Below are 57,671 nucleotides of genomic sequence, written 5' to 3'. Positions count from 1 at the left end.
GAAATTTGAGAGGAGCTGTCCTTAGTACGAGAGGACCGGGATGGACTGACCTATGGTGTACCAGTTGTTTCGCCAGAAGCATAGCTGGGTAGCTAAGTCGGGAAGGGATAAACGCTGAAAGCATCTAAGTGTGAAGCCCACCTCAAGATGAGATTTCCCATAGCATAAGCTAGTAAGACCCCTTGAAGACTACAAGGTTGATAGGTCAGAGGTGTAAGTATGGTGACATATTTAGCTGACTGATACTAATAGGTCGAGGGCTTGACCAATATAATCAAGTTGTAATATACATTAATAGAGGAAGCTCGACTCACTGGCGTTCGCTGAGTAAGTTCGAGTATCCAAATATAAAATTTGGACTCTCACTTATGTGCAATTTTGAAAGAACAAGGTTCTTTTAAGTAGTAATTATTTAATATAATTGCTGAAAAAATAGTATAAGCGATGAACTTGGGTTATTTTTTTCTAAGGAAACACTAACTCACATACGTTCGTTGGTGTGCTGTTTTTCAACCAAATCGAAGATTTGGGAAAAACATGCATCTCGTGATGATGGCATAGAGGTAACACTCCTTCCCATTCCGAACAGGAAAGTTAAGGTCTATAGCGCCGATGGTACTGCATGGGAGACTGTGTGGCAGAGTAGGACGTTGCGAGGTAAGTATTAAAGATAGCTGTAATAGCTATCTTTTTTTGTCTTATTAAATATACTAATTAAATTGGTAATAAGGAAGTTTTTATATATTGATTTCAAATAAATTTATGATTCATGTACAATTTGAAATCTCTTAAATAATAACCATAATTGTTCAACCATTTTATTAACTTAATATGGCATTGAGTTAGTTATCTACTATTCATTAAACATACAGCAGTTGAAGCAGCTATATTGAACTTAATACTTGTTTGTTCATTTCTCAGGTTATAAAGTAAAGAAATATGAGTTTCAATTAGTAAATAAATTTAATAATAAACGATAAGCTTATTTCATATGTTATAAAAGAATGCATGAACCTAGCTTTTATTGCTTTAATTTAGTTTTTATGTTGTATATAATCTAGAACAAGCGGGAAGAAAGTCGTTAATAAGAAATAATCTTATTAAGTTGAGTTTTTCTATGTTACTTATTTACATATATAGAATATATATTATCAATTTAATTTTCTTGTAACATATGAAGTAATATGTTAAAATAGTGTCAAATAATTAGGTGTAAAAGTTTTATTATTGAAATTTATCAAAAATATTCTGATAATAATATTAAAACAATAATATTATTGTACGATAATTAAATAATAAAGACTAAATGAAGATTCAAAAAATAAGATATATTTAAAAGGATATGAGAGGAGAATATTTAATGGAGGCAGGTTGTAATTCATCTGAAGGAGAATCTATCTTAAATAATTGGATGAAGGAAAAGTGTGATAATATGGAGTTGGTAGTAGTGAATGATATTCCGATTTTAGTGGAGGATTGTTTATCTATACTAACAGGTACTGTTGCTAAAGTTAAAAGCTCAACTGATAAGTTAATTGTCACAACTATAGATAATACTAATTATGTTTTAGAATCATTCACAGAGATGAATGTTACAAATTAAACGTATTTCGAAAATCAATATTAACATGCTGGAACTCGATTGTATACATAAGAAGATAGTTCTTTGCAAGAATATAAGAGTGATATTTGGATTCCTATGATATCAAAGGGGAAAAATTAGTAATAAAGTATTTAAAATTAAATATAATTGGCTTATTATTGCCGATATTTAACATAAAAGCAGGTGGTTTTAATCAAATCACCTGTTTTTATTTTGCAATAAAATGAGGTGACTCTCTTTTTCACATATTAGGGAGTGGTGACGAGGGTGAAAGTATCAATAAAGTATGATAGAAAAAATTTTAATAGTCATAGAAAATTTAATGTATTCTGATGAAAAAAATTAACAAGCTACTTTGAAGTTTATGAAATTATTTTGATAGTAATGTATTTATATGAATAATATTCATATAAAACCTATATAAGGAATACAATCCTTGTATGTTATGAATTGTACGGCATATGGCACTATGATATAATTATGTTAAAAGATGAAGAAAAACTATAAGAAATTATGGTATGCAACCCTATAGGTGATAAATTTATAGGAATATGTATATTATTTACTAAATGAAACGAGATAAAGCAATATTCCATGACTATTCGTTTGAATAGTTTTTTGTTATATAGAATTATAATAAAATTAATCAAATCTGTTTATCAGTACAATTCCTTAGAAGTACAGATAAAAAGTTACTTTGATTTATAGGAGGAGGGAAGAAGGACTAAAAGAGTGTTGATAAGCTTAATTAAGCACATTTACGAAAGATAAATTTAGGTAGTGTAAAAAATATATGAAAAATCAATCCAACTACCATTTAATGTTAAATTATGTTTGCTAGTTGCCCTTGACACACCTAAAGATAAATGGTCTTAGGCAGTTAAGGACGGGTGAATGATAATTTTGAACATGACTAATAGACCCGCCTATTGAGATATTTTACCATTTATCTTTGTGGGCGTGTCAAGGGTGCGTTTCACCAACTGCTTTAGATCATTAGGCAGTTATTGTACAGTTATTTAGAACAAAGTCTTGAGATAGTTCAATAAATTTGCACCATCTAGTAGGCATGTTGGACATTGACTCTAACTCTTCAAGGATTACAGGAGTTTTGCCTTCAAGGGCAGAATGTGGTCTTAGAAAGTTAAAGTATGCCACAAACATAGTTACAAATGCAACCGACCCGTTAGGACTTCCGAAGCCAGTAGTAGCTCTATAATTGCCTTTAAAGGTTCGGTTAAGACGTTCAATAATTTGCTTCAATGGCCTATATTCTTTTGAAACTTCATCTTTATTGGTTAAGCCTATAACTTGAGTAACATCGAATTTTATACTATGGCTTGCAAAGAAGTGCTGTGCAAGAAGATATATAGGGTTACCATCAGTTATAAGATTAAGATCTTCAGGTATTTCTTTTAACTTACTTAGAACATCATCGATGGCTTTTACAGCCGTTTCGGTATCTCTATGTGGTGATACTCTGTAAGATAGAATAATCTTTTTAACAGCATCAAAAAAGAAGAAAATATAGTTCCACTTACCGTTAACTTTTATGTAGGTTTCATCGCCGCAGAAAGAGTCAGAAAGTTTATAATCGTAGTTATCTATAAATGGCTTAACTACAATTGAAACGGCATTAACATAGTTTAAAATTGCTTGATGAGATATTTTAATATCATGAATATCTTTAAGCAATGCAGCTGTCTTTCTGGAAGATAAACCGTAGTTAACGTAGTAAGTTAGAATGAGTCCTAAGGTGTAAGAAGAAATCATAATGTTTGGAAGAGAAACCTTTGATTTTACCGGACTTTCTTTAGAAAGTGGCTTAAAGTCAAAAGTGAAATCTCTAAATATGTATCTAACTTTGAACTTACCAGGATTCTTCTTAAAATCTTGTTTTTCAGATTTTGTCATTGATTTAAGATTATTTTGGTAAAAAGAGCAATTATCATTCTTACACTTATAAACGTAGAAATCCTTACGCGCCTTGATTCTTTCAAGTGTTTTACTGCAGTGAGGACATCTTAACACTATGGATTTCTGATAGTAATTTTTAGGATTGAATGTGGTATCACAGACTTTGCAAAGATATTGTCCTCGGCCTCCGTTATTATCGTAAAGATAGGTATGTGGAGCACCACACTTAGGACAGATAACATCCTTAGGAGCTAACGCTTTGTTTTTGCGAGGTTTCACAGGAGCAAATTCTTTGCCGTGCTTAAACTCATATTCAGCTATTAGAAGCTTATAGTTAAGTTTTTCGGGAACATCAAAGATTGGTTGATCATCTACTTGAAGCTTTCGGTATTCTTTCTTAACAGGTTCGTCCGAAATGCTTTTAAGCAAGTTTTTGCCAACCAGCAAAGTCATGAGATACTTTATAATTTCAATAAGATAAATTACAGTTTCAAGAAGAAACTTATTAATCATGGTAATAGCTTGCCTCCTTTTTTAGTTCAGTGTTTTTGTTTTGCAAGTATAAAATATCTTAACTTTTTGGGGGTGGCAAGTTATTTATATAAAAAATAAGAAAAATTAAAGGGTTGCTGCCTTAGTTAGATAAAAAACTTTGACAGTACCGTCGATTGAATGGGGGAGAATATATGAAATTAACACCAATAAGATTAAGGAGATTAAACTCTGGTCTTGATAGTGAGGAGGTTATAGAAGCATTAAAAATAAGTAAAAGTACATTTTATAAGTTAGAGCAAGGATGGACAAGACCATCGCCAGCACTGATAAAAAGACTTGCAGATATTTATAAATGCTCAACAGATGACATATTTAGAGATTTAAAGATAACAGGGTAGACAATAAAAGATGCATAAAAATTTATGAGTGCATTATGAAGAGGCGAAAAACAAAAGTTATCGAGATAGATATTTTATGTCAGGGGGAATTCAAATTGTTAATTAAGTGTAACTGGAGAACCTGTAAAAATTATAAAGATGGAGTATGCAGAGCAGATTCTATTGAATTAAAGAGCTTTGATTACGAGGAAGATAACGAAGAGTTAGAAGGTTTAAAATGTGCCACATATGAATATGATTCCTTTTGGATGTGTGATAAGGGAAGAGAAGTAGATGTAAGATGATATATAAAATACGAAAGCTATAAGATGGTATAGGAGTTGATAAGATGAGCGAGGGCTGGTTTAAGATTCATAGAGTTTTATTTGAAAAGGCTATTTGGTTAAATTCAACTTTAGAGCAGAAGGTTATATTGATTACGATTCTAAGTATGGCAAATCATGAAAAAAGAGAGTGGGAATGGAAAGGAACAAAGTTTAAAGCAGAAGCAGGTCAATTTGTAACTTCATTAGAGGGAATAGTTAAGAAAAGTGGTGATGGTATATCACTTCAAAATGTAAGAACTGCCCTTAAAAAATTTGAAAGATATGATTTTTTAACACAAGAGGTAACAACGACTGGAAGACTTATAAAGATAGTAAACTGGGAACTTTACCAAGGAAAGCAAGAGAAAAATAGCAGGCATTCTAACAGTGAATTAACAAGTATCTCACAAACAGCTGACAAAGAGCTAACAACTAACAAGAATAATAAAAACTATAATAATCATAAGAATAATGTGTTTGTAGAAGAATTTACCGAAAATAAGCTGCTAATTGAAAGTATATTAGAATTTATAAAAATGAGAGAAAGAATTAAAAAGCCAATAACAGATAAGGGATTAAAAATATTATTGAATAAACTAAAAGATTTATCTCAAGACGAAGAAATACAAATTAAAATTTTAGAAAACAGCATAGAGCATTGTTGGCAGGGATTATATCCATTGAAGGAGGAAAAGTATATTTATGGACGCACTTCAAAGAATATTAAATCAGGTGAGAGAAAATTCAATATCAAAATCCCAGAACGGAAACCAAAAGAAGGTGCAGGCTGCGCAAGAGACAGGCCATTTTAAATGTGAAAAATGTAAAGATACAGGTTATATTATAAAAGCTCAGTTTCATGCACAGCCACTGATGACACCATGTTCGTGCTTAGAGATTGAAAATGTCAAAAGGTTATGGAAGAATAGTGGGATAAACCCAGAAAATTTAGAAAAGACCTTTAGCAATTTTGAAGAATGGTCAAGAACTTCTAAAAAAATGAAATTTATTGCAACAGAGTATTACATGAGTTTTGATGAGATAAGATCAAATAGGAAAAATTCAATTCTACTTTGTGGTAATCCAGGAAGCGGAAAGACTCATATTGCCTTAGCTCTTGCAAATAACTTTTTGAAAAATAATATAAAAGTTGTTTACATGCCTTACAGAGATGTAATTACAAGTCTTAAACAAAATATCCTAGACAAAGAATATTATAAAAAGACCTTAAGCAAATATCAAACCTCTGAAATTCTATTAATTGATGATTTATATAAAGGAAAAGTTAATGAAACAGATGTAAATATAATGTTTGAACTGATAAATTATAGGTATTTTAATCACTTGCCAGTTATTGTTTCAAGTGAGTTCACAGTTGAAAGACTGCTAAATTTTGATGAAGCAATAGGAAGTAGAATATATGAAATGACCAAGGATTTTATAGTTGAGATTCAAGGCACAGAAAATAATTATAGACTGAGGTGAGAATATGTCCAATATACATTGGTGCATATGCTTAAAAAGCAGCAATATGCCAGGAAAAATAATTTTTAAAAAACATGCTGAATTTGGAGATAAGATAAATAAAATCTTAAAGAAGAAAAGTGCTGAGTTGATGGGGGGAGAGGTTTTGAAAGATGAATGTAGATATGAAGATGAAAACAAAGATTTAGAGTGCGAAAATGATTTTGCTCTAATAAAAGAAATTAATGCATTAAATTATGAAAATAATGAAACAAGTAAAAATGATGAAAATATCAAGAATAAAGTTTTAATTAATAAAGTTGAGGGGAGAAATAATATGGATTCAAAAGGAATTATACAAAGATTAAATACATGCATCATAGCATTAAACAGGAGTAATACACAATTAAAAACTTTGGGGCTTAAAAAGGCTCAAGCAGAGAAAGAATATAAAGTAAAACAAGCCGAAGAAATATTAAAACTTAGGGAAGATAAATATCCAGCTACCTTAATAATGGAATTAGTCAAAGGAAATAAAGAGGTTGCAGAATTAAGACTTCAAAGAGATGTAGCAGAAAATGCTTATTTTACATGCTTAGATGGAATAGATAATTTAAGAATAGAAATAGAATTGATAAAGAATAAATTAAAGTGGCTTAGAGCTGAACTTAATAGTCTATAAAAGAGACTTACATGGTGATTTTATTTATTAATGTTTAGGTTAGATGCAAACTTCATACCAGTAGAAAATGATAAATCATAGTGTAAATATAAAAATTGATTAAATTGAGATCTATTTTGCGGAGAGGTATAAGGAAACTTTGGAAGATTAGTGAGTAAGAAGGCTAATGAGTAAGGAGGAGTGATATATATGAATATATCACTCTGCAAACAAGGAATTGGGAATGATTACAATTAAATCATAACATATAAATGCATCATTGTAATGGTTTTTAATAACCAAAATTGTGGCATCATTCCCCATTTCTTTTGAGCTAAATTCATCTAGCTATACATGTTGAAATAATATAATGTTCAAAATCAAATTTATATAAATCTCAGTAGAAATTGAATACATATTTGTTCTATAGGACTATGAAAATTTCGCTGAAATGTTCTAAATTGAAGGTTGCACTTATTACTGCATGTTCCACTTTCAATGTGACAAGCAGTAAGTGGAACAACTTCTCATTAAGAATCTAAGCAGCTTATTTTAAAATGCCTACTTAATAGTATGAACTTTGAGGTTACAAACATGTACCAAATTTCTCTGTTTATGATATATATATTGCCAAAATAATTCTTCAGCATAATTCTAAAAATATTAAAAGAATTTTAGCTGTAATTGTGAATTGTGAAATGTGAATTGCAACATATATATATCAAATTTTCAATGTGGAGACCTATTATATACAAAATGAATTTTGTTTATTTTTAGAAATTTAGAAACTAGGGGTGGTTAATATGAACAGTACAATAGATAAAGTAAGAAGATATAGAGAAATTTTAGCAGACATACAAGATATAGAAATAAGAGTTCAGGAGCTTGAGGAAGAAATCATAGGGATAAGTGGAATAGAGATGGGAGAAAGAACAGGAAAAACTTATAAGATTACTTCAAGTGTGGAACAGCAAGCAGAAAAGTTAATGGAAAGAAAAGAAGCTTTATATAGGGAGCAATCAAATAAGAAAAGAGAATTAAAAAGGATAGAAAATGCGCTTACTATATTGACTGAAGAAGAAAGTGACATTATAAAAATTGTTCATATAGAACATAGAAAATATTATGTTGTTCAGGAAAAATTAAAGCTATCTTATCAAAGGATCAAGCAGCTAGAAAAGCAGGCAGCCACTAAGATGGAAAAGTATATATCATAATGATTTTGGAAATATATTTCCTCGGAAATATTTGTTGTAAAATTGAAAAATTCAAAGGGAATGTGCATTGTGAATCGCAACATATATAATAATATTATAATCAATAGCCATATTTATGTATATAAAATACCCCAAAAAGTCTACAGCATTTTATTGTAGACTCTTTGAGTTTTTGAAGATATTATTTCCAAATTAACAGATTATTCACTTGGAGCAAAATAAAAGTAATAGAAAAATTTTAGAAATCGTAAATAATATCTATAAAAAATTAGTACTGAAATCATCTATAATAATAGATGAACTAAAAACACTTACGGAAATGATATGTTCCCTTCATACTGTCAAGTTTATTATTTTAACTGACTATTATAAAGGGAGCATATCAAAAAGTAAGTGTTTTTATTATATAAAAATAAATAATAAAGGGAGTGTAGTAGAAAGGATGGTATATATGAAAGGTATAGACGTAAGTAATCATAATGGAAGCATAAATTTTGGACAGGTGAAATATTCAGGAATAGAAGCTGTTTACATTAAAGCTACAGAAGGTACAACATTCAAAGATCGCTGTTTAGAGGTTAATTATTCCAATGCACATTGCGAAGGATTAAAAACTGGATTTTATCATTTCTTAGTTGGGACTAGTGAGCCAGAAACTCAGGCTAATAGTTTTTATAATGCTATAAAGGATAAAGCAAATGATCTAATTCCAATGTTAGATGTGGAAAGTAATTTTGATGGATTAATGGACTTTGTATTACGATTTATTGCTAAATTTAAAGAGATATCAAAGATGCAAATTGGTATTTATACTTATACTAGTTTTACAGATAACCTGGATGATAGAATTGCTGGCTATCCGTTATGGGAGGCGAATTATAATAATACTCCATGGAAATTAAATTCTAATTTCTTTGCTAATAGAGTGGGGCACCAATATTCGGAAACAGGATGTGTAAATGGTATAGATACTGATTGCGATATGAATGAGTTTAATGATGGAATACTAAATAAAACTAATGGATATGTAAGAACTAATTATCTTCCAATTGGATATAGAGGGGATGGAAGTTTTGCTGGAGTTGACATGGAATATGTGCAAGAATATTTTGAAGATATTCGTATCTATGCTAATTCAAATGAAAATGGAATCTGGGTTGAAACTCAAAATTTGCCTATGAGCAAATGTTTAGAATTAAAAGATACGTTAGGAAGTTGGTTTTGTGATATAAAATAGTTTAAAGGGCATGAGAGCAATCTTATGCCCTCTATTTTTTTGTACTTTTCTAATATGTCCTTAGTAACAGAATTGTAGAGAGTTATTATAGGAGCAGTTTATGTGGTATCTTGAAATATATGTTATAATAATCATTATATGGAATGGAGATTTGGTTTAGAATAGTAATTAAATGTGCATTAAATACATTTTAGGGGTAATGATTAAAAATGAAAAAATATTTTTTTATAATCATTAGTGTTTTAATACTAATTTTTATTGGATTTAGTAAGTCAAATACAACAAACATTAATAGGTATCTTAATAGCGGAACTAAGATTGATACAAATGCGAAAAACTTTATGCCTGCTATTGAGGATTTACCTAAATATAAAGATATATCATATAAATATAATCATTTTTCAATAATATTATTTGAGACAGATGCAATAACGCTTGTTGTTAACTATGATGAAGAAACATATGAAAAAGAAAAAGAAAAATTAACAGAAAAGTATAAGTTTTTAGACCATAAAGTTGTTTCTGATTTTGATAAAAGTAAATATTATATTCCTGAATATGAATTCTCAATAAACAATTATGATTTTAAAGTTGTAGAGGGAAATGATAATTATGAAGCAAGATATCCAAAGTCATTTGGTATGATTGGAACATCTGATGAAAAAAAGAGTATAGCATATTTATATTTCTATGATGATGATTTAGATTATATACGAAAAGATAAGGATAGCCCCATGGCTGATTTTGTAAAGAAGAATTTTAAATATGATTTTTAGAAATTAAAAGAAATGTACACCTAATTCAAATGAAAATGGAATTTGGGTTGAAACTCAAAATTTGCCTATGAGCAAATGTTTAGAATTAAAAGATACGTTAGAAAGTTGGTTTTATGATATAAAATAGTTTAAAGGGCATGAGAGTAATCTTGTGACCTCTATTTTTTTTTTGTACTTTTCTGCTATATTTCTAGTAAAAGAATTGTGGGGGAGCTATTATATGAGTGGCTTGTGTGGTGTTTTGAAATATATGTTATAATAATCATTATATGGAACAGAAATTTGGTTCAGAATAGTAAATAAATACGAATCATGTGAGGTGATGTTAATGAATAATTTGAAGACACCATTAGGTTTTATTAAAATATATATCGATGATATTGAGATAGAATATAATGCTGTAAAATTGGATAATGATTCAGTTATATTTCCTAATGTTGATGGCAGATATAGAATAGCAGTAGAATATGAAAGTGATAATTTACCACATTTGATTTGTTGCGTAATTGATGACGTGGAATACAGCAAAGTTAAATGTTATCCTGAATCAGGAGAAAGACTGGAATGCCAAGCTTTTTATCAAGGAAAGGTAAAGTTATCAATCGGAATAGAATGCGATACTGGTTACTTTGATACTGGAGAAAGAATTGGTAACTATGATTATGACAGTAGGTATTTAGAAAACGGAATAGGATACAGCATATTATCAACAACTGAATCTCATGAACTTGTTTTTGGAATAGCTTGGATTAATGATTGTACTGATGAAAATGATGTGCAAACGTGGTATGGGGCGGACCCAACATTTATGTAATTAATTAGTAGAATTGAAGTTCTAATAATTCGCAATATTCTTAAAATGTGTACTTAATGAAAATTGAGATGATGTATTGCTAATGTATTTTGTGTAAGTGATATTTTTATAATATGAACATTAAGTGGAAAATACGGTAAAGCAACCTATATAAAAATGAAGAAAAGTTTATAGTTGCTTAGATATTAACATATTTTTAAATAGTAGCAATAAATGCTTCTCTTTAAGATTAGAATAAACTACAAAATAGGAGGTATTATGGAGATAGAGTTTAAAATTTCAAGGGATGAGTTAATAAATTTTAATATGAAGTATATTGTTAACACAAAAATTTATAAAAAACAAATTCGTGCATATGTTGGACTTGTTTCTTTTATACTGCTTGGATTGATACTTTTACTTAGAAGTATTTTATATATTGAAACTATTATTATTATGTACATTATATTCTTCTTTTCTAGAAAAAAGATATTTGACAGATCATTAAGAAGAAAACTTCTAAGAATATATGGAACAGATAAATTAACAGATACATTTGAAGCAACACATTTAAACCTTATAGAAAAAGGAATAAAAACTAATACTAGATTTTCAGAGAAAATTCATAATTGGAATTCTATAAAAGGTTTGTATTTATTAGAAGAATATATTTTTATACCTACAATGAATGGTGAAAGTTTAGTAATACCTCTATCGTCGCTTTCTTCAATGGAGGATAAGAAGCTGTTTTTAGATACTATTATTAATAATACAAATTTAGAATTAAAATATAGTTATCCTGATTCTGTTTAGCTTTAAATTTTATAAAACCTTTTAAATTTTGAGAGGAGGTATAATATGAAAAGAGTCTTTCTTTTAATCCTTACTACAATAATTATATTTCAATCTTTGATTGCATGCTCAACCAATAAAAATGTTGCATTTAAAGAATTTTATTCCAATGTAATTGGATTTAGTAAAACTGATGAAGAACAAACTATTCAGCAAGATACGATTCTAATGTTGACTAATGAAGAGTTTCAAAGGTTTAAAGATAGATATTTTACACCAAGAGAAATTCCAATGAAATCACCTGATAAGGAAATGGCAATTTTATACTTACAAATACCTTCTCAAACTAGTTCAGTACAAGGATATAGTGTTGAAAGTATAAATGTAGGCAATGATACTTTAACAGTAAACTTAAAAAAATCATCAGTAGCGCAAGTTGATGGAATAGAAGGTTTTGATGGTACATGGAAATGGGTTATGTTAGTTGAAGTAGACAAAACTAATTTAAAAGATAATATGAAGATTATAGAAAGAAATGATTGAGTTTGAAAGAATGAAAAGAAAGATATATTGGAGGAATAGGAGGAGCTATTGGTGGCTTTTTTGGCACAGGAATAGGATTTTCATTAACTGATAAAATTGGATTAAGCGGTAATGTTTTTAAGGTTATAATCGTATCAATTATAGCAGGATTTATTGCGTTCTGTGCTTGTAAAGTATTACGCTTGATATGGAAATAATTAAATAAAGATATTTTATCAGAGGATATCTTAATATATAATAGTTTTAAGGGCGTGAAAATAATTTTGTGCCCTCCGTTTTTTTGTAAAAAAGCAAAGATATGCTATAATAAAGTAAACGTTAAAATAAAGTAATAGTAAACGTTGTTATTAAATTTTATGAGAATATTGGAAACATAAAGGAGATTGATAATTTATGGTAGAGAACATTACAGAATATTCATTAAATGATGGGCTTAAAGTGCCAAGCATTGGTTTTGGGACATACAGTCTAAATGGTATAGACGGAGCTAATAGGATTAAAGAGGCAATTGATTTAGGGTACAGATTAATTGATTCAGCATTTAATTATGAAAATGAAGGCGCAGTTGGAGAAGCAGTAAGGAAATGCTCTGTTTCAAGAGAAAAGCTTATAATTACTTCTAAATTACCTGGTCGTCATCACTCATATAAAGAAGCTATTAATACAGTTGAAGAATCATTATTTAGAGCTGGATTAGATTATTATGATTTATATCTTATTCATTGGCCTAATCCAAGAATTAATTTATATGTTGAAGCTTGGCAGGCAATGATTGAATTAAAGAAAAGAGGCTTAATTAGATCAATAGGTGTTTGCAATTTTATGCCTGAACACTTAATAACTTTAATAAAGGAAACTGGAGTAACTCCTAGTATTAATCAAATTGAGCTTCATCCTTATTTTAATCAAGAAGAGCAACGTGCTTGTAACAAAGAACATGGTATACTTACAGAATCTTGGAGTCCTCTTGGAAGAGGTAATAGTATGCTACAAGATGAGAAAATTGCTGGAATTGCTGAAACACATAAAAAATCTATTTCACAAGTAATTTTACGTTGGCATATACAATTAGGGGCTATTCCACTTCCAAAAGCATCATCAAAAGAGCATCAATTAGATAATCTAAATATTTTTGATTTTGAATTATCAGAAGATGAAATGAAAATCATTTCTGGACTTTCTCGTGAAGATGGTCGTACAACTAATCAAGACCCTAGAGTTTACGAAGAATTCTAATAAAATAAGCGGTAGAAAGGAACAACCTGACTACTGCTTATTTTTATGTTTATATATTACTTCTCGTGATAAAACTTAGTAAAGCAGTAGAGAGGAAGGCCCTAACTACTGCTTTTGTCTTTTAGGAAACACAATATTCTATCATACATTAGTATGAGATTAAGAATTAATAATGAAAATATATCCACTCCATTAGTATATTATCCGGCAATAAAAATGTGATAAAAATTAGTAAGATAATTGATATTTTCATTATTTCTTTTATGGCAAATCTTAAATTAATACATAGTATAGAATTGTGAAGATATTCTTATGTACTATAACTTAATGATAGTATGATGTGCGCTATGAAAAAAAAATATATAAATGAATTAACACCATTAAATAGAAATATTTAATTTTATTATTGATTACGGAGGAGAAAAAAATGAGTAACAAAGAATGCTGTGACTGTGATGACCTTGGAATCATGTATACCATTAATTGTGAAGGAACTCTTAGCGACGATGCCGAGTGCTGTCCAAGGATGGATTACCCTGGAAAAGATGCATTGGAAGATGCGTATAATCAAGGACGCAATAAAGGGTATTGTGATGGTGTAGAAGCTGGACGTGAAGATGGATACTGTAAAGGATACGAGCAGGGAGCAAAGGAAGCATGCGAAAATACAAAGCAAAAAGCTTTAGATTGTATAAGAAATATTAATTGCCGTTAGAATAATATATTTATTGTTTAGTAAATTTACTAAATAACAAAAATAAGAGATAGCAGAAGATCATGTGAATGATAATAAAGCTATCTCTTTATTTATTGAAAATAGGAAACGTATTTTAATTATTAACATAATTTTGGAATAATATACATGAATAATAAAAAATATTATCAAGATTTCTTTAATGGAATGGATATATTTGAAGGTGAAGAAAATATTATTATAGATCCAGCCACGTTGGAGAGCTACTCCACATTATAAGAAGTTTACTGCGGAGAGTACAATGGTATATGTTTGTCATAATTGTGCAGATATTTTTCAGGAAACTATGAAGGAAGTGAAGATGATTTCACTTTGGGAACTTATTTTGAATGATGAAGAATTTAAGTTCCTAGATTATTCACATGAAAAAATGACATTACAAGATTGTTGGCGCTCTTATGATAACCGTTCAGAGCAAGATGCTGTCCATGGGTTATTGAAGAAAATGAATGTAAACATTGTGGAGCAAGATGAGAACTATGAAAAAACGCAGTTTTGCGGAGTATCTTTGTATGCACCAGCGCCAAAACGAAATTTGAAGTTGGCACCGAAACGATTTGTTGAAAATGCAGAGGGAAAATTTATTCCTAGCACAAGCGAGGAGCAAGAGAGGTTGATGCGTGAACATTGCTAAAATATTACTACTGATAAAGTGGTCGCTTACTGTCTGTATTGTGTCAAAGGGCTTAAGCTTGGTGAGAAGCAAGCAAAGCATTTAGCTAGCTTATTATTTGATAATTAAGAATAACATTTGAGATATAATTCAAGAGAGGCTTGATGAGTTTTATTTATAATGAGGCTGTAGTAATACATCTACTAAAAAAATAGACAAGCTGGAAATAATATAGGTGATAGCCTCATTTAATTAGTTTAAAGGTAGATTAAGTAGAAATACTTAGTTTACCTTTTATTTTTTTGTAAAATTAATAGCAAATTATGTGAATTAGCATAATATAAAATTAGGAAACTATTAATTTAATAAATCATGATGAATAACGAAGGAGAAAAGAAAATGGGAAACAATTATTATAATTACGATAAAAATAAATGTGATTATAACGATAAAAAAGAATATGATGAAAAGTATTATAAGATAAAAAATCATAATCATGAATTTGAATCAAGTACAGATTATGAAGAAGATGATGAAGGTGAATTGCACAATCATCGTGTTGCTGGCGTTACTGGTCCTCCAATTAAATATGGGAAAACTCATATTCATAAAGTAGCCGAGCTTACAGATACTTTTGGAGATCATTTTCATGAGATTTGTGACACTACTGGCCCAGCTATTTATCTTCCAGGTGGAAAACACATCCATTTAGTAAAGGGCAGAACAACTGTTGCAGATGGACATCAGCATGATTATTTTTTCACTACTCTAATTGAAGATCCTACTAATGTACCAGAAGATAAAAAATGTTAAGGTCAGAAAATAATATTTAAAGTAATATTTACAATATATATGTTGCAATAATAAATTTAAATTTTAAACTCTAGTAAGCCAAGCATTTAATTAAGACTAGAAGGTAGAAATTTAATCGCAACATATATAGATTATATAATTGAAAAATATTAAATTATTGATGAAGTTATACTCATATCTATTATATTATAAGAAAATACCAATAAAGGTAGATTAAGTAGAAATACTTAGTTTACCTTTTATTTTTTTAGTTCTTTTCAAACTCATTTGAAGAGATGGCTATATAAGTTATATTCACAAATGGCACAATATCAAAAAAATTGATACTATTATAATTTCTTAAAGAATAAAAAGGCAGCAGCTTTAGCTGCCACCAGTCCATTTTGCATAATTAGTATAGCTCAAATTGATTATTAACGTCAAGGGATGATAAAAAATAAACAATATATGATATAATTTGATTATAATGGTAATGCATTGGCAAGCAAAGATTATTTATATATAAAGTATGGTTGGAGGGGATTATGAATTTAGAAGAACAGAGACAATTAATTTTATCTGGTAAAATGTATAATGATTTGACAACAGAATTGATTGAGGCAAGAGAAAAAACTGTATTTCTTACAAATGAATATAATAATAGTTTTGGTAAGCCTCAGCATGAAAGAGAAGAAATATTAAAAAGGTTACTGAAAGGTATTGGAAGAGGAGTCCACTTTGAACCAACATTTCGATGTGAATTTGGTTTTAATATTACAATTGGAGATAATTTTTATGCCAATTTCGATTGTGTAATGTTAGATGGTGGAGGGATAAACATAGGCGATAATGTTTTGTTTGGTCCAAGAGTTGGAATTTATACATCTAATCATGCAACGTATGCAAAAGAACGAGTAGCAGGAGGTTGTTATGCAAAACCTGTAAAGATAGGCAATAATGTATGGATTGGGGCAGGCGTTAATATAAATCAAGGGGTAACAATTGGAGATAATACAATTATAGGCTCTGGCAGTGTTATTACAAAAAGCATTCCAGCCAATGTAATTGCTGCAGGTGTACCATGTAAAGTAATCAGAGAAATTACAGAAGAGGACAAGACGGGATTTGAAATATGAAAAAGCAACCAGATATTTAGGGCATGCAAAAATACTGGCATGCTCTAATTTAAATCATTACAGTGAAAATTTCATAAGTCAGATGGAGCAAATAGGACTATGAGAATTTCGGAGGAGAGTAGCATAAGTTAGGTTCTCATTGCTGGCCCTATAAACAATGTCACACTTATATTAATGATTTTGGTATAGATAACCCAACTAAGACCTGAACTTATGCATATAACTCGCCGAAATGAATAATATACTTTTGTTCCAGTTTCTAGGTAATTCTGATGGGTGATTCTAAGTCTATAAAGTTGCACCCAAAGTGCTAGCCTCAAAGAACAAGCTTTGAACTAGCACATTTTGAACAACTTATAGCCAAAGAATCACATCCATCAAAATTACCAATGAAACATTCCACAAAAGTATATTACCCATTTCTAGTTGGGATATATTTCATAGTATAAATCTAACTTATAATTGGCTTATCTATATATTGGCACCATAATAATTTTAGACAATCCTATTATTTTGGAGAGGATGACTTATTGTGTCTAACAAAAATTCTTTGAACAATAGTATTATAAACATAGTCGTTTCAGTTTTATGGGGTGTATTTATATGTATAATAATTAGTTCAATCATCATATGGGAAAAAACAAGCGGTTTGATTTATATTCTATCAGGAGTTATTGGAGCTCTAGGAATTTTATTCAATATATATCTTTTATCGAAAGAAAAATCGAGAAAAAATGAGTGAGGATTATGAATAAGAAATAGTATAATTCATCATCGCTTATGCTGACACGCGGAATTAATTTTGAAGCAAAATATCTTAATTGATATTAAGTTTTTAGGAAGAGAATATTCTAATATTCTTTACCATATTTATTCTAAAGAATATACATTCTTTAGAATATTACCATAGAAGAATATATATTCTTCAGAATATGCTTGAAAAATGCGGGTTCGAGGCTGGTATGGTTTTATGTTCACTTTAAATTCTTAGGTGATAAACTAAGAATAATAGCCACAATATCAAATATGGATGGTAAGTGGTGGAATGTTATTGGTGTTAGCATAGTTTTATGTTCTTGCTAAAAAATAAATTATATGTGTTGTAAATGAACTTTGTATATTTTTATTTAAATTAAGAGTTTGATTTACCTGAATTAATTCTCTGAAAGGTTTAAATTAGAACAATACAATGAAAGCAGGCAGATATTAGATTATGACAGATAATATAGTATTTAAAAAAATAGACGATGATTTTGCAATTCAGCTTTTAGAAATACTAAACAATGATGAAAAGCTACAAGCTGAGCTAGGAACAAGTGATCATAATATATCTAAAGAAGAATTTATTAATCATAATAATAAATGGGCTACAAGTACCAATTCAGAAATATTTGCGATAGTACTAAATGGTAGAGCTATAGGAACAATTTCATTGAGTCATCAAAATCTAAAAGAAAGCAAGGCTCAAGTGGGGTACTGGATTGGAAGTTATTATTGGAAAAATGGATATACAAGCAAGGTTTTCTCTAAAATATTAGACTATGCTAAAGGAAAAGGAATAAGATATTTAAGTGCTAAAATTAATGAAGAAAATATTGCTTCTAAAAGAATCTGGGAAAAATACAATGCAAATATAAAAATAGTGGACAATGGCTTTTACGCCAATATATTATTGCCTGATATTGATGGCAAAGGCTGATGATGTATAAGGAAGGAGGTATTTGTTTGAAAAAATTAAGTCATTCATTTAGTGGTGCATTAAGAACTTTCTCATTTTGGATTGCAAATGGAACTGTAGGTTATCCGTTATTGGAGGGGATTGATTATTCGTGTATATTTGAAGAACCAAGTGCTATGGAACAAGCATATGCAATCTTTGCTAACGTAATTGAAATGGATGATAACGGTAATGTGTTAAATGCAAAATATGCCGAGAAGAGAGCAGCGCAATTTATAAGAAGTTATGTTGACGAAAATTATGTAGTAGATCCGCCCTTAGAAGGATGGGAAGTGCAACTCTATTGTTGTGATAGCAAATTAAATGATATGTAATGGGCGTTACTTAGATATAAATATAATATTGTAGTGAGTAGACGTAGTTTGCATTTGCTGATCTTGTATATATTTTACTTATAAATTCTGTTTTCTATTTACAAAAGCAGTAGTCAGGAGGTCACCAACTACTGCTTTTTATATAAAAAATAAACATGAAAGGTGATAATATTTTCTGTTTATTTCTTTTAAGAAATAATGTGCATTGAGAAAATGTTGATTATATTAATTAATATATTGTAGAGTATGAGAGATGTTACAAAATATAAAAGATAATAAATTAATATAGGAAGCTTAGTTTATTATGCAGTATATATAATTAACAAATCTATGTTTAGTAAGTCTTTTATGAGGAGGGATTATACAATATGATATATAATCCCTTAGGTATATATGACACAAAAGATATCCAGCTATTATCATTATATTAAATAAGGCCTAAAAAAAGAACAAAAGACAGTAAACTAGTAATTAATTCACTGTCTTTATGCAACCTGCCAAGCTATAAAAGATTAGCATTTATAGCATTAGTAAATTTCCAATATTTATACTATGGATTATTTGGGATTTATGTAATATAATATCTCATAATAACATCAAGGTGGTGATTTTATTTTATGAAAGATGTAACGATAGATACAATCAAAGATACAATAAGAGACCTTCCAGAAGAAGAACAGGAAATAATATTGCATTTAACAGAGATATTTGAAGGTGAAGAATATACTATTAATGAATATGTTAAGAAAGAATTGATTGATAGATAATATAGAACTTTTTATAGTAGTATGATAAAATAATAGAAATTCATTGCAAAAAAATTACATATCAAAAAATAGAGATAGCAGAACACCCAGAAATACTATCTCTATTTTCAGTAAGAATTTAATAATATTATTATTCTCTTAAATTAAAAATAAAGTTTTAGTCAAAATATAGATTCTTTATTAGTGTAATTCGAAAGACTGACAATCAGTACATTCTACAGTTTTAGCTCTAGATTCATGAGTACCTACTTTAATTTGGTCTAAAGTACAGTAATCGTCATCTTTACAATGATATTTGCACTCTGTTACAGAACATCCAATGCTTTCGTTATGTTTCATATTAATCACCCCTTAATTTAATTTCTATAATATTATTTGATAAAATTTTTATTTTATGCTTTATATATAAGATGCATCTTCAAACATTTTCTGAATATTATGGCTATTTAGGTTACAAAAATATATGCATTTCTGTTATGAGTGTATACAAAAGTTTAATAATAGTAGATAACCATTCTACATATATTCCTATTTTGGCGAGCCAGTCTTTAAGTTCATATTTTCATAGTTTTTCGGAATCAAAATATTTATGATTTCGGTGAGTTATAAGCATAAGGATATATTATAGTTGGGTTATCTATACAGTAGAAAATTGGATTGATTTTTTTTACTAAAAATGTTATGGTTAAGAATATAAATGCAAATTAGCAAAATTTTATAAATAAAATATAGGTTTAACTAAAATTACTTAATTAAATTTTTAAAGTGATTTTTGATTAATTAAAAGGGAATTAGGTGAAATTCCTAAACTATCCCGTAGCTGTATTAGAGGAGTTTAAATACATTGGATGCCACTTAAAGATAGGGAAGGCGTATTTAAATGATGATTCTTAAGTCAGAAGACCTGCCTATGTTTTGCACCAAAAGGCACATTAAAGAAAATAGCAAGTCTAAGATGCGATGCATATTTTAACTTTTCGTCAGATGACAAGATAGATGCATCTCATAGAGGATTATTATGTGCATGTGATGATAAAGTATGATAGTAAATAAGCTATCATACTGAGTTGTTATCTTTTTAATGTGACTAAACTCTACGAGTGATAGAGGGGGCGTTTTAATGAAAATTTATTTACATATTTTATATGAATAAATATGTTTTATTATTATGTCTTTTTAACACTTATGTTAGAAGGGCTTTTTATTTTGCATAAAAACTATATAAGAATTAAAGACAAGCTATAATAAAGCACATATTATGGCATAGTACGCATATATAACTAGCAAACTTTAATTGTCAATTTGTATATAAGTAAATATAGATAGAAAATGGAAGGAGATGAGGTATGGAAAAAATAATTATTTTATGTGCTGTGTTTCTGGTGGTTGTCTTTTTATTCGTATTTATATGGAAACATCAAAATATGAATGCTCATAGGGAGAGAGTTCATCATCATAATCATAAAATTGGACATAAACATGGAGAAGGATATTCAATTGATTTTTATGCTTATGCTTCAAAGATCAGACATTGGAATGCTGAATTTAAAGTGTATTTATCAGTTTTGACGCTTGTTCTTTGCATCGTATTTAACAATCTATATGTATCTGCTACAGTGATAATTGCAATGGCTTATATTACAGTTATTAAAGGAAAAATTTCGGTAGATGAATACCTGTCAATATTAGCAATTCCAATTACTTTTATTTTACTTAGCACTTTTACTATTGCTATTGATTTTTCAAAACAACCAATAGGGCAGTACAATTTATATCTTGGGTTTTGCTACGTTTTTACTTCAACTGTTCAGCTTAAAAAAATGATATTTCTAATTTTGAAAATTTTTGCAGCAATCAGTGCTCTACAGATGATGACCTTATCTACCCCAACTTCTGAGATTATTTATGTACTTAGAAAGGCGCATGTACCAAAGCTTATTGTAGAATTAATGAGTCTTATTTATCGTTATATATTTATCTTAATGGATGTATTTACAAAAATGAAAAGCTCAGCAAAATCACGTCAAGGTTATTGTGATTTTAAAACTTCATGCTATACATTTGGGAGTATTGCAAGTAATATGCTTATCATTTCACTTAGGAAAGCAAATGCTTATTATGATGCAATGGAATCACGATGTTATGATGGGGAACTTGTATTTTTAGAGGAAGAGAAAAATGTAGAAGTTATGCAGATTGTCTTAGCAGCAGTATTCATAATCTTTTTGGTTTTACTTTGGTATTTTACAAGGTGAGGCACATTTAAAAAATAACAAATCCACTTGCATCCTTGCCTAGCTCAATGAAAAATATACACCTTAGAAAAAGTAGCTATGCTACATATAAGATCATTTATCTTAGAAAAAGGTAGCTATGCTACATATAAGAACATTCTTTAAAAAACGGTAGTTATGCTGCAAATAGAATCATTTTCTTAGAAAAGATAGTTATGTTACACATAAGATCATTTATCTAGAAAGCGTAGTTATGTTGTATATAAGAACATTTTGTTAGAAAGATAGGTTATGTTGCATACAATAAGAGTTTTAAATTTGCTATGTATTTTCATGTGCTTAGAAAGGAACGATTATGAGAAAGTTAATATTAAAAATTGAAGATCTCCATTATGCTTACGGAAATGGAAAGTCTGCATTAAATGGGGTAAATGTAGATATTTATGAAGGTGAGAAAATAGCTGTCATTGGTTCTAACGGCTCAGGAAAATCCACATTTTTCTTAAATGTAGATGGGGTACTTACCCCAGAACAAGGAAAAATTATTTATAGAGATACTGTTATAAATAAAAAGAATTTAAAGGAACTTAGAAAAAATATAGGGATAGTGTTTCAGGATGCTGATAATCAAATTATTGCATCCACAGTTAGAGCAGAAGTTGGATTTGGACCTATGAATTTGAAACTTCCCAAAGAAGAAGTATTAAAACGGGTGGATGAAGCACTAGAATATATGAATATTTCTCATTTAAAGGATCGTCCACCTCATTATTTAAGTGGTGGGGAAAAGAAGCGTGTAAGTATTGCTGACATTATTGCGATGAAGTCGGAAATTATAATTTTTGATGAACCAACAGCAGCACTAGATCCATTAAATGCGATGATGTTAGAAGAAGTTCTATTAAAACTTGGGGCAGAGGGAAAGACAATGTTGATATCTACACATGATGTGGATTTTACATATAGATGGGCTGAAAGAGTTCTTGTTTTTAATGATGGAAAGATTATTGCAGATGGATCACCTATAGAGATTTTTCAAAACAAGGAAATTTTGAAACAAGCAAATTTAAAGCAACCAACGTTGTTAGAAGTTTACGAATCACTTATAGAAAAAAATATTTTAAAGGACATAAAATCATATCCTAAAAGTATAAAAGAATTTAAAGAAATGCTGCAAAAATAGAAATTTTCACACATATATGTAAAGCAGCTATGCTGCAAATAAGATCATTTCACATATATAAAAAGCAGCTATGCACTTACGAAAAGAGTAGCTATGCTACAATACGGAACTTTACTGCAAATAAGATCATTTTGCATATAAAAAAAGCAGCCATATTACAAATAGGAATTTATATTATTTTATTATTTAGACTTTAATATTAGAAATATTAAAGTTTTATTGAGGGGGAGAAAAATGAATAAGAAAGAAAAGAGAATTGTCGCTCTAGCGGCAGCATTTGCTTTGATTTTTGGAGTAGCTCCAGCAGCAAATGCAATGCACATTATGGAAGGGTATCTTCCACCACAATTTTGCATTATATGGGGTGTTATTTGCGTTCCATTCATAGCCATAGGCTATTTATCAATTAAGAAGACATTGGCTAAAAATCGTAGATCAATTACCATTTTGGCTATGGCGGGAGCATTTGTTTTTGTACTTTCATCATTAAAGATACCGTCAGTAACAGGAAGTTGTTCACATATGACTGGTACTGGACTTGGTGCAATATTGTTTGGGCCAAGCGCTGTTAGTATCTTAGGAATCATTGTACTTATTTTCCAGGCAATACTGCTTGCTCATGGGGGAATCACTACTCTTGGGGCTAATACATTTTCTATGGCTATTGCAGGGCCATTTGTTTCCTATGGAATATATAGATTATGTAAGGCTTTAAAAGTTAATAAATATGTAGGCATTTTCTTGGCTGCATCAATTGGAGATTTATTCACTTATTGTGTAACAAGTTTTCAGCTTGCACTTGCATATCCATCGGAAAACGGCGGTTTTATGGTATCGGCAGCTAAATTCCTTGCAGTATTTGCTCCAACTCAAGTTCCACTTGCAATTATTGAAGGTATTTTGACAGTTGTAATTATAATTGGCCTTGAAACATATGCAAAATCTGAATTGACAGGTCTTGGATTAGTGAAGGGAGGAGAAAATTAATGTCAAAGACTAAAAAAACAGTTATAATTCTACTAATCATTGCGGCATTAATTGCTGTTATTCCATTATTCACATTAAGAGGCGCTGAATTTGGTGGCTCTGATGATGCTGGAAGTAAAGTAGTTTCTGAAATTACAGGTACTGAGTACGAGCCTTGGTTTAAGCCAGTCATGGAAACTTGGATAGGTGGAGAATTGCCAGGCGAGGTAGAAAGTCTGCTTTTCTGTGTACAGACAGGTATTGGAGTTGGAGTAATTGCATTCCTAATGGGAAGGTTTGTAGAGAGACACAAAATAGAAAAAGATAAGAAAAAGTAATATTTTTCATGCATTTGAGGGTTTTATATGGAAGATATTAGCATTCCTGTTTCTTCACTATAAGCTGGATCAAACCATTAGAAACATAAAATATAAAAAATACTTAATGAAGAGCTGATAAATAATACATAGTCAGCTCTTTTATTAATTTATTTGATGCTCAGCTACTATGACATTAGAGATAGAAACCTTTATATGGAAGATTTGGCATAGTAAATAAGAAATACTCTTTGAAAATCGTATAATGTGATATTTGTAAAATATGCTATAATACTAAAGTATGTTCGTTGGGATTAATATACAGGGATAAGAAGAAATACTTAACTTGTTATTAGTACAAACGGACAAGTTTTGTTCTGCAAATATTAACTTTTGTGGGATTGATATATAAATTATCAATGTGTAATTAGATAATGGGGGATTTTAGAAATATTAAATTTGTTGGATAAGCAAGTATAAATTTATGAAAAAGGGGTTATAAATTATGGTTCTTGAGTTTTTTCAAAATGCATGTATTTTAATAGCGTTTATGAGTATTGCTCAGCATATTCTTAGAAATAAAAGAATTTTTGAAGATCTGTCGCTAAAAAGTAAGTTTTTATGGGGACTTTATAGCGGGATATTAGGTGTGATACTGATGATAAACAGTGTACATATTACACCAGATACCTTTATTGATTTTAGGTACATACCAATTTTATTTTCCGCCATTTATAGTGGATTTTTCTCTTCAATTATTGCTTCCATTCTGATAGCTATTTTTAGATCTTTAATTTTGGGAGTGTCTGATATATCACTAATTGGATCAGCAATTGCTTTAGTTATGGGGATCGGATTTGGAATTATTTCTTTATTGAAAATATCAAAAAAACGTAAATATATTTATTCCATGATCTTCTTTGTTATAGCATCAGTTATTTCATCATTTACAATGCCTCAAAATGTTAAATTCGTTTTTCAAGCAGTGAGTCTATACTTTTCTGGATATTTAATAGTATCGTATATTTCAATTAAATACGCAGACTACATATTTGAAACAGTTAGAATTTATCAAAAGTTAAGAAATGAGGCAACAAAAGATTATTTGACTGGCTTAAATAATGTAAGAGAATTTGACAATAGTTTCAATAATATTTCTCAGAGGGCTGTACGAAAAAAAGAAGAGTTATCTATGTTATTTATAGATATTGATTTTTTTAAGAAAATAAATGATACTTATGGGCATAATGCAGGAGACACTATTTTAAAGAGTTTAGCCTTAATCCTTCTTGATACATGCAGGGCTTATGATGTTGTATCTAGAATGGGAGGGGAAGAGTTTTCTATAATATTATTAGATTGTTCAGACTCTAAAGCTGTCAAGATTGCAGAAAGACTAAGGGAGAAGGTTGAAGATAATGATTTTTACATTTCAGATAACAAATTTATAAAAATTACAATTTCAATCGGAATAGCATCATATCCTAATACGACAACTCAAGTTGATAATTTGCTTGAAATGGCTGACACAGCGCTATATCAAGCCAAAAATACTGGAAGAAATAAAGTGGTTTTATTTAATAATGAAGAACATAAAATATAAAAAATACCTAAGGAAGAGCTGATAGATAATAGATAGTCAGCTCTTTTTTTATTTATTTGATGTTAAGTCACTACAACACTAGCGCTAGAAGCTTCTTTATGCAAGATTCATCATATTTCTCTTTACGAACTCCTATGCATTTTAAATTTAATAATAACAGTGACAATAAATCCTTTAAATATATAATTTTTAATATAATAGTGCTGACTATGAGTTAGCATGATGTAGTTAAACTATAGAATATTCTTTGAAAGTTGGTTAATGAAATATTTATAAGATATTTTATTAACCAATTTTAAGTAGTAAAATTGACACATATATATTAAAATGATAAAATGTCTATTGAATTAATAGACAAGGAGAAGAAAATGAAAGAGTTTATTCGCGATGCAACTATTGACGACTTTAAAAGGGGTTACATATGGGATAGCAAAAAAGCAGAATTTCTTTGTTTGATATGCGGGAAATATACAGGTAAAAATAGTAGTGACATAAGCACTCATACAGCAGAGCATGGGAGCCCTATGGACAGAATACTGATGCTTGATAAGAAATATACTGGACTTACTGAAATTCAGAAAGAGCTTTTGGAAATGGTGTCAAACAAGTATAGTAATAAAGAAATTGGAATTAAGCTTGGATGTGCAGAATCAACAGTAAGAAATATGAGATTTGCGCTAAGAGAAAGGGCAAGACAAGCAAGAGCTTTTTTAGCAGCTATAGAGTTAGCTGACGATGGGAATAGTAAAATGGCCAATCCAAAACTTAGAAACTTTCCAGCTAAAGAGGAGAAAAGAAAAGCATTATTACCAAGGTTTGCTAATTTGTTTGAACCAAATAAAGAGTATACGGAAGCTGAAGTAAAAAGAATTATCAAGCCTATTTACGAAGATGATGCGATAATACGACGATACTTAGTAGATTATGGATACTTGGGAAGAAATGATGATGGAAGTAAATATTATAAGAAATGTGAGGAAGTTATTATGGATAAAATGAGTAAAAAAGAGATAATAAATAATTATAAACAACAAGAAATAGAAATGGGAATAATTCAAATATATAATACAGTTAATGGATATTCTTTCGTAGATATATGTACTAATTTATATAAACCATTTGAATCAATCAAATTTCAGCTGAATTTGGGGAGAACTAAATCTAAAAAATTAAAGGAAGATTGGGCAGCTTATGGAGAAAGTGCTTTCGAGTTTAAAGTTGTTGAAAAACTTAAACCTAATGAAAGTGCTACAGATAAAGAAAAGGTTGATGATCTAAAAGAGCTTTTAAGTTTGTGGATTGAAAATCAAGGAGATAATTTAAAGTTATATAAATAAGCTGATTTGTGACGTTATAAATTAACAACCTATAGATGATAGACTATGAAATTGAACTGCATGGGAGAATTGAATTTGTGATTTTTAGATAATTAATGTCACTAAATTATGTGTGAACGTAATAATTATTTGAAATGAAATAAAGAGCAACATGTCATAACGGGGATATGAATGTTACTCTTTGTTTTATATTTGGTAGTGTAAAAAATATATGAAAAATCAATCCAACTACCATTTAATGTTAAATTATGTTTGCTAGTTGCCCTTGACACACCTAAAGATAAATGGTCTTAGGCAGTTAAGGACGGGTGAATGATAATTTTGAACATGACTAATAGACCCGCCTATTGAGATATTTTACCATTTATCTTTGTGGGCGTGTCAAGGGTGCGTTTCACCAACTGCTTTAGATCATTAGGCAGTTATTGTACAGTTATTTAGAACAAAGTCTTGAGATAGTTCAATAAATTTGCACCATCTAGTAGGCATGTTGGACATTGACTCTAACTCTTCAAGGATTACAGGAGTTTTGCCTTCAAGGGCAGAATGTGGTCTTAGAAAGTTAAAGTATGCCACAAACATAGTTACAAATGCAACCGACCCGTTAGGACTTCCGAAGCCAGTAGTAGCTCTATAATTGCCTTTAAAGGTTCGGTTAAGACGTTCAATAATTTGCTTCAATGGCCTATATTCTTTTGAAACTTCATCTTTATTGGTTAAGCCTATAACTTGAGTAACATCGAATTTTATACTATGGCTTGCAAAGAAGTGCTGTGCAAGAAGATATATAGGGTTACCATCAGTTATAAGATTAAGATCTTCAGGTATTTCTTTTAACTTACTTAGAACATCATCGATGGCTTTTACAGCCGTTTCGGTATCTCTATGTGGTGATACTCTGTAAGATAGAATAATCTTTTTAACAGCATCAAAAAAGAAGAAAATATAGTTCCACTTACCGTTAACTTTTATGTAGGTTTCATCGCCGCAGAAAGAGTCAGAAAGTTTATAATCGTAGTTATCTATAAATGGCTTAACTACAATTGAAACGGCATTAACATAGTTTAAAATTGCTTGATGAGATATTTTAATATCATGAATATCTTTAAGCAATGCAGCTGTCTTTCTGGAAGATAAACCGTAGTTAACGTAGTAAGTTAGAATGAGTCCTAAGGTGTAAGAAGAAATCATAATGTTTGGAAGAGAAACCTTTGATTTTACCGGACTTTCTTTAGAAAGTGGCTTAAAGTCAAAAGTGAAATCTCTAAATATGTATCTAACTTTGAACTTACCAGGATTCTTCTTAAAATCTTGTTTTTCAGATTTTGTCATTGATTTAAGATTATTTTGGTAAAAAGAGCAATTATCATTCTTACACTTATAAACGTAGAAATCCTTACGCGCCTTGATTCTTTCAAGTGTTTTACTGCAGTGAGGACATCTTAACACTATGGATTTCTGATAGTAATTTTTAGGATTGAATGTGGTATCACAGACTTTGCAAAGATATTGTCCTCGGCCTCCGTTATTATCGTAAAGATAGGTATGTGGAGCACCACACTTAGGACAGATAACATCCTTAGGAGCTAACGCTTTGTTTTTGCGAGGTTTCACAGGAGCAAATTCTTTGCCGTGCTTAAACTCATATTCAGCTATTAGAAGCTTATAGTTAAGTTTTTCGGGAACATCAAAGATTGGTTGATCATCTACTTGAAGCTTTCGGTATTCTTTCTTAACAGGTTCGTCCGAAATGCTTTTAAGCAAGTTTTTGCCAACCAGCAAAGTCATGAGATACTTTATAATTTCAATAAGATAAATTACAGTTTCAAGAAGAAACTTATTAATCATGGTAATAGCTTGCCTCCTTTTTTAGTTCAGTGTTTTTGTTTTGCAAGTATAAAATATCTTAACTTTTTGGGGGTGGCAAGTTATTTATATAAAAAATAAGAAAAATTAAAGGGTTGCTGCCTTAGTTAGATAAAAAACTTTGACAGTACCTTATATTTATAGGGGGAAAATTATATGAAAAAAAGCTTTATTATCTTTATAATCTTATTATAATAATCTAATATGTCAGTATAGTGGCAAATTTAAACTACAATATGTAGACTTAACTAAGTAATTATAAAAAGTTTCTTTGGAAATTGAATAATGTTAAATATAGAATTAATTATACATATATGATTAATAATATTTTAGGATAATGAATACTAGCATATGTTTATTTTATATACCTAGTTGTAATTAATCCTACATAATTGTGCAAGAATAGTCGGATGGATAAATGTAATTTCTGATATTCTATTGATGAAAGGAGAGTTACTAAATGGATTCGTTAAAAAAAATGAATGAAGCATTAAATTATATTGAAGAAAATCTTGATGGAATAATTGATTTTAAAGAAGTAGCAAGACTGGCATTTTGTTCAGAATATCATTTTCAAAGAATGTTTTCTTTTCTTGCGGGTGTTTCGTTATCAGAGTACATTCGTAGAAGACGTCTTACCTTAGCAGCTTTTGAACTTAATGATAGAAATGTAAGAATAATTGATTTAGCTGTTAAATATGGATACAAGTCAGCAGATTCGTTCACAAGAGCGTTTCAAAGTTTACATGGGATAACACCATCAGAGGCTCGGTATAATGGAAAATCATTAAAAGCCTATCCACGAATGACTTTTCGATTATCAATTGAAGGAGGAAATGAAATGAACTATAGAATTGAGGAGAAAGAAGCATTTTATATAATTGGAATAGAAAAAAGGGTTCCTATAATTTTTAATGGAGTAAATCCAGAGATTGCTAAGATGTGGCAAAGCCTAACTGTTGAAAATATTAATGAATTGAAAGAGTTATCTAATACAGAACCAAGAGGGTTAATAAGTGCATCTTTAAATTTTTCAGAAGGACGAATGGAGGAGAAAGGAGAACTTGACCATTATATAGGTGTTGCAACAACAAAAGAGTGTCCCAATAATTTATCAAAACTTGAAGTTGCTGCATCAACATGGGCAGTATTTGAAGCTGTAGGACCATTTCCAGATACATTGCAAAACGTTTGGGGACGCATTTATTCTGAATGGTTTCCATCTTCAAACTATGAACAAACACAAGGACCAGAAATTTTATGGAATGAGAATAAAGATGTAACTTCACCAACATTTAAAAGTGAAATTTGGATACCGGTTGTAAAAAAGCACTAGTATAGATAGATAAAAATAAATAAGTAAGTGGAAATATCACATTATTTCAGAAATGAATTTTGTGATATTTCTTTATGCACAATTCTAATATTTAGCGTAAAAATGCCTCAATAAAGGGGCGTATACATGTGTCAGCTAATTTTTAGTAAATATCTATAGAATTAACTTAGAAAATTATAAAAATACACTTTGAGAATTGAATAATGGGGGATTTTAGAAATATTAAATTTGTTGGATGAGCAAGTATAAATTTATAAAAATTACAATTTCAATAGGAATAGCATCGTATCCTAATACGGCAACTCAAATTGATAATTTGCTTGAACCAAATAAAGAGCAACATGTCATAACGAGGATATGAATGTTGCTCTTTGTTTTATATATTTATAGGGGGAAAAATTTATGAAAAAAAGTTTTTATTATCTTTATAATATTATTATAATAGCCCAATGTGTCAGGATGGTGGCAAATTTAAACTATAATATGTAGATTTGGCTAAGTAATTATAAAAAAGCTTCTTTGAAAATTCAATAATGTGATATTAGAAAATATATTATAATTTACAATATAAGTTTCATATAGGACAAAATAAGAAAAAAATTAGGAGAATAATATATGAGTGAAAGAATAGGCATGATTTGCAAACTTGCACCACAAGAACTAAAAGGAATTTATACATTTGATAAGATAGATTCTGATGATATAGATGGATTATCAGTTTCTATGTTAGACGCATTTAAAGATACAGTAGACTTCAATGGTGAAACAATAGAAGAGTTAAATAAGGAGATTTGTAGTATTGTTGAAAGTACTTTTGGCAGATTTATTCCAGATGCTTCATTTCAAATTAAACAAAATGGAGAAATTGCTGCTGTAGTTCTTATTAGTTTATTTAAAGGTAAACCATTTGTTTCAGAATTATTTACAGTTAAGAAATATTTGAAACAGGGGATGGCAAGTAATCTTTTGAAAAAAAGTATAAATGTATTAATGAATTTAGGATACGATGATTTAATCTTATATGTGCACCCTGAAAATGTAGATGCTGTAAATCTTTATAAAAAAATTGGATTTGTAGAATTATAATTTTATAACAATATTGAATTGGATTTAAAACATATTGTAATGAGTTTGATTGAAAGCGTATAGATTGTTTCATTATAAGGTATTCATTAAGTATGGTGATAAAAGCCATACCACCAGAAACGTTCCGAATCTTATACGGAACACTTGAAGTAGCTTTAAATCCTCAATACTAATATTTAGCATAAAAATGCCCCAATAAAGGGGCGTATATGTATGTGATAATTAATATTTTCAGGATATTTATATTATATGTTAAACATCTTAAATAATACGCAATGAAAATATCATATTCCAACATTAAATGGATCGAAAATGGAGTACTGGTCTAATTATATTCGCTCTAATTAGAAAATAAGTATTCAATTAAGTCACTTCTTTTATCGATATATGTTATTGCCACTGCTTTAAAGCACTAATCATGAAATTTTTCACGTCTATATTATATACATTTTTTAAGTTATCTTCTAGAAATACTTCTTTAGGTGTACCTTGGCTGACTATTTCGCCATGGCTTAGTAATATAATTTTCTCACCAAATAAGTTAGATAAATTTAAATCATGTAATACAGCTATTACAATTTTATTATTTTCTTTTGCCCAAAGGTTTAAATATTCTAGGATCTCAATTTGATATTTTAAATCAAGATGATTTGTTGGTTCATCTAATAAAATAATTTCTGGATCTTGGGCAAAGGCTTTTGCTATGAAGACCCTTTGAAGCTGGCCGCCAGATAATTCACTTATAAGTTTATCTTTTAAATCTATAAGGCCAACACTTTTTATAGCTTTCATTACGGTTAAATCATCTTCTTTACTTAAAGAGGATAAAGCCCCTTTCAAATAAGCATATCTGCCTAAAGCAACAGTTTCATAAACTGTGTAAGGAAAGTAAACATTGTTGCTTTGAGTCATAAGTGCAACGTGTTTTGCAAATTCCTTCACAGGTAAATTTTTTATATCCTTTGAATCAAATGTTAGTGTTCCTTTATATTCAATGAGTCTGCCTATAGCTTTTAAAAGCGTACTTTTTCCGCATCCATTTGGACCAACTATGCAAAGAATTTCTCCTCTTTTAGCTTTAAAGGTTATATTCTTTATGATATCTATTTTGTCATATCCACAAGAAAAATTCTTAAGTTCTAACAAAATCATCACCTACTTTGATTTATTATTTTCTTTCATGTGCCTTATTAAAATATATGTATGCAAAAAATGGAGCTCCAATCAGAGCAGTAATAGCACCAACTGGCAATTCTGATGGTATTATAATTATTCTTGCTACTAGATCAGTAATCACCATAAAGCAGCCGCCTAAAACTATGCATACAGGAATCACATATTTATGCTTTGCTCCAATGATTCTTCTTACTAAGTGAGGAATTATTAAATCCACAAAACCAATAATTCCACTTAAGGCTACAGCAGAACCCGTTAATATAGCAGAGAAAATAAGAAGTCTAGTCTTTATGGTATTAACATCTACTCCAACTGATTTTGCTTGATCTTCACCAAAAGATAATATATCCATTTCAGTGCAGTAGCGCATGACACCAATTATTCCAATTATAAAGAAGGGTATTCCCATTTGTACATATGACCATCCCTTCATAGAGAAAGAACCCATTTCCCAAAGAGCTATGCTTTTTATATCTTCACTATATAAGGCTGTTACAGTTGTAAGTATTGCACTGCAAAATAAAGAAAAAACCATACCAGATAAAATTATAGTTGAAGTTGACATGCTGTTATCAACTTTGTAGGCAAATTTTATGATAATAAATACAGTCAAAAGCCCACATAAAAAGCCTGTTAAAGGAAGAGTAAGCCTGCCGAGTATAGGCATTGAAAAACCAGATATTATAAGAAATCCAACTCCAAGAGAAGCACCAGAAGATACTCCTAAGGTATAGGGTGAAGCGAGTGGATTTCTAAGTAATGATTGAACCACAGCACCACTAACTGATAAGGAAGCACCTACAAGAAAGGCTAAAAACACTCTAGGTAATCTTAAATTCCAAATTATCGCCACATCATTAGGGTTAATCTCTTTAAGTAGTGGAATTCTTAAAACTTTATATCCAATTATCGATGCAATATGGATTAAGCTGGTATCAGAACTTCCAATAGAAGTTCCGATACATAAAATTAAAAATGTTAAGGGTATTAATAATATGATAATTTTTTTATACATTTGCATATTCCTCAGGATAAATAGCTTTTGCTATTTGTTTAAGTGCTTTCAGTATATTTTGTGATGGTCTGGAAGAGGAATTATTATCAATAGCAAAGACTTTATTGTTTTTAACTGCAGTAACTTCTTGAAAACCATCACGAGTTTTTATATTATCGATAGCATTACTTATAGGTTCATTTGTAAGTATTACATCAGGATTAGCCTTTACTACAGCTTCAGGACTTGGAGATATCCACGAATTTTCATTAGCAAAGATATTTTTGGCGCCTACAATTTCAATCATTTCATTTAAAAATGTATTATTACCAAAACTATATAAACCTGAAGTTGACCCTATTTCAAAATATACATTTTTCTTATCAGTAATAGTATCTCCAATTTTCTTTATTGAACTTATTTCATCCTTTAAATTAGCTGTCATCTCATCACCTTTTTTCTCAGTACCAGTGATTTTTGATATAAAGTCAATATCTTTATAAAGGTCCTCTATGCTTGAACTTGTAGGTATGTATACAACAGGAATTCCAGCTTCTTTAACAGCTGCAAAGGGGTCTTCACTCCCAGTTTTATTATGTCCTGAAGCTATTATTATGTCAGGCTTTAAACTCACAAGAGTTTCAGCATCTGGATTCTTAAAGTCAATTTTAGGTAAATCTTTATTAATACCATCCACATCTGACGAATATTTGTCTATAGCTACTAACTTATCTGAAAGTCCTAGCCCAACTAATATTTCGGTATTTGATGGCGCTGTAGATATTATAGTATTTACTTTTTCAGGAAGCTTAAAGCTGTTACCTTCTCTATCTGTCATTGTTGCAGTCTTATTACCACAACCGAAAAGTGTACTCATAGCTAATATAATTATTAAAAAGAGTGATAAAAATTTATTTTTTAGTTTCATGATGCCCTCCTAAAATATAGTGTATTTAAGGGTAACAAAAAAAGCATACCCATCGAGAGTATGCATAGAAGCATAATAAACATGCCTATAAAAATCAGAATAAAACTTAAAAGTCTTATTTTCATAAAACGCATGATTACTTAAGTCACATTCAAAAAATAACAAGTTCATTTACCAGATTATTTTCAACTATCCTTCGGAAGTAGACTGACCTAATAGACCTGCTATGAGATCAATTTACTCTCTTATCTGGTGAAAAATATTCATGGTGGCGTTGTACTTGAAATTTATTTTCATGTGCCTAATATCCCACCCTCAGAGGATATTATCGGTGTATAAAACAAGGTATCCCGACTTAACTTCATCCTAATTTCAAGCCTTCCCAATTTCTCAGTGGCATGTTAGACACAATCAAAAAATAACAGGTTGGACTTGTTATTTTTGATTGTGTCTTTGATTTCGTCAGTTTCACGGTTACTGGGGTAGTTGAAGAATTTCACTCCATTCCCTTATTACTTAAATGCAGACTATAGTTTGCATTTATTATAATTAAAGTATTTGACATAAAAAGATTATACTATTCATAGTAAGTTTTAGCAATAAACCTTGTAAATATATAGATAACCCAACTATAATATATACTTATGCGTATAACTCACCAAAATCATAAATATTTTGATTCCGAAAAGCTATGAAAATATCGCTGAAGGTTCTAAGCAGCAGGTTGTATCCACTTTAGCATGCTCCAACTTTCAGTTTGACAAGCTAAAATGGAACAACCTACAGCTAAGAACCTTTAACAGCTCATTTTCAAATGTTTTCTCCACAAATATATTTATGATTTCTAGTGAATATATGAGCTTAAAGTTTTAGTAAATTTGTTAATATGTTCATCTATATAGATAAGCCAATTATAAGTTAGATTTATACTATGAAATATATCCCAACTAGAAATGGGTAATATATTTTTGTGGAATGTTTCATTGGTAATTTTGATGGATGTGATTCTTTGGCTATAAGTTGTTCCAAATGTGCTAGTTCAGAGCTTGTTCTTTGAGGCTAGCACTTTGGGTGCAACTTTATAGCCTTAGAATCACCCATCAGAATTACCTAGAAACTGGAACAAAAGTATATTATTCATTTCGGTGAGGTATGCGCATAAGTCTAAGTTATATACTGTTTATCTATAAAATGCTAAATAGAAAATATTACTTTATTGGAAAAAATTCTATAAAATGACTCTAAAATGATGTAAAATGTTTGGTAGGTTAATAAATTTATTAAATTGAATTACGAGGGCGATTAAAGTGATTAAAAAAATATCTATGTTAATGACATGCATACTATGTATTCTTATTTTTTCAGGGTGTTCAAAGAATCAGGAGATTATTACTAAAACAGCATTGAAAATGGATACAGTTTTTCAGCTTAAAGCATATGGTCCAAAAGCTAATGAAGCTATAGAAGCATCTCTTTCAAGATTAGATGAGATTGAGCAAATGGCAAGTGTGACTATAGATAACAGTGATATAAGTAAAATTAATCAAGCTGCAGGTAAAGAATATGTACAAGTACATCCGGAGATTATTAAAATGGTTGAAATCGCAGTTAAGTATTCTAAATTGAGTAATGGTGTATTTGACATAACTGTAGGCCCACTTGTAAATCTTTGGGGAATAGGAACTGATAACGAAAGAATACCTACAGATGAAGAGATTAAATCAAAACTACCGCTAGTTGGATATAATGATATCAGTATAAATGAGGAAAATAATAGTATTAAGTTACTAAAAGAAGGTATGGCAATAGATTTAGGTGGAATAGCTAAAGGATTTGCTGCAGATGAAGTGTTGAAAATTTATAAAAACTACGATATTAAAGGCGGGATTATAAGTCTTGGAGGTAGTTCTATATATACAGTTGGTAAAAAGCCAGATGGAACACCATGGAATGTTGGAGTTAAGCATCCTAGAAAAGATAGCGATCAAGATTATGTAGGCATAATTAATTTATCAGAACAAGCACTTTCTACTTCTGGAGATTATGAAAGATATTTTATAAAGGATGGTAAGAGGTATCATCACATATTAAACCCAAGCACAGGATATCCAACAGATAATGGTGTAATGAGTGTAACTATAGTCGTAGACAGCAGTATTCCTGATAGCAATATGCTTGCTGATATTTTAACCAAAACTGTTTTTATAGCAGGTGTAGATAATGGTTTGAAATTTATAGACAGTTTGCAAGGTGTTTCGTGCATGGCAATAACTTCTGATTATAATATTTACAAATCTTCAAGTTGGAATATAAAATTAGATAAATTAGATCCAGAATTTAAATTTGCCAATTAATTTTTTTTTATTATGCCTCAGTCTAGTATAAATTTTACAATATGTTTACATACTGACAATATAGGAGGCTATAATATGAAAATGAAAACTAATCAAAGAGCCTTAATTTTATTAGTCATTATGTTTATAGGTTTTATAATTACTTTGTTTCCACAAAATACACCTATAATAACTATATTGCAAAGTGGATTTGAAGCTGGAGTGGTAGGTGGATTTTCAGATTGGTTTGCAGTAGTGGCACTTTTTCGGTATCCATTAGGAATTCCAATTCCACATACTGCACTTCTGCCTAGAAATCGTAAAAGAATAACAGAAGGGTTAGTATCAATAGTTGAAAACAATTTGCTCAATAAATCAAGTATTATAAATAAAGTACATGAATTAGAAGTAGTAAAAAAAATATTAAATATATGCAAAAAAATTATATGTTCTAAGCAAGGAATAGAAGCAGGAATGTATGTTATTAAACGTGTCATAGAGCATATTCCTATAGAAAAAGTTTCTTTATCTTTACTTAAACTAATTCAAAAATATTTGAATACATTAGATTCTAAAAACTTTCTTGAAAAATTAATTGGCATATTCTTAAGAAATAATTATGAAGAGAAAATTTTAGATAATTTACTTATTAAGCTTGAAGAGATAGTAAAGCAAGATAAAGTAAAGAATGAACTTGGAAATATAGTATTCAATTCTATAAATAAACTAAAGATAAGTGGAATAATGCAATATTCATTAAATACAGTCTTAAATGTTTTAGGAAAAGATAAAGTAGGAAAAATAGCTCAAGATTTAGTCGTTGTAATATTAAAGGATTTAAAAAAACATGATAATACCAGTAGAATTACACTGCTTGAATTAATGCAGAGCAATATAAGAAACATAAGTAACAATGAAGAAGTTATACAAAAAATAGATGAATATAAAATGAGATTAGGTAGTAATGTTGAACTAAATAACTTTACAATAAAAATATTAGATGAATTAAAAAATACAATATTAGGTTATGTTAAAGAAGATTACATAAGGGATAATATACTCCCAATGCTAAATAATTTAATAGACAGTATATCAGAAGATATTAATTTAATAAATAAATTAGAGCAGCAGATACAGGAACGTGTATCAGGTTACATAAATTCCAATCATGAAAATATAGGCAGATTAGTTAGAGATAATATTGAAAGATTGGATACTGAAACCCTTATAAAATTGATTGAAGAGCGTGTAGGCGATGACTTGCAGTGGATAAGGATAAATGGTGCTATTTGTGGTTTTTGCGTTGGTCTGGTATTAGGGATAATTAGAGTTTTGTAAATATTAAAAACACATGATCAGTATTTGTTAATAAATAAAGAGTATCTATAGGTTGAAAATTTCACTGCTAAAAAAATAGAGTTTCACAATGTTTTTTTAGTAGATTTTAGAGCAGATATTATTGCTGTAGAAGGCTGTAGAAGAATGTACTGAACTTATAAAAGAGAATTGCAAATAAAGAAGATCTATAAATGCAATTCTGTATTATTATATGTGTTGCAATGCACAATTCACAATTACAGCTAAAATTCTTACAATATTTTTAGAATTATGATGAAGAATTATTTTTGCAATATATATATTATTATTATTTACATTTCATGAACAAAATTTCTTTTACAGTCTCCTCAAAAGGTATTGAAACACTTTTAATATTTCCTGTGCTATCATAATTAAAGGTCACATCAATCAAGTAATATTCCATTATTGTCATGGTAAAAATGTCATAGCATTTATGATTAAGTGTATAGTCTATATTAGTATAAATTAATTTTAAGATATTATCTTTTACTTCGATTTTTAAAGAACCATATCCTGGATTTTCATATATGCCAGTATACTCTTCAAGGGAGTGAGATGGAGTTGAGTTATCTTTTTTTGAGTCTATTTTAGGCTTAGTAGCATCTTCCATTGCTTTCATCATCTTTTCAGCTTCATCCTCTAGTTTTTCACAAAAATCACTATGTTCATGGCCTAAAAGCTTGTCGTATATATGGTATGCTATAGGCAGTGCACAGACAGGATTATTTAAATTAGTAAGAATAACTACGCCAATATTCTCGTCTGGAAGAAAGCTTGTATAGGAGCAAAATCCATCTATATTTCCACCATGGTTAACATGTTTTCTTCCTCTATAGGCTTCAACAAACCAGCCTAAGGCATAAGATGAAAATTGTAATTCATCAAATTTTAAAGGAATTAGCTCACAAGGGAGCTGAGGTGAATGTAACTCATTTATAGTTTTTTCAGATATAATCTGTTTTCCGTTTACTTTACCTTTATTTAAATGAAGGCTAAGCCATTTTAGCATATCAGTCAAACTTGAATTCATAGAACCAGCAGGAGCAACAGAATCTAGTTTTCTAAAGTCTATTTGATTAATTTCCTCGCCTTTTTGCGCATATGGCTTACTGTAATCAGAATACTCTTTTAAAGCTTCTACTGAGAAATTTGTGCTGTTCATACCAAGAGGCTCAAGAATTCTTAATTTCACGAATTCTTCCCAGGTCATTCCTGTAACTAGTTCAACAAGGTAGCCAGCTGTGGCATACATCAAATTATTATATTGCCATGTTTCTCTGAAATCTTTACTAAATTCTAAGTGCTTAATTTTATCTACCAATTCTTTTCTGCTTAAAGAAGGATTTGTATACCATAAAATATCATGTCTAGGTAATCCAGAACGATGACAAAGCATGTCTCTTAATGTAAGATGTTCTTCAGCATATTTATTTTGCATTTCAAAACTAGGCATGTATTTTTTATAGGAGTATCAAGATCTAGCTTACCTTCATCCACTAATATACCTATTGATAGTGAGGTAAAAGATTTACTTGCAGAACCTATAGCAAATAAAGTGTCTTTTGTTACATTTAAATTTTTGTTGACATCGCGCAGTCCTAACCCATTGCAATATATTATTTCATCATCTTTAATAATACCTACAGCCATTCCAGGAATTTTCCACTTATTCATATACTCAGATAAAAAGTCATTAAGATCTTGAGAGTTATTAGATAGAATATCATTCATAATATTGTACCGCCTTTATTTATTTTTTATTTTCCTTCATTTCTCGCTCTATCAAATTCATTTAATGCTCTCTTTTGTATTTCAAGTGTATCTTCACCCATGTCAAATTCAGCTTCTTCTTCAAAACCGTCTTGTTCTTCGCCATCAAATCTATATAATTTCTTTAATAACGTCCATAAGATTTCCATTTCTTCAATGGAAAAGCCTTTAGAAAGCATCCCAAAGAACTCCATCGATTTTTCGGCACCTATCATCATGGCATCTGTTCCAGCTTTAGTAATCTTTACATTAACTGCACGTTTATCATATTGGCTTGGCACAGTAAGGACATATCCTTTGTTCTCTAAATTAGTAATCAATTGTTTTACACTCTGTTTTGTTGTACCTAATTTTTTAGCAATATTATTTAGAGTTGTTTCATTTTCAGGTAAATGAATAATAGCAACCATCGCCATAAGCTGTCTGCTAGTTAAAGGTTCACAATATTCATCACCCTTAATTTGAATTTTATTAGTGAGAGAAAACAGAGTTGCATATATTTGTTGTATTAAAAAAAGCGCTTTATAGTTATCCATAAAATATCTCCTCCTTAGTTGGACAATATACTGTCTAAAATTACAATAGCATATTATTCCAATGTAGTCAATATACTGTCTATTTATTTTCAGTCATACTTCATTATAAACAGAAAGGATTTGAATAAGAAAAAAGGAATAGGGGATATTGCTTAGTACTAGTAATTGGTACTATAACTATAATATTTTTGAATCATTTTTGTAGAAAAAATTATTTAATGATATTACCTGAAATAATGTTTTGGATAGGCTGTGCAGTTATCATTGTTGGAATTATATTGAGGTTGTATTCAGTATTGACACTTGGAAGATCTTTCACCGTATCAGTGCAAGTGGATTTAAAGCAAAAAATAATTTAAACAGGTCCATATAGATACATTAGGCACCCTGCATATAGCGGAAGTATACTATCTTTAATTGGAATAGCATTAGTTCTTAGAAGAATCATTGGAACTATTGCAACTATAACAATTATTGCTGTCATTTATGGATATAGAATTAAGATTGAAGAAAAGATATTAGAAAATAACTTCAAGACACATTATAAAGAATATAAGAATAATAATAAAAGGATTATTCCATTTATTTGGTGAAAAATATAGTTTAATGATATAAAAGCAAGAATATATTTATTGGATATTAATTATAGGCGTGTTAATAAATTAATCTTAATCTATTAATACTAGATTAGAATTTTTCTATATTATTTTTTATATCAAGTACAATTTCTTCAATTATATCTTTAATTTGTAGATTTCTAGTTCCAGGAATATAAATGCCATGTTTTTGTAATGGAAGTATGTATTTAGTACAATCCATATTAAATATTGCATTGGAAATCATAGTAGTAATTTCTCCGTTTATACCTCCACTACAGATTATTCCGATTGGTCCTATTATACTATCTATTTTAGTTGTCTTGCAAAATGAACTGATCGCCCTTTCACCGCTTATACCAACATTTGCACCAGCTTGTACCATCTTTGAGGTAGCAAATGAGTTGGTACCAAGTGCAATAATATAAACATCATTATCTATTTCTTTGCGAATCCTCTTTATGATGTTTTGACCAAGGCCTGCACCTTGTGCATCTATTACTGCAATTTTCATATTAATGATCATTCCTTTCGCTATGATTAAGATATAATTTAATAAAAGTAGTTAATGTATAAATAAATTAGTGCTAAACTATAAATAAGATTTTTATTTATAGTTTCTGATATTATTCTATACCTTGAAGTTAACTACAAGTCAAGTGCTTTTTAGTAATATTAAGTGATTGGTGGTCACATATTTCATAAAAAGACTATATAATTCTAAATTGACCGAAATTAATCTGTGATTTTATTCTTAACATATATTATTATAGAATAAAGAAAAGAGATTTCATATGATTATTGGAAACACAAAATAATAAAGTTATTAAAAAATTGCAGATATGAGGTGAATAAATGAAAATTAAAGTTGTAAAACAGCTGCTAGAATTAAACGAAAATTTCAACAATGATATTAAAGAAATTTTAAGAAGTAAAAATGTATATTTAGTAAATGTGATGGGTTCACCAGGGACAGGCAAAACAAGTTTGATTATAGAGTTAATAAAACAATTAAAGGATAAATTTAATATTGCTGTAGTTGAAGGCGATATTGCGGGACAAGTAGATGCTGAAAAAATTGATTCACTTGGAATTTCTGTTATTCAGCTTAATACAGAAGGAGAGTGCCATATAGAATCAAAGGCAATTTATAATATCTTAGGATACTTTGATTTAGATGAAATTGATTTGATTTTTATTGAGAATATTGGTAATCTTGTATGTCCTGCTGAGTTTGAACTTGGTGAAGATTTTAAAATTGCTGTTTTAAGTATTCCAGAAGGGGATGATAAGGTTGAAAAATATCCATTACTATTTTCTAAAGCTGATGCAGTTGTATTAAGTAAGTATGATATGATGGAATACTTTGACTTTGATGACAATAAGGTAGAAGAAAATGTTAAAGAATTAAATCCATTGGCAGCCACCTTTAGAATATCATCGAGAACTGGACAAGGGTTAAATTCGTTTGTTACATATATAGAAGAAAAAATAAAAACAAGAATTCAAAGGTAATTTAATATTTACAATTTTGGAATTGTATAGTATCATAAAATTGTATACTACGAGGGTATACAGTTTTTACACAATATATATGGCAAAAATAATTCTTCAGCGTAATTCTAAAAATATTAAAAGAATTTTAGCTGTAATTGTGAATTGCAACATATATAAATTAATAGATTAATTTGGATTATTAATAACCACGAAGGTTGATTGCTTTATTTGTAATCAGTTTTTGTGGTTTTGTTTTTATTAAAAATTGGGTATATTGAGGAAATAGCAAGTCTAATTATTTTAACATGCTTTAAAGGAGGAATTAAAATGCATATTCCAGACAATTATCTAAGCCCAGCTACCTGCGCAGTTATGGGTGCGGCAATGATTCCAGTTTGGACAAGAGCTGTAAAAAAAGTAAATAAAGAGGTAACTAAAAAGAAATTGCCGCTTATGGGAGTAGGTGCATCACTATCATTTTTAACAATGATGTTCAATGTTCCGTTACCAGGCGGAACCACTGGACATGCTGTAGGAGGAACTTTAATTGCAATTCTTTTAGGCCCTGAGGCGGCATGTATTTCAGTGACGATAGCACTTTTGCTTCAAGCATTACTATTTAATGATGGAGGTATTTTAGCCTTTGGAGCCAATTGCTTTAATATGGCATTCGTCATACCATTTGTAGGTTATTATATTTATAAGTTTTTAAAAGAGAAATTTAAGACAGAGAAAGGAGAATATATTGGGACATTTATTGCATCGTATATTGGAATAAATTTGGCCGCTTTATGTGCAGCAATAGAATTCGGAGTACAGCCATTACTTTTTAAAGATGCAGCAGGTATACCGCTATATTGTCCTTATCCTTTATCAATTACTATACCTTCAATGCTTATTCCACATCTTGTAGTTGCAGGAGTATTAGAAGGAATTATAACTGTTGGCGTATTAAGCTTTATAAAAAAGGTTTCACCAGGAATTATTTATGAGGGAGCTACTACAAAATCAAAGCCTGTATATGGATTAATAATAGCACTAATATGCCTCTCACCATTAGGGTTATTAGCTACAGGTACAGCTTGGGGAGAATGGGGAACTGATGAAATAAGTTCTGTAGTAACAGGTGGTAATGCGTTAGGATTTATACCTAAAGGTATGGAAAATGGATTTAGCTTTAATGCATTAATGCCAGATTATTCTGTTGCAGGTCTTCCAGATAATTTTGGATATATTTTATCTGCAGTTGCAGGTGTTGCAATACTATTGTTAGTATTTAGAATAATAGCAAGTATGAAAAAGACAACAAAAGTATAAAGTGAAACTATGCTGGCTTACTCGATCAATTCAGCAATATGTAGCAAAACAAAAGTGAGAGTCCAAATTTTATATTTGGGTTCTCTTTTAAATGTGCCTAATATACGTTATAAGAAAGGAAGTTATTAATGCCAGAATGGCTTTTAAAAAAAGACAATTATACACCGCTAAAAGACAAGAATTCTTTTATAGATAAGAGCATTCTGTCAATATTTAATGTGCTTGCTATGTTTAGGCAGCAAACTAAAATAAGAAACTCTAAATTTGGAATTAACCCATTAACTAAATTAATATCAACGCTCATACTAATTATTTTTGTTTCCTTAAGCAGAAATTTTCACTTTATTGTAATTACAACTGTGTTTATGCTTGTGATAATAAATCTTTTAAGTATAAAAGAAATAAAATATGTTGTCAAAGCAAGTATGGCGGCGGCAATTTTTACGTTTATTATTTTGTTACCAGCTATTTTTTTAGGGTATAGTAATAATACCTTAATGATCACATTAAAAGTATTAGTTTCAGTTGCTTCTGTCAGTATATTAACTTGTACTACCCAGTGGAATGAATTAATAATTACTTTAAAAATATTTAGAATACCAGATATATTTATTTTGGTACTTGATATTACTATAAAATATATTATAATTTTAGGCGAATTTTCATTAAATATGGTTTATGCTCTTAAATTAAGGTCTGTAGGCAAAAACAATCATAAAAGTACTGCACTTTCTGGAGTCGTAGGAACTATGTTTATAAAGTCTAAAGAGATGGCAGAAGAGATGTATGGAGCAATGGAATCTAGAGGATTTACAGGGACATATAAAGTATATACGAAATTTAAATTTAAGCTATTTGATTATATTTGTTTTATTCTTACCATAATTTTTGTGTTAACATATTTTTATTTTGATAGGTTGTGATTTAATGATTGATATAAAAGATGCGAATTATTCATATGATGCTGAAGTTACCGCACTAAAAAATGTAAACTTACATATTGATGCAGGTGAAGCCATTGCTTTAATAGGTGTAAATGGAAGTGGGAAGTCTACATTAATGAAATTAATCAATGGATTAATAATTGCTGATAGTGGAAGTTATTTATTTGAAGGTGAAGAAATTAATAATAAAAAAATGCAAAATGAAGAGTTCTCAAAGGCTTTTCATAAAAAAATAGGTTTTGTTTTTCAAAATTCAGATGTACAGCTATTTTGTTCAAATGTATATGATGAAATTGCATTTGGCCCAAGACAGATGGGAATGGATGAAGAAGAAGTTAGAAAAAGGGTAGAAGACACTTTAAAATTACTAAAAATTGAAGAATTAAGAGATAGACAGCCATATCATTTGAGCGGTGGAGAAAAGAAAAAGGTTTCTATAGCTACCGTAGTAGTTTTAAATCCAGACGTTTATATATTTGATGAACCAATGAATGGACTTGATCCTAAAACTAAGAGATTTTTAAAAGAATTCATGATAGCTATAAATAATGCAGGAAAAACTATTTTATGTTCTACCCATGACTTTGAATATGTAAAAGGGGTATTTAAAAGAGCAATTGTTTTTTCAAGTAATCATGCAATTATTAGAGATGGTGATTATGATGAGATAATGAACGATAGTGAGTTTTTATATGACAATAACATTATATAATGTTTAAGCTATACTGAAGATAATATGAGGAAAGAACAATACAAGTTAAGAAAAGCAATATATTATATGGAGTAAAAATTGCAACTAATCTTATCAAATCAGAGGAAGAGTTAGCATTTCTTTAAAGTCATTTTTCAAATTAAGTATGTCATTAAATTAAATAACATTATTGAATATTAGCTCATGAAAGATTCATAAAAGTAAAAACGGTAGTTAGGAATGAGAAATCCAACTACCGTTTATTTTTGTATTTACAATTTATTTTATATTACTTCGCATTAAATTTCCATATGGAAAGGTTATGTTTCAAAGCGTAAAAAATCAAATTTGTTGGCATATGATAATAGTAGATTATTTGTTTTAAACATAGCGAGTCTCTAATTGTTATAAAATGATATAATGTAGTTTTAAATTTAACAATGTTTTGGTTTGAATAAATTAATACATGTATGAAATTCAATATTATTAGAATAAAAAGTATATTTTGATGCATTAAAGTAATTTTTAATGTAGAATGCCGAAATAAGAAGGAAATTTCAGTTTAATGCCTGGATTTATACGTTAAGAGGAAAATCTATTTACTTGGATTGATATTATGTTAATATTTAATTGCAAGTACTTGAATAACAACCTAAACTTAAATTTACTATTGATATATCAATAAACATATAATATGGGAGATGAATATTTAATGAAAAAAAAATTATTAGCAGCATTTTTGGGACTTAGTATGTTGATTCCTGCCACTTTAGCATTTGCAGATGAACCAAATGATAGAACTTGGTGGATGCCTTCAAATACTCAAATAGAAGGAGAATTGCATTTATCTGGTGGGAATAAAAATATTGGACAAGCAAAAACAACAAATCTTAGTGATAACGGTATAGGTGTTAAAGTGAAAATATATGCAACAGTAGATGGAAGTACAATTCCAGGAAGTACTAATTCTGCTAGTAGTAATGGAAAAGATTATGCTTACACTAAAGCGACAGCTAGAAGCGCTCAATATTGGGGAAGTGGACATACAACTACAGCATCACAAGACGAATGGAAATGGTGCTACTTATCAACTGAAGACTAAAATTAAAATTTAAATAATAATATTAGTAAAGCTCAGTGCTTTACTAATATTCATATGGAGCAATATATGAGTAAATATACTAAAATAGAGATATTTTTAATAATTGGTTTTTTAGTGTCAACCTTTGCATTTAGTTTAACAATAAGCATTGTATATTCCAATTATAATAAAGTTACAGAACAGAACCGATTTAATAAAGATTATAGGTATCTAAAAATAGATACAGTACATGAGACTAAATATGTTGATGGAGCTGAAGTTGTAAATAAAGATGAGGATAAAGAAAATCCAAGCTTATCAGAAATAGTAGATGCTGTTCAAGAGGCAGGATATAAGAAGATTATTTTAAAACCATTTGAAGATCAAATACAAGTTGATAATAAGTTTTATATTAATGATATATGGCCTTGCTCTGATGGGGTTGACATAGAAAGTAAAAATTTAATTAAAGGAAGATACTTAACTGAAGAAGAGTTAATGAGCAATGAAAAAGTTGCTATTATAGGTTTTGGTCTAGAAAGATTAGTTGAAGAGAAAAATGGAGAACGTTATATAAAAATATTTAATGAAGATTATAAGGTTATTGGGGTTCTTGGAAACACTGAAGTATTTAAATACAGCAGTATAATTCCGATAAGATCTCTATATTTTATAAGCACTAAGGTTCCTAATGTTATTTTTTATGAGAATAATATAAGTAATATAGATATTAAAGAAATTAACCTAAAAAATACTAACGCTTCTGAAAAAGAGATTTCGAGGATTTCGGTTATAGATTATTTATTCAAAAATGTTTACGAACTTAAAAATAGTTTATACCAAATAATACTTGGTGCAGCAAATTTACTTTTATTTTCATATTTCTTTGCTAAAAATATACGTGAAAAAGTTGCTATTATGAAAGTATTGGGAGCTAAAAACTCTGATGTATTTAAAGAGGTTTTTGCAAAATTTATAAGAATATCTTCTATTGGAATTATTGCTGGACTAGCTTTATCAAAAATTACAATAGATCTTATGATGAAATCTTTCCCATCTCAATATTCAGCTGTTAACATTTCAAATATTATATTAAGTTCAATGCTAATATTTATAATATCCATAATTGTATCTATACTAGTGTTGTTTAATGTAATTAGATTTAAAATAATGAAAGAAATAAGGTAAGTAGTATGAAAAGTAAATTTATCTTTTTTGATATAAAAAGAAACTTTGTAATTAATGTATTAATTATATTGGAAGTAGCCTTATGGATATTTTATGCTGCTTCTTTGGTTTCTTTAATTAACTTTGATAGATCATATAGAAATAGGTACAACAGATCAATTTCTATAGATAATTCTAAGTTCATGACATTTTATAAAATGATACTCAAGGAAAATAAAGATATTGAAGATTATAAAAATGATATAAAGGAAAGCCTTAAGTTAATATCAAAAAATAATTATACTTACGGTTTTATTCAAAGGGATTTGTATACGGATATTCCAATTGATGTTTTGGGATTAAATTCTAAAGACCTAGAGTCTAATTTTACAGAAAAAGATACAACCGATGAGTTGATACATCCAATTGGATTTAATTATGGAATGATAGAACATTATCAAAATAATATAACTCAGGAGATTTCAAAAGAGGAATGGATTAGAAGTGATGAATATGTGCCTGTGATTGTCGGAAATGATTTGGCTAAAAAAGTTAAGGTGGGCACTAGCTATGTAGTTAATAATATAACTTATAAAATTGTAGGGCAATTTAAGAAGGATGTATTAGCATTTGATTATACAAATAGTGTAGATAGCTCATTTTTATTAAATAAGTCCTTTATTATTCCATTAAGTGAAGAAACCTTCTTTCAAAATTTTGGATATGAACCTATAACAATATTTTTCAATGGTGACAAAGAAAATAATTCAACTAAATTAGAATCAAATATAAGAAAAATTTCTGATGATATAGTTATTTCAGATTTTGGTGACGATTTAGATAAATTTTTGGAAGAAATAAAATCAAAAAAGTATTATGAAATATTTAGAATAATTATAATTACCATTATTGCATCTGCATCAATAATTACTACAATTAATTACAAAATAGCCGAAGATGTAGATAGGATTGGAATTCTTTATTCTTTTGGAATTAGTAAAAAAGATATATTTAAAACATTTTTTTCTGAATTTCTTATAAATATACTTATTGGAATTATAGGAGGAAGTTTATTTTATTTAAAGAACTGTGGGAGTGTTTATGCATTTTTTATTAATGAAAACTTATTATTAAATTTATATATTTCTATGGGGATATTATTATTAACGATTGTTTCAATTATGTTAATAAGCTTTAATGAAATAAACAAGTTGACTCCAAAAGAGATGATGGGAGGATTTACAGAATGAGTATATTAGATTTAAGAAATATATATAAAACCTATGGAAAAGGAGATAACGAAGTTGTAGCTGTAGATGGAATAAGCTTAAAGGTGGATAAAGGTGATATTATAGCTATCATGGGGCCTTCTGGTTGTGGTAAAAGCACATTGCTTAATATATTAGGATGTATAGATATCCCAGGCCAAGGTGAATATTATATTGACGATTTTCAAGTAGACTTTAAGAAGCTTAATCAGTTATCTAAAATCAGAAATGAAAAAATTTCTTTTATATTTCAAAACTTTGCCTTAATAAAAGATCTTAGCGTTTTAGAAAATATAATGCTTCCTCTTAAATTCAGGGGGATTCCACGAAAAGAAAGAGTAAATAAAGCAATAAAGTATTTAAATGAATTAGATATATTTAATTTAAAAAATAAAAGTATTAGGCAATTATCAGGAGGGCAGCAGCAAAGAGTTGCCATTGCTAGAGCACTTACTCAAGAAAGCGAAATTATACTAGCTGATGAGCCAACAGGTGCATTAGATCAAGAAAATAGCATTAAAATTATGAAAATATTGCAAGAATTAAACCAAAAACATAATAAGACAATATTAGTTGTTACACATGATAATCTTGTTGCAAGTTTTTGCAATAAAACTTTAAAAATGAAAGATGGAAAATGGGATAGCATTAAATTATGATTTTTTTATTATAGCAAAAAAACTGATTTGTACTTTAAATAGAAATTATATTTAAGAGAAGTACAAATTTTTATTTATAAATTAGATTTGTCTAGTAATTTATGTATATAACGTAGGAGGAGTAATATTTTATTATTTTGAATTAAGTATATATAAAATCAAATTGGGGGAAAAATGAATGAAAAAAAATTTTATTATTAGATATACTATTTTTACGCTTCTAGCTGTAGTTAGTATGTCATCAACAGTATTTGCAAAAGAAAATACTGCTGCAGATAACACAAACAAGGAAATGCAACAGATAATAGAGAAAAGTAAACACGATTCTGATGAATTGATTAAAAATTGGGACAAGCTTAAAGTTACAACAACTCCTAAAACATCAAAAGAAATAAATACTATTAATAGTGTTGACTCAGAAGCTGCACCAAACAGTGTTGGAAGTTCTGGGGATATACTTGTAACTCCAGCTACTGTTTTTGGTAATGGTCCTATTACTGGACATGCTGGCATGGTTGACTTAAATCCAGATCTTACGATAGAAAGTATGACATCAGGAGGAGTTCGTAGATATACAAATGATTGGAAGACTAGATATACTAAGGCTTTATGTGCTACAGTAAAAAATGCCGATCCTGAGCAAGCTGTGGATTATGCAACTAGCAAAATAGGTAGTAGTTACAACTATAATTTCTTGAATAAATGGAAAACAGATACATTTTATTGTTCGCAGTTAGTCTGGAGAGCATATATAGAACAAGGTATTGATTTAGATAAGGATGGTGGAAATGCTGTTTTACCAACTGATTTAGTTAGTGATAAAATTGATATAAACTGGAGAAGTAATTACTAATTGTTTTAGAATTTTGTTTTGGGAAATTAATAACATTTGGATATTTACAAGTATATATAATTTTTAAAATGAAGCTACATAATAGTTTAAAAAATTAAATATCAATATGTCTATTATTGATGTAATTTTATTTTAAACTGTGAATGTAGTTTATTTTAATTTGAGATTAACATAAGGAGATAAAAATGCGAAAAAATAAACGAATATATTGTCTCTTATTTATAATTGTAATTTTAAGCACAAGTTTCATAATATTAAAAAATAAAGAATCATACAATATATGTATTGTAAATTCAGATTCTATTCAAAATGATAGTGAAATAGTATATTTAGATGAGAATTTTAATAAGAAAAGGAATATACAAATCCCAGCAAGAGATATAATAGCAAATTGTAATAAGAACAGGACTATACTATTGCCAACATCATCAGATAATAAATTATTTAAAGTTGATAAGAATGGAACTGTTAAATCATCTGAAACTGATTTAGGTGGAAGTTATATAAAATGTAAAGGAAATGAACAATTAACTTTATATAATGTCTCTTTGGAATACAATAGAATTAAATTTATGAACTCTAGTTCAGAAGAGAAATTTCTAGATATAAAAGATTCTCTTCTTCTATCTGGTGATTTTGATGACCAAAATATTTATATATTAGGTTATAAATTTGATAAAAATAAAGAAGGAGATACATTTCTATTTATTATAGATAAAAACGAATTAAAAATTAAAGATCAAATTAAATTAATGAAAAACATGAGAGTGTATGATACATCATTAGTTGATAATAATTTATTTATTGGCGTAGACAACAAAGTAGATTTTTTATTATATTACGATACAAAAAAAGGTAGTTTAAATAAAATTGAATATAGAAATTATATTAGAGATGGTGTGATGGATACCAAAAAAATTCTTTATAGCGATAAATATATTTTCTATTTATCACTAGATGGAAATATAATACAATTAAATAGAAAAGATTTAAATATTATGAAAAACACTAAACTAAATAATAAAGTAATTTTAAGCGCTTGTATAGCTAAAGACAAATTATATACTCTTAGTGTAGATATAAATGAAAATAATCAAATAGGTTTAGTTGATGTTTTCAATTGTGGTAATCTTGATCATACAAATAATTTTTCAGTTGATCCAATAAGAAATACAACTCCACGAGATATTTTAATATTGGAATAATAAATAAAGGAGTTATAATTTATGAAAAAAATGCTTTCAACTATATTACCGAGTGTATTAACATTTTTATTTATATTCATAGACTCTCATTTTCCATATAGTAAGTGGATTTTAATTGGAATTTATATTTTATTTCCAATAATGTTTATTATTCAGACTATTATTTCTTTCAAATCAATAAATAATATGTTGATTGGATTTTTGTTATTATCACTATCAATCATACTGCCTATTAATCAATGGTATAAAATGGGCAGCATAATGCCAGCTATAATAGTCTATTTAGTATTGTCTTTAATAACATATTTACTGATAGTAGTTATAGATATTATTAAAAAAAATAAGAAAAGAACTAGAAATTAATGAGGGTGCCTTTCTAAAAATAATAAGTAGTGAGTTAATATGAAGTTTGTTAGAAAATATAGATTCTAGATAAGTTATTAAGAAATTTTGGAGTTTAGAGATGGACTTATTTGTGGGAAGTATTTTATTTGCGGGAAGTGTTGGAGGAATGAAATGAAGGATACTTTAAGAAAAAATGTATCATAAGAGACACTATAAAAGTATCTCTTATGATATGATTAGTTCACCATCGCCAGTTATTATAATTTTATATCCAGCTTTGAGAGGAAATAAATTGAATTTTTGCGATTGGGGCCATATACGAATAGCTTGAACAGGAGTTTCAGTAGAATCTAAAATAAATATATAAATCCGCTCATTAAAAGAATTATTTTGAACTGTATGTGTAGCATCTAGAGATAAATTTAAATCTTCAACTTTGTAGAAACCACGCTTAAGAATTTTACTTTCAGCCATACAAGGTGAAATTATAATATTAGAAGAAATAAAGAAGAAAAATACTAATGCATAAATAAATTTTTTCATAAATATAACCACCTTTTGATTTTATAGATAACAAGAAAATGAATTGAGCATTTTATCTAGTTTATAATAATGCTACCTTTACTAGATACAATTATTTCAAATTCAGATTCTAAAGGTATTAAAATATACTTGTCTGACTGAGGATCTAATCGCATATATTGCCTAGTTACTTGATTTGAATCGAAAATAGCAATAAAGGCATAATCACTGGTTGAAGTATTTTGTACAGTATGAACGCCATGAGACAAATTTAAATCTGTAGCTTTATAAAATCCTTCATGTAAGGTTTTGGGTTCAGCTCCAACAGGGATTGTAAAAATATGAAAGATTAATAGTAAAAAAAATAAAAATGCCAGTGGGTACTTTTTCATTAGATCACTCACCTTTCTAAATTAAAATATTATGTAATTATAAACTTAATTTTATTATGTGAAAGTGAGAAGAATATATTCTGAAATATTAAAAATAAAAATTAAACCTGAAGAGGGGATAAGACAAGATTGGTAGTTTACTATTTAAAATGTAAAAATGAGTGTTACCAGAGAAAGATGCATTTATAGAATCTTGGTAAAATTTGAATCAGCAGGAGCGTAGAAATCTTAAGCATAGAATTTTATAAGGTATTAACTTGAATAATCAAATCATTAGATAATAAAGATAATGAAAAAGGAAGCTTATCCACTATGAGATAAGCTTCCTTTTTTAGGTTACTTAAAACTTAAGCTACATCAAATTTAGTAACTTGTCTTTGAGTAACTTGAGCACCAGATTTCTTAACTAAATCACCAGAATTAGTTTTGAAAACATTTTTAGCAATTACAGTATCCATAAGTGCATTAATCTCGTCTTTTGTAAGACTTGGCTTAGCACCAGAAACACTTAAAGTACTTTTTTCACCAGCCGCAGTTAAAAAAGTCATAGATAAAGAATATTCCATTTAATTTTCCTCCAATCTTAAGTAGAGAACCCGAATCTATGATTCGGTGTGAATCACTTAAGCAGACATCTCAAAAGTGATGCTCCAAATCTTGTATTTGGCTATAAGTGAAAAGTTCTTAATTGCAGCATAGCTGCTTAATTTATAGGTGCAGAACTTTCTCTGTGAGCATCTATGATTTGATGGTGGTCGCTTACTCTGTGAGCACTCAGCGAACGAATGTGAGTCGAGTTTCCACAATATTTTTAAAGAATAAGATACTAAGCATTTGCTAAACTAGAAGATTCATTTATAAAGTAGTCTCTAGTATTAGCTTCTATAACAGCTTTAATTGCATCAGCAACAGCATAGATATTTTCTGGTGTTGCATCTGTTTTGATGCCTGAGAAAGTTTTCTTAGTATAAATTGGATCGCCAGTTTTATCTAATCCTTTTTGAACTTCAATACTAAGAGAAATAGAGTCAATAGTTTTAGTTACAGCCATATATTTTTACCTCCTTCATTTTGTTTTCGTATATGATATACGCATTAATTCCATGAATTACATAAATATCCTAAAATTTTTTTGGGCAGCAAATAATCAATACAGTTGAAGTAAAGACACAAAGAAAATTTTATAGTTGATCTATATGAATTCTAAAAGCTTTAATTCATTTGGTCTTAGCGGATAAGCAAGAACTATAAACTAAATGATTTTAGAAAAAATGAATTGCGTTATCTAAAATTTATATATTAAAGGAGAGTCAATTAGGTAAAAAGTATTTCTTAGATTCAGAGAAGGCAGCACCGTTTTACTATGAGTCCTTAATTTGATTTAATACGAAGAGGTTTAATAAATTTAATGAATGTGAAAATCTTTATATAGTAATAAAATAGAAATATGTAAAGCAAATAAAAATAAAATGAGAGAAAACATTTTTATTTACGTTATATAAAGTGTAAGAGCTTTTACGAAAATAATGGATTGGAGAAATTTCAATGAGGTGTGCCGAAAAAAATTATATCAGTAGACTGAAAAAGAGGAAAGAAGATGCAATAGAGTTTATAGTAGATAAATATCTGGCATTAGTTAAATCCACAATATATAAAATACTTTCGCCACTTAACAAGGATGGAATTATTGAGGAGTGTATAAATGATGTGTTTTTTTCAGTATGGAATAATTCAGATAAGTTTACAGGTGAAGAAGTTGATTTCAAGAAATGGATATTTAAGATAGCAAGATTTAAAGCTATTGATTATTACAGGAAAGAAGTTAAGGATTTTAATGTAAGCATAGAGGATAAGGAAATAAGCACAAATGAATTAGTGGAAGAAGAAATTATTAAGCTAGAAGAAAGAAATGAATTGATAAACTTAATTAACACTCTTGAGCCTATGGATAGAGATATATTTATTATGAAGTTCTTTCTAGGGGAAAAGTCTGAGGATATTGCTAGAAAGTTTGGACTTACCAGATCTGCGTTAGACAATAGAATTTATAGAGGTAAGAAAAAACTTAGGCTAAATTTGGAGGTAGTGTAATATGAAAGATATTTATGAAATTCTAAATGATATAGAAATAGATGAAGATGAAATGGAAATGATAGAAGCGACTGATATTGAAAAAGCAAAGGTAAAAAAGTATTTAAAGAAGTCTATAAATAAAAATAAGTCATATAGAAATAAGGGAATAGCGGCAGCAGTTTTGTGTTGTTTGTTAATTGGAGGTGCAGGAACTTTGGGAGTAGCCTATCCATCTTATGCAGCAGAAATTCCCATAGTTGGAGACATATTTAGGCTTATAGATAATGGTAGAACAGGTGCATATGATAAATATAAGGAATATGCAGATGTGATGGGAGTTACGCAAGAAAGTAATGGCATTAAAGTCACAATAAAAGAAGCAATATTTGATGGAAAAACCTTAACTTATACCTATGAAATAGTAAGTGATAAAGATTTAGGAGATAATCCATTTTTTAATATGAATGGACCGAGAGTTACTATAAAAGATTATGATGGCGGGACAGGAGGAAGTTCTGGAGTAAAAAGGGTTGCTGAGAATACTTATGTAGGTGAAGAAACTATTAGTATAAATGAAGAAAGAAAAGCCATAAATTTTGAATTAAATTTCACAGATATAGGAGATATGAGCTCTGAAAATTCTAAAGAAATAAAAGGAAATTGGAAGTTTAAAATTAATTTAAAAGCATTAGATAATGTTAAACAAATGGTAAATAAGACAACTGAAAAAAATGGAGTTCAATTAAATATAGAAAGTATTTCTAAAACGTCAGCAACATTTACGTTAAATTATTCTCAAGAAATTTCAAAGGATTTACAGGAGAAATACTTTATTGTAGATATCCCTATAGAAGAAGTAAAAGATGATTTAGGAAATGTCTATAAAGCTACAAGTGTTTCAACAAATGAAGGTAGTGAAGGAAGATATGCCGGAAAATCTATGTCAAATTTTGGGGAGTTAAATCCAAATGCAACTAAATTAATAATAACTCCTAAAGTGCATTTATCAAATAATGTACATCAAGAATCAGGTAATGGAGAGGGAGAATCAGTTGATACAAGTCCTATTGTAGATGAGAATCACCCTAAGAACGATGAATTTGCATTAGATGATATAGTAATTGAACTAAAAAAATAATACACTTTTTCTTATCAGAAATAGGTTGACTGAGATATAAGTAGATTTAAAGGTAGTAAAAATAAATTAATAGTAGAGTATAATAGGCACTCAAAAAAGTTCATCATTGTTGTATGGTGAACTTCTTTATTCTTCATAAAATTATAGTACGGTCAAATCTATGGATATTGTGTTCTTTGTAAGTGTAGATTATATATTTTAAATGGTAGAATCAATACTATATTTCTCCAAATTTAATTGGATGCCGTAACTTTCCTAGAGAGATTAGCTCAGTATTCTTTTTATAGTTATCACAAAGGCTTGCCCTTGTAATATTAGGATTATCATAAGTTTTAAAGAAATATTCACAAGTATTTGTATTAACAAAGGCAGTATATTTTGTATAATCATAAGTATCTCTATTTGTTATTACTATCCCTTTTGGAATAGAAACACTTTCCATAATATGAAAGCATGTATTTATTGCTTCTAAGCTGTCACTAGGTGCTTTAATATGTGTTTTTTGATATGCTGTTCTTACAAATCGTTCTGGAGATGTGTAGCCTCCAGGTAACTGCATAGTTCCTCCTGCCTGACCAAATGGCCTTAAATGAATGTTACCCCAGCATGCATCACTAGTCTGAGTTGGAGATACATTCATGTAATTTCGTAAATTAGTCATGTGCCACTGAAGATCAGGACTATTGGCCATAACTCCAATTGAATTTTTGTATAAAGTTAAACCCCTTTCTGTTTGTTCAATTACAACACATTCTCCACTTTTATCTGTAGCAATCCAATGTAAAGGCGCTACTGTTTGCGTTACTGGATCTTCAAGACCTACAATATCTATTTCCATTAATATTTCTTTAAGATCTTTTACTGATTCACATCTTCCTAAAATATAATGAAGAAAATCTAAGGATGAAACAGCTTGCTTGCTAATGGAATCCTTATGAGTCTTGTATTTAGCATAACCTGCAAAATATAATGCTGCAGCCGCAAATCCTTTTTCATTTACTCCATCAAAGAAACCAAGCATTTCACCTGCTTCTTGTCCAATTCCCATAAAGCTATAATAATCACAAATTTTACTCATATTAAGAGTATTATTCCATACATAATTTTTAGGTACAACATAAAGTTCTGGCTCAATATCATAGGAAAAATCCATAGTTCTTCCAAAAAAATTTTCCATCTTTTTTGATTGTAGCGTTATTGCTGTGCACATGCTAGTCCTCATCCTTCCTATACTTTATTAACTTAGCACTTGAAATTTATCACTAATGTCAACTTATATTTACTCAATATAAACCATAAGCTGAATGCTGATTAGAACCTTCAACGATATTTTCATAGTTTTTTGTAA

57 protein-coding genes, 2 rRNA genes, 2 pseudogenes and 2 riboswitches (1 of these 63 only partly in view) are annotated in these 57,671 nt (G+C 29.1%); of the genes and pseudogenes, 46 read left to right on the top strand and 15 right to left on the bottom strand.

All coding sequences use genetic code 11. The features are described from left to right. From PZA12_RS19250 to PZA12_RS19240, 3 genes are all read left to right on the top strand, one after another. Positions 1-269, top strand: a 23S ribosomal RNA gene (locus PZA12_RS19250); it begins 2,642 nt to the left of the window's first position. 273 nt (positions 270-542) lie between these two features. Next, positions 543-659 (top strand): 5S ribosomal RNA (gene rrf, locus PZA12_RS19245). 701 nt (positions 660-1,360) lie between these two features. Beyond that, positions 1,361-1,603 carry a hypothetical protein gene (locus PZA12_RS19240; protein ID WP_077838240.1) on the top strand — a complete coding sequence of 81 codons (243 nt, stop codon included), beginning with the start codon at positions 1,361-1,363 and terminating at the stop codon, positions 1,601-1,603. Between the two features lie 996 nt (positions 1,604-2,599). Here PZA12_RS19240 and PZA12_RS19235 read toward each other — a convergent pair. Beyond that, positions 2,600-4,033, bottom strand: a complete 1,434-nt coding sequence (locus tag PZA12_RS19235) for a DDE-type integrase/transposase/recombinase (protein ID WP_168983577.1) — start codon at positions 4,031-4,033, stop codon at positions 2,600-2,602. Positions 4,034-4,206: 173 nt separating this feature from the next. Here PZA12_RS19235 and PZA12_RS19230 point away from each other — a divergent pair, with 173 nt between their 5' ends. The 19 genes from PZA12_RS19230 (at position 4,207) to PZA12_RS19135 (ending at position 19,551) form a co-directional block, all read left to right on the top strand. Further along, a complete protein-coding gene (locus tag PZA12_RS19230; protein WP_012059900.1) occupies positions 4,207-4,413 on the top strand; it encodes a helix-turn-helix domain-containing protein in 207 nt (68 codons plus the stop codon). A 95-nt stretch (positions 4,414-4,508) separates the two neighbouring features. After that, the gene (locus PZA12_RS19225) at positions 4,509-4,697 is read left to right on the top strand and encodes a DUF1540 domain-containing protein (protein WP_017213046.1); all 189 of its coding nucleotides are present in this window, start codon (positions 4,509-4,511) and stop codon (positions 4,695-4,697) included. Between the two features lie 44 nt (positions 4,698-4,741). Next, entirely contained in the window at positions 4,742-5,530 is a 789-nt protein-coding gene (locus tag PZA12_RS19220) for a hypothetical protein (RefSeq protein WP_077845136.1), read from the top strand. Continuing rightward, positions 5,421-6,203: an ATP-binding protein gene (locus PZA12_RS19215; protein ID WP_077845135.1), complete on the top strand. Its 783-nt coding sequence runs from the start codon at positions 5,421-5,423 to the stop codon at positions 6,201-6,203. Before PZA12_RS19220 ends, PZA12_RS19215 begins: the two co-directional genes overlap by 110 nt. Positions 6,204-6,207: 4 nt before the next feature. Beyond that, positions 6,208-6,864: a hypothetical protein gene (locus PZA12_RS19210; protein WP_078116857.1), complete on the top strand. Its 657-nt coding sequence runs from the start codon at positions 6,208-6,210 to the stop codon at positions 6,862-6,864. Between the two features lie 782 nt (positions 6,865-7,646). Continuing rightward, a complete protein-coding gene (locus PZA12_RS19205) occupies positions 7,647-8,060 on the top strand; it encodes a hypothetical protein (RefSeq protein WP_077845133.1) in 414 nt (137 codons plus the stop codon). 451 nt (positions 8,061-8,511) lie between these two features. Next, the gene (locus PZA12_RS19200) at positions 8,512-9,297 is read left to right on the top strand and encodes a GH25 family lysozyme (protein WP_077853688.1); all 786 of its coding nucleotides are present in this window, start codon (positions 8,512-8,514) and stop codon (positions 9,295-9,297) included. A 209-nt stretch (positions 9,298-9,506) separates the two neighbouring features. Beyond that, a complete protein-coding gene (locus PZA12_RS19195) occupies positions 9,507-10,073 on the top strand; it encodes a hypothetical protein (RefSeq protein ID WP_077842693.1) in 567 nt (188 codons plus the stop codon). Between the two features lie 328 nt (positions 10,074-10,401). Next, positions 10,402-10,887, top strand: coding sequence for a hypothetical protein (locus tag PZA12_RS19185; RefSeq protein WP_078116856.1), 486 nt, complete (start codon positions 10,402-10,404; stop codon positions 10,885-10,887). Positions 10,888-11,145: 258 nt separating this feature from the next. After that, the gene (locus PZA12_RS19180) at positions 11,146-11,679 is read left to right on the top strand and encodes a YcxB family protein (protein WP_078116855.1); all 534 of its coding nucleotides are present in this window, start codon (positions 11,146-11,148) and stop codon (positions 11,677-11,679) included. 45 nt (positions 11,680-11,724) lie between these two features. After that, positions 11,725-12,201: a hypothetical protein gene (locus tag PZA12_RS19175; RefSeq protein WP_171983659.1), complete on the top strand. Its 477-nt coding sequence runs from the start codon at positions 11,725-11,727 to the stop codon at positions 12,199-12,201. A gap of 393 nt (positions 12,202-12,594) precedes the next feature. After that, positions 12,595-13,437 carry an aldo/keto reductase gene (locus PZA12_RS19170; RefSeq protein WP_078116854.1) on the top strand — a complete coding sequence of 281 codons (843 nt, stop codon included), beginning with the start codon at positions 12,595-12,597 and terminating at the stop codon, positions 13,435-13,437. Positions 13,438-13,864: 427 nt separating this feature from the next. After that, positions 13,865-14,152 (top strand): hypothetical protein, encoded by a 288-nt coding sequence (locus PZA12_RS19165; protein ID WP_078116853.1) that lies wholly within the window; start codon positions 13,865-13,867, stop codon positions 14,150-14,152. Between the two features lie 280 nt (positions 14,153-14,432). Further along, on the top strand, positions 14,433-14,825 hold the full coding sequence (locus PZA12_RS19160) for a hypothetical protein (protein ID WP_243156817.1): 393 nt from the start codon (positions 14,433-14,435) through the stop codon (positions 14,823-14,825). Between the two features lie 378 nt (positions 14,826-15,203). Next, on the top strand, positions 15,204-15,617 hold the full coding sequence (locus PZA12_RS19155) for a YmaF family protein (protein WP_077853689.1): 414 nt from the start codon (positions 15,204-15,206) through the stop codon (positions 15,615-15,617). Between the two features lie 524 nt (positions 15,618-16,141). Further along, complete coding sequence (locus PZA12_RS19150; protein WP_078116852.1) at positions 16,142-16,732, top strand: sugar O-acetyltransferase; 591 nt, start codon at positions 16,142-16,144, stop codon at positions 16,730-16,732. A 1,213-nt stretch (positions 16,733-17,945) separates the two neighbouring features. After that, positions 17,946-18,431: a GNAT family N-acetyltransferase gene (locus PZA12_RS19145; RefSeq protein WP_103699187.1), complete on the top strand. Its 486-nt coding sequence runs from the start codon at positions 17,946-17,948 to the stop codon at positions 18,429-18,431. A gap of 26 nt (positions 18,432-18,457) precedes the next feature. Continuing rightward, positions 18,458-18,784 (top strand): DUF7677 family protein, encoded by a 327-nt coding sequence (locus tag PZA12_RS19140; protein WP_197714531.1) that lies wholly within the window; start codon positions 18,458-18,460, stop codon positions 18,782-18,784. Positions 18,785-19,401: 617 nt separating this feature from the next. Further along, positions 19,402-19,551, top strand: coding sequence for a hypothetical protein (locus PZA12_RS19135; protein WP_012059879.1), 150 nt, complete (start codon positions 19,402-19,404; stop codon positions 19,549-19,551). Positions 19,552-19,731: 180 nt separating this feature from the next. Here PZA12_RS19135 and PZA12_RS19130 read toward each other — a convergent pair whose 3' ends face one another. Beyond that, positions 19,732-19,890, bottom strand: coding sequence for a DUF1540 domain-containing protein (locus tag PZA12_RS19130; RefSeq protein ID WP_077841627.1), 159 nt, complete (start codon positions 19,888-19,890; stop codon positions 19,732-19,734). Positions 19,891-20,297: 407 nt separating this feature from the next. Beyond that, positions 20,298-20,474: riboswitch (cobalamin riboswitch) on the top strand. Positions 20,475-20,897: 423 nt separating this feature from the next. Here PZA12_RS19130 and cbiQ point away from each other — a divergent pair. From cbiQ to PZA12_RS19100, 6 genes are all read left to right on the top strand, one after another. Beyond that, positions 20,898-21,806, top strand: a complete 909-nt coding sequence (cbiQ, locus tag PZA12_RS19125; protein ID WP_171983658.1) for a cobalt ECF transporter T component CbiQ — start codon at positions 20,898-20,900, stop codon at positions 21,804-21,806. A 334-nt stretch (positions 21,807-22,140) separates the two neighbouring features. Then, positions 22,141-22,968, top strand: coding sequence for an energy-coupling factor ABC transporter ATP-binding protein (locus PZA12_RS19120; RefSeq protein WP_078116850.1), 828 nt, complete (start codon positions 22,141-22,143; stop codon positions 22,966-22,968). Positions 22,969-23,202: 234 nt separating this feature from the next. Beyond that, positions 23,203-23,955 (top strand): energy-coupling factor ABC transporter permease, encoded by a 753-nt coding sequence (locus PZA12_RS19115; RefSeq protein ID WP_078116849.1) that lies wholly within the window; start codon positions 23,203-23,205, stop codon positions 23,953-23,955. Next, positions 23,955-24,272, top strand: coding sequence for an energy-coupling factor ABC transporter substrate-binding protein (locus tag PZA12_RS19110; RefSeq protein ID WP_065419065.1), 318 nt, complete (start codon positions 23,955-23,957; stop codon positions 24,270-24,272). Before PZA12_RS19115 ends, PZA12_RS19110 begins: the two co-directional genes overlap by 1 nt. Positions 24,273-24,756: 484 nt before the next feature. Then, positions 24,757-25,854 carry a diguanylate cyclase gene (locus tag PZA12_RS19105; protein ID WP_078116848.1) on the top strand — a complete coding sequence of 366 codons (1,098 nt, stop codon included), beginning with the start codon at positions 24,757-24,759 and terminating at the stop codon, positions 25,852-25,854. Between the two features lie 368 nt (positions 25,855-26,222). Beyond that, positions 26,223-27,191, top strand: a complete 969-nt coding sequence (locus PZA12_RS19100) for a DUF2087 domain-containing protein (RefSeq protein WP_078116847.1) — start codon at positions 26,223-26,225, stop codon at positions 27,189-27,191. Between the two features lie 414 nt (positions 27,192-27,605). Here PZA12_RS19100 and PZA12_RS19095 read toward each other — a convergent pair whose 3' ends face one another. Further along, positions 27,606-29,039 (bottom strand): DDE-type integrase/transposase/recombinase, encoded by a 1,434-nt coding sequence (locus tag PZA12_RS19095; protein WP_168983577.1) that lies wholly within the window; start codon positions 29,037-29,039, stop codon positions 27,606-27,608. Positions 29,040-29,517: 478 nt separating this feature from the next. Between PZA12_RS19095 and PZA12_RS19090 the strand changes: the two genes are divergently transcribed. After that, on the top strand, positions 29,518-30,393 hold the full coding sequence (locus tag PZA12_RS19090; protein ID WP_078116846.1) for an AraC family transcriptional regulator: 876 nt from the start codon (positions 29,518-29,520) through the stop codon (positions 30,391-30,393). A 615-nt stretch (positions 30,394-31,008) separates the two neighbouring features. Further along, the gene (locus PZA12_RS19085) at positions 31,009-31,479 is read left to right on the top strand and encodes a GNAT family N-acetyltransferase (RefSeq protein ID WP_078116845.1); all 471 of its coding nucleotides are present in this window, start codon (positions 31,009-31,011) and stop codon (positions 31,477-31,479) included. Between the two features lie 390 nt (positions 31,480-31,869). Here PZA12_RS19085 and PZA12_RS19080 read toward each other — a convergent pair whose 3' ends face one another. From PZA12_RS19080 to PZA12_RS19070, 3 genes are read right to left on the bottom strand one after another with little or no spacing between them, the layout of a single operon-like run. After that, positions 31,870-32,625, bottom strand: a complete 756-nt coding sequence (locus PZA12_RS19080) for an ABC transporter ATP-binding protein (protein ID WP_078116844.1) — start codon at positions 32,623-32,625, stop codon at positions 31,870-31,872. Positions 32,626-32,647: 22 nt separating this feature from the next. Next, entirely contained in the window at positions 32,648-33,670 is a 1,023-nt protein-coding gene (locus tag PZA12_RS19075) for a FecCD family ABC transporter permease (RefSeq protein ID WP_078116843.1), read from the bottom strand. Continuing rightward, positions 33,663-34,577 carry an ABC transporter substrate-binding protein gene (locus PZA12_RS19070; RefSeq protein ID WP_078116842.1) on the bottom strand — a complete coding sequence of 305 codons (915 nt, stop codon included), beginning with the start codon at positions 34,575-34,577 and terminating at the stop codon, positions 33,663-33,665. The genes PZA12_RS19075 and PZA12_RS19070 overlap by 8 nt, the downstream gene beginning before the upstream one ends. 327 nt (positions 34,578-34,904) lie before the next feature. Further along, positions 34,905-35,126, bottom strand: a riboswitch (cobalamin riboswitch). A gap of 758 nt (positions 35,127-35,884) precedes the next feature. On the opposite strand from PZA12_RS19070, the gene PZA12_RS19065 reads away from it, so the two are divergent. Continuing rightward, complete coding sequence (locus tag PZA12_RS19065) at positions 35,885-36,931, top strand: FAD:protein FMN transferase (RefSeq protein ID WP_103699189.1); 1,047 nt, start codon at positions 35,885-35,887, stop codon at positions 36,929-36,931. Positions 36,932-37,006: 75 nt separating this feature from the next. Then, complete coding sequence (locus PZA12_RS19060) at positions 37,007-38,248, top strand: DUF445 domain-containing protein (RefSeq protein WP_236892041.1); 1,242 nt, start codon at positions 37,007-37,009, stop codon at positions 38,246-38,248. Between the two features lie 307 nt (positions 38,249-38,555). Here PZA12_RS19060 and PZA12_RS19055 read toward each other — a convergent pair whose 3' ends face one another. The 3 genes and pseudogenes from PZA12_RS19055 to PZA12_RS19045 form a co-directional block, all read right to left on the bottom strand. After that, a complete protein-coding gene (locus PZA12_RS19055; protein WP_242984888.1) occupies positions 38,556-38,879 on the bottom strand; it encodes a DUF3471 domain-containing protein in 324 nt (107 codons plus the stop codon). A 168-nt stretch (positions 38,880-39,047) separates the two neighbouring features. Then, positions 39,048-39,919 (bottom strand): annotated as a pseudogene (locus PZA12_RS19050) (serine hydrolase domain-containing protein); the annotation flags it as partial. Between the two features lie 107 nt (positions 39,920-40,026). Next, positions 40,027-40,575 carry a MarR family winged helix-turn-helix transcriptional regulator gene (locus tag PZA12_RS19045; protein WP_077868789.1) on the bottom strand — a complete coding sequence of 183 codons (549 nt, stop codon included), beginning with the start codon at positions 40,573-40,575 and terminating at the stop codon, positions 40,027-40,029. A gap of 371 nt (positions 40,576-40,946) precedes the next feature. Between PZA12_RS19045 and PZA12_RS24990 the strand changes: the two are divergent. Beyond that, a pseudogene (locus tag PZA12_RS24990) lies at positions 40,947-41,168 on the top strand (methyltransferase family protein); the annotation flags it as partial. 94 nt (positions 41,169-41,262) lie between these two features. On the opposite strand, the gene PZA12_RS19040 reads toward PZA12_RS24990, so the two are convergent. Beyond that, entirely contained in the window at positions 41,263-41,685 is a 423-nt protein-coding gene (locus PZA12_RS19040; protein WP_012059862.1) for a DUF3842 family protein, read from the bottom strand. A gap of 341 nt (positions 41,686-42,026) precedes the next feature. Between PZA12_RS19040 and hypB the strand changes: the two genes are divergently transcribed. From hypB to PZA12_RS18985, 11 genes are all read left to right on the top strand, one after another. Next, entirely contained in the window at positions 42,027-42,686 is a 660-nt protein-coding gene (hypB, locus tag PZA12_RS19035; RefSeq protein WP_078116839.1) for a hydrogenase nickel incorporation protein HypB, read from the top strand. 309 nt (positions 42,687-42,995) lie between these two features. After that, positions 42,996-43,985, top strand: coding sequence for a cobalt transporter CbiM (gene cbiM / locus PZA12_RS19030; protein WP_078116838.1), 990 nt, complete (start codon positions 42,996-42,998; stop codon positions 43,983-43,985). Positions 43,986-44,113: 128 nt separating this feature from the next. Next, on the top strand, positions 44,114-44,908 hold the full coding sequence (locus tag PZA12_RS19025) for an energy-coupling factor transporter transmembrane component T (protein ID WP_078116837.1): 795 nt from the start codon (positions 44,114-44,116) through the stop codon (positions 44,906-44,908). A 4-nt stretch (positions 44,909-44,912) separates the two neighbouring features. Further along, complete coding sequence (locus PZA12_RS19020; RefSeq protein WP_078116836.1) at positions 44,913-45,641, top strand: energy-coupling factor ABC transporter ATP-binding protein; 729 nt, start codon at positions 44,913-44,915, stop codon at positions 45,639-45,641. 691 nt (positions 45,642-46,332) lie between these two features. Then, a complete protein-coding gene (locus PZA12_RS19015) occupies positions 46,333-46,722 on the top strand; it encodes a hypothetical protein (protein WP_078116835.1) in 390 nt (129 codons plus the stop codon). A 66-nt stretch (positions 46,723-46,788) separates the two neighbouring features. Next, on the top strand, positions 46,789-47,889 hold the full coding sequence (locus tag PZA12_RS19010; RefSeq protein ID WP_161222714.1) for an ABC transporter permease: 1,101 nt from the start codon (positions 46,789-46,791) through the stop codon (positions 47,887-47,889). Positions 47,890-47,894: 5 nt separating this feature from the next. After that, positions 47,895-49,118: an FtsX-like permease family protein gene (locus tag PZA12_RS19005; protein ID WP_103699188.1), complete on the top strand. Its 1,224-nt coding sequence runs from the start codon at positions 47,895-47,897 to the stop codon at positions 49,116-49,118. Next, positions 49,115-49,795 (top strand): ABC transporter ATP-binding protein, encoded by a 681-nt coding sequence (locus PZA12_RS19000; protein WP_078116832.1) that lies wholly within the window; start codon positions 49,115-49,117, stop codon positions 49,793-49,795. Before PZA12_RS19005 ends, PZA12_RS19000 begins: the two co-directional genes overlap by 4 nt. 178 nt (positions 49,796-49,973) lie before the next feature. Further along, positions 49,974-50,648, top strand: a complete 675-nt coding sequence (locus PZA12_RS18995; RefSeq protein WP_078116831.1) for a YiiX/YebB-like N1pC/P60 family cysteine hydrolase — start codon at positions 49,974-49,976, stop codon at positions 50,646-50,648. Between the two features lie 185 nt (positions 50,649-50,833). Further along, positions 50,834-51,853: a hypothetical protein gene (locus PZA12_RS18990; RefSeq protein WP_078116830.1), complete on the top strand. Its 1,020-nt coding sequence runs from the start codon at positions 50,834-50,836 to the stop codon at positions 51,851-51,853. A gap of 21 nt (positions 51,854-51,874) precedes the next feature. Continuing rightward, the gene (locus tag PZA12_RS18985) at positions 51,875-52,216 is read left to right on the top strand and encodes a hypothetical protein (protein WP_078116829.1); all 342 of its coding nucleotides are present in this window, start codon (positions 51,875-51,877) and stop codon (positions 52,214-52,216) included. A gap of 207 nt (positions 52,217-52,423) precedes the next feature. On the opposite strand, the gene PZA12_RS18980 is transcribed toward PZA12_RS18985, so the two are convergent. The 4 genes from PZA12_RS18980 to PZA12_RS18965 form a co-directional block, all read right to left on the bottom strand. Then, entirely contained in the window at positions 52,424-52,741 is a 318-nt protein-coding gene (locus PZA12_RS18980; RefSeq protein WP_078116828.1) for a hypothetical protein, read from the bottom strand. 56 nt (positions 52,742-52,797) lie between these two features. Beyond that, positions 52,798-53,112: a hypothetical protein gene (locus tag PZA12_RS18975; protein ID WP_078116827.1), complete on the bottom strand. Its 315-nt coding sequence runs from the start codon at positions 53,110-53,112 to the stop codon at positions 52,798-52,800. 347 nt (positions 53,113-53,459) lie between these two features. Then, positions 53,460-53,678: a DUF2922 domain-containing protein gene (locus tag PZA12_RS18970; RefSeq protein WP_017210269.1), complete on the bottom strand. Its 219-nt coding sequence runs from the start codon at positions 53,676-53,678 to the stop codon at positions 53,460-53,462. Between the two features lie 260 nt (positions 53,679-53,938). Then, entirely contained in the window at positions 53,939-54,163 is a 225-nt protein-coding gene (locus PZA12_RS18965; RefSeq protein ID WP_078116826.1) for a DUF1659 domain-containing protein, read from the bottom strand. A gap of 494 nt (positions 54,164-54,657) precedes the next feature. Between PZA12_RS18965 and PZA12_RS18960 the strand changes: the two genes are divergently transcribed. Next, entirely contained in the window at positions 54,658-55,203 is a 546-nt protein-coding gene (locus PZA12_RS18960; protein WP_078116825.1) for a sigma-70 family RNA polymerase sigma factor, read from the top strand. Between the two features lies 1 nt (position 55,204). Next, positions 55,205-56,323: a DUF4179 domain-containing protein gene (locus tag PZA12_RS18955; protein WP_078116824.1), complete on the top strand. Its 1,119-nt coding sequence runs from the start codon at positions 55,205-55,207 to the stop codon at positions 56,321-56,323. 217 nt (positions 56,324-56,540) lie between these two features. Here the strand turns inward: PZA12_RS18955 and PZA12_RS18950 are convergent, their stop codons facing one another. Next, positions 56,541-57,533, bottom strand: a complete 993-nt coding sequence (locus PZA12_RS18950) for a linear amide C-N hydrolase (protein WP_103698881.1) — start codon at positions 57,531-57,533, stop codon at positions 56,541-56,543. Positions 57,534-57,671: the final 138 nt, after the last annotated feature.

The sequence above is a fragment of the Clostridium beijerinckii genome (assembly GCF_036699995.1).
Lineage (GTDB): Bacteria > Bacillota > Clostridia > Clostridiales > Clostridiaceae > Clostridium > Clostridium helianthi.
This window is presented reverse-complemented; position numbering and strand designations above follow the sequence as displayed.

Excerpts from the sequence above, each read along its gene's own strand:
- PZA12_RS19240 (WP_077838240.1), top strand. The coding sequence starts at position 1,361 with ATGGAGGCAGGTTGTAATTCATCTGAAGGAGAATCTATCTTAAATAAT.
- PZA12_RS19235 (WP_168983577.1), bottom strand. The coding sequence starts at position 4,033 with ATGATTAATAAGTTTCTTCTTGAAACTGTAATTTATCTTATTGAAATT.
- PZA12_RS19230 (WP_012059900.1), top strand. The coding sequence starts at position 4,207 with ATGAAATTAACACCAATAAGATTAAGGAGATTAAACTCTGGTCTTGAT.
- PZA12_RS19220 (WP_077845136.1), top strand. The coding sequence starts at position 4,742 with ATGAGCGAGGGCTGGTTTAAGATTCATAGAGTTTTATTTGAAAAGGCT.
- PZA12_RS19215 (WP_077845135.1), top strand. The coding sequence starts at position 5,421 with ATGGACGCACTTCAAAGAATATTAAATCAGGTGAGAGAAAATTCAATA.
- PZA12_RS19210 (WP_078116857.1), top strand. The coding sequence starts at position 6,208 with ATGTCCAATATACATTGGTGCATATGCTTAAAAAGCAGCAATATGCCA.
- PZA12_RS19205 (WP_077845133.1), top strand. The coding sequence starts at position 7,647 with ATGAACAGTACAATAGATAAAGTAAGAAGATATAGAGAAATTTTAGCA.
- PZA12_RS19200 (WP_077853688.1), top strand. The coding sequence starts at position 8,512 with ATGAAAGGTATAGACGTAAGTAATCATAATGGAAGCATAAATTTTGGA.
- PZA12_RS19195 (WP_077842693.1), top strand. The coding sequence starts at position 9,507 with ATGAAAAAATATTTTTTTATAATCATTAGTGTTTTAATACTAATTTTT.
- PZA12_RS19185 (WP_078116856.1), top strand. The coding sequence starts at position 10,402 with ATGAATAATTTGAAGACACCATTAGGTTTTATTAAAATATATATCGAT.
- PZA12_RS19180 (WP_078116855.1), top strand. The coding sequence starts at position 11,146 with ATGGAGATAGAGTTTAAAATTTCAAGGGATGAGTTAATAAATTTTAAT.
- PZA12_RS19175 (WP_171983659.1), top strand. The coding sequence starts at position 11,725 with ATGAAAAGAGTCTTTCTTTTAATCCTTACTACAATAATTATATTTCAA.
- PZA12_RS19170 (WP_078116854.1), top strand. The coding sequence starts at position 12,595 with ATGGTAGAGAACATTACAGAATATTCATTAAATGATGGGCTTAAAGTG.
- PZA12_RS19165 (WP_078116853.1), top strand. The coding sequence starts at position 13,865 with ATGAGTAACAAAGAATGCTGTGACTGTGATGACCTTGGAATCATGTAT.
- PZA12_RS19160 (WP_243156817.1), top strand. The coding sequence starts at position 14,433 with ATGGTATATGTTTGTCATAATTGTGCAGATATTTTTCAGGAAACTATG.
- PZA12_RS19155 (WP_077853689.1), top strand. The coding sequence starts at position 15,204 with ATGGGAAACAATTATTATAATTACGATAAAAATAAATGTGATTATAAC.
- PZA12_RS19150 (WP_078116852.1), top strand. The coding sequence starts at position 16,142 with ATGAATTTAGAAGAACAGAGACAATTAATTTTATCTGGTAAAATGTAT.
- PZA12_RS19145 (WP_103699187.1), top strand. The coding sequence starts at position 17,946 with ATGACAGATAATATAGTATTTAAAAAAATAGACGATGATTTTGCAATT.
- PZA12_RS19135 (WP_012059879.1), top strand. The coding sequence starts at position 19,402 with ATGAAAGATGTAACGATAGATACAATCAAAGATACAATAAGAGACCTT.
- PZA12_RS19130 (WP_077841627.1), bottom strand. The coding sequence starts at position 19,890 with ATGAAACATAACGAAAGCATTGGATGTTCTGTAACAGAGTGCAAATAT.
- cbiQ (WP_171983658.1), top strand. The coding sequence starts at position 20,898 with ATGGAAAAAATAATTATTTTATGTGCTGTGTTTCTGGTGGTTGTCTTT.
- PZA12_RS19120 (WP_078116850.1), top strand. The coding sequence starts at position 22,141 with ATGAGAAAGTTAATATTAAAAATTGAAGATCTCCATTATGCTTACGGA.
- PZA12_RS19115 (WP_078116849.1), top strand. The coding sequence starts at position 23,203 with ATGAATAAGAAAGAAAAGAGAATTGTCGCTCTAGCGGCAGCATTTGCT.
- PZA12_RS19110 (WP_065419065.1), top strand. The coding sequence starts at position 23,955 with ATGTCAAAGACTAAAAAAACAGTTATAATTCTACTAATCATTGCGGCA.
- PZA12_RS19105 (WP_078116848.1), top strand. The coding sequence starts at position 24,757 with ATGGTTCTTGAGTTTTTTCAAAATGCATGTATTTTAATAGCGTTTATG.
- PZA12_RS19100 (WP_078116847.1), top strand. The coding sequence starts at position 26,223 with ATGAAAGAGTTTATTCGCGATGCAACTATTGACGACTTTAAAAGGGGT.
- PZA12_RS19095 (WP_168983577.1), bottom strand. The coding sequence starts at position 29,039 with ATGATTAATAAGTTTCTTCTTGAAACTGTAATTTATCTTATTGAAATT.
- PZA12_RS19090 (WP_078116846.1), top strand. The coding sequence starts at position 29,518 with ATGGATTCGTTAAAAAAAATGAATGAAGCATTAAATTATATTGAAGAA.
- PZA12_RS19085 (WP_078116845.1), top strand. The coding sequence starts at position 31,009 with ATGAGTGAAAGAATAGGCATGATTTGCAAACTTGCACCACAAGAACTA.
- PZA12_RS19075 (WP_078116843.1), bottom strand. The coding sequence starts at position 33,670 with ATGTATAAAAAAATTATCATATTATTAATACCCTTAACATTTTTAATT.
- PZA12_RS19070 (WP_078116842.1), bottom strand. The coding sequence starts at position 34,577 with ATGAAACTAAAAAATAAATTTTTATCACTCTTTTTAATAATTATATTA.
- PZA12_RS19060 (WP_236892041.1), top strand. The coding sequence starts at position 37,007 with ATGAAAATGAAAACTAATCAAAGAGCCTTAATTTTATTAGTCATTATG.
- PZA12_RS19055 (WP_242984888.1), bottom strand. The coding sequence starts at position 38,879 with ATGGAAGATGCTACTAAGCCTAAAATAGACTCAAAAAAAGATAACTCA.
- PZA12_RS19045 (WP_077868789.1), bottom strand. The coding sequence starts at position 40,575 with ATGGATAACTATAAAGCGCTTTTTTTAATACAACAAATATATGCAACT.
- PZA12_RS19040 (WP_012059862.1), bottom strand. The coding sequence starts at position 41,685 with ATGAAAATTGCAGTAATAGATGCACAAGGTGCAGGCCTTGGTCAAAAC.
- hypB (WP_078116839.1), top strand. The coding sequence starts at position 42,027 with ATGAAAATTAAAGTTGTAAAACAGCTGCTAGAATTAAACGAAAATTTC.
- cbiM (WP_078116838.1), top strand. The coding sequence starts at position 42,996 with ATGCATATTCCAGACAATTATCTAAGCCCAGCTACCTGCGCAGTTATG.
- PZA12_RS19025 (WP_078116837.1), top strand. The coding sequence starts at position 44,114 with ATGCCAGAATGGCTTTTAAAAAAAGACAATTATACACCGCTAAAAGAC.
- PZA12_RS19020 (WP_078116836.1), top strand. The coding sequence starts at position 44,913 with ATGATTGATATAAAAGATGCGAATTATTCATATGATGCTGAAGTTACC.
- PZA12_RS19015 (WP_078116835.1), top strand. The coding sequence starts at position 46,333 with ATGAAAAAAAAATTATTAGCAGCATTTTTGGGACTTAGTATGTTGATT.
- PZA12_RS19010 (WP_161222714.1), top strand. The coding sequence starts at position 46,789 with ATGAGTAAATATACTAAAATAGAGATATTTTTAATAATTGGTTTTTTA.
- PZA12_RS19005 (WP_103699188.1), top strand. The coding sequence starts at position 47,895 with ATGAAAAGTAAATTTATCTTTTTTGATATAAAAAGAAACTTTGTAATT.
- PZA12_RS19000 (WP_078116832.1), top strand. The coding sequence starts at position 49,115 with ATGAGTATATTAGATTTAAGAAATATATATAAAACCTATGGAAAAGGA.
- PZA12_RS18995 (WP_078116831.1), top strand. The coding sequence starts at position 49,974 with ATGAAAAAAAATTTTATTATTAGATATACTATTTTTACGCTTCTAGCT.
- PZA12_RS18990 (WP_078116830.1), top strand. The coding sequence starts at position 50,834 with ATGCGAAAAAATAAACGAATATATTGTCTCTTATTTATAATTGTAATT.
- PZA12_RS18985 (WP_078116829.1), top strand. The coding sequence starts at position 51,875 with ATGAAAAAAATGCTTTCAACTATATTACCGAGTGTATTAACATTTTTA.
- PZA12_RS18980 (WP_078116828.1), bottom strand. The coding sequence starts at position 52,741 with ATGAAAAAATTTATTTATGCATTAGTATTTTTCTTCTTTATTTCTTCT.
- PZA12_RS18975 (WP_078116827.1), bottom strand. The coding sequence starts at position 53,112 with ATGAAAAAGTACCCACTGGCATTTTTATTTTTTTTACTATTAATCTTT.
- PZA12_RS18970 (WP_017210269.1), bottom strand. The coding sequence starts at position 53,678 with ATGGAATATTCTTTATCTATGACTTTTTTAACTGCGGCTGGTGAAAAA.
- PZA12_RS18965 (WP_078116826.1), bottom strand. The coding sequence starts at position 54,163 with ATGGCTGTAACTAAAACTATTGACTCTATTTCTCTTAGTATTGAAGTT.
- PZA12_RS18960 (WP_078116825.1), top strand. The coding sequence starts at position 54,658 with ATGAGGTGTGCCGAAAAAAATTATATCAGTAGACTGAAAAAGAGGAAA.
- PZA12_RS18955 (WP_078116824.1), top strand. The coding sequence starts at position 55,205 with ATGAAAGATATTTATGAAATTCTAAATGATATAGAAATAGATGAAGAT.
- PZA12_RS18950 (WP_103698881.1), bottom strand. The coding sequence starts at position 57,533 with ATGTGCACAGCAATAACGCTACAATCAAAAAAGATGGAAAATTTTTTT.